The sequence below is a fragment of the Sphingobium sp. TomTYG73 genome, from assembly GCF_055394245.1.
The window spans coordinates 2,195,001-2,251,053 of the sequence record NZ_AP027339.1 but is presented as its reverse complement, the minus strand read 5'-3'; the positions used below and the strand labels follow the sequence as shown (position 1 = coordinate 2,251,053).

At 62.3% G+C, this 56,053-nt stretch carries 52 protein-coding genes (2 of these 52 only partly in view); 32 read left to right on the top strand and 20 right to left on the bottom strand.

The window, feature by feature from the left end; all coding sequences use genetic code 11:
- Positions 1–204, bottom strand: partial view of an ankyrin repeat domain-containing protein gene (locus ACZ5TH_RS11340; protein ID WP_464793975.1) — the start only. The gene continues 420 nt to the left of window position 1, outside the view; 204 of the gene's 624 nt are visible here — the first part of the coding sequence; the start codon lies at positions 202–204; its stop codon lies off the left edge, out of view.
- A 46-nt stretch (positions 205–250) separates the two neighbouring features.
- On the opposite strand from ACZ5TH_RS11340, the gene ACZ5TH_RS11335 reads away from it, so the two are divergent.
- Genes ACZ5TH_RS11335 through ACZ5TH_RS11325 form a run of 3 tightly spaced genes read left to right on the top strand, consistent with a single transcriptional unit; the run spans position 251 to position 2,028 of the window.
- Positions 251–907, top strand: coding sequence for an SCO family protein (locus ACZ5TH_RS11335; RefSeq protein WP_464793974.1), 657 nt, complete (start codon positions 251–253; stop codon positions 905–907).
- Between the two features lie 4 nt (positions 908–911).
- Positions 912–1,337, top strand: a complete 426-nt coding sequence (locus tag ACZ5TH_RS11330; RefSeq protein WP_230463201.1) for a YcgN family cysteine cluster protein — start codon at positions 912–914, stop codon at positions 1,335–1,337.
- The gene (locus ACZ5TH_RS11325) at positions 1,318–2,028 is read left to right on the top strand and encodes a M48 family metallopeptidase (protein WP_464793973.1); all 711 of its coding nucleotides are present in this window, start codon (positions 1,318–1,320) and stop codon (positions 2,026–2,028) included. The genes ACZ5TH_RS11330 and ACZ5TH_RS11325 overlap by 20 nt, the downstream gene beginning before the upstream one ends.
- Here ACZ5TH_RS11325 and trhO read toward each other — a convergent pair.
- The gene (gene trhO / locus ACZ5TH_RS11320; protein WP_464793972.1) at positions 2,025–2,840 is read right to left on the bottom strand and encodes an oxygen-dependent tRNA uridine(34) hydroxylase TrhO; all 816 of its coding nucleotides are present in this window, start codon (positions 2,838–2,840) and stop codon (positions 2,025–2,027) included. The two genes, ACZ5TH_RS11325 and trhO, sit on opposite strands and share 4 nt — an antisense overlap.
- 65 nt (positions 2,841–2,905) lie before the next feature.
- Between trhO and pdeM the strand changes: the two genes are divergently transcribed.
- Positions 2,906–3,565, top strand: a complete 660-nt coding sequence (gene pdeM, locus ACZ5TH_RS11315; protein WP_464793971.1) for a ligase-associated DNA damage response endonuclease PdeM — start codon at positions 2,906–2,908, stop codon at positions 3,563–3,565.
- 186 nt (positions 3,566–3,751) lie between these two features.
- Positions 3,752–6,523 carry a TonB-dependent receptor gene (locus tag ACZ5TH_RS11310; RefSeq protein ID WP_464793970.1) on the top strand — a complete coding sequence of 924 codons (2,772 nt, stop codon included), beginning with the start codon at positions 3,752–3,754 and terminating at the stop codon, positions 6,521–6,523.
- Here ACZ5TH_RS11310 and ACZ5TH_RS11305 read toward each other — a convergent pair.
- Complete coding sequence (locus ACZ5TH_RS11305; RefSeq protein WP_464793969.1) at positions 6,501–7,235, bottom strand: YggS family pyridoxal phosphate-dependent enzyme; 735 nt, start codon at positions 7,233–7,235, stop codon at positions 6,501–6,503. The genes ACZ5TH_RS11310 and ACZ5TH_RS11305 overlap by 23 nt on opposite strands.
- 23 nt (positions 7,236–7,258) lie before the next feature.
- Here ACZ5TH_RS11305 and ACZ5TH_RS11300 point away from each other — a divergent pair, with 23 nt between their 5' ends.
- On the top strand, positions 7,259–7,828 hold the full coding sequence (locus ACZ5TH_RS11300) for a thiamine phosphate synthase (RefSeq protein WP_464793968.1): 570 nt from the start codon (positions 7,259–7,261) through the stop codon (positions 7,826–7,828).
- Between the two features lie 44 nt (positions 7,829–7,872).
- Here ACZ5TH_RS11300 and ACZ5TH_RS11295 read toward each other — a convergent pair whose 3' ends face one another.
- Positions 7,873–8,898, bottom strand: coding sequence for an alpha/beta fold hydrolase (locus ACZ5TH_RS11295; protein WP_464793967.1), 1,026 nt, complete (start codon positions 8,896–8,898; stop codon positions 7,873–7,875).
- Positions 8,899–9,143: 245 nt separating this feature from the next.
- A complete protein-coding gene (locus ACZ5TH_RS11290; protein WP_464793966.1) occupies positions 9,144–9,872 on the bottom strand; it encodes a hypothetical protein in 729 nt (242 codons plus the stop codon).
- 225 nt (positions 9,873–10,097) lie between these two features.
- Here ACZ5TH_RS11290 and ACZ5TH_RS11285 point away from each other — a divergent pair, with 225 nt between their 5' ends.
- From ACZ5TH_RS11285 to ACZ5TH_RS11260, 6 genes are all read left to right on the top strand, one after another.
- Positions 10,098–10,547 carry a DUF3576 domain-containing protein gene (locus ACZ5TH_RS11285; RefSeq protein ID WP_449474517.1) on the top strand — a complete coding sequence of 150 codons (450 nt, stop codon included), beginning with the start codon at positions 10,098–10,100 and terminating at the stop codon, positions 10,545–10,547.
- Positions 10,548–10,633: 86 nt separating this feature from the next.
- The gene (gene leuS, locus ACZ5TH_RS11280; RefSeq protein WP_464793965.1) at positions 10,634–13,201 is read left to right on the top strand and encodes a leucine--tRNA ligase; all 2,568 of its coding nucleotides are present in this window, start codon (positions 10,634–10,636) and stop codon (positions 13,199–13,201) included.
- A gap of 99 nt (positions 13,202–13,300) precedes the next feature.
- Positions 13,301–13,798, top strand: a complete 498-nt coding sequence (gene lptE, locus ACZ5TH_RS11275; RefSeq protein WP_464793964.1) for an LPS assembly lipoprotein LptE — start codon at positions 13,301–13,303, stop codon at positions 13,796–13,798.
- Positions 13,795–14,820 (top strand): DNA polymerase III subunit delta, encoded by a 1,026-nt coding sequence (gene holA, locus ACZ5TH_RS11270; protein ID WP_464793963.1) that lies wholly within the window; start codon positions 13,795–13,797, stop codon positions 14,818–14,820. The genes lptE and holA overlap by 4 nt, the downstream gene beginning before the upstream one ends.
- 39 nt (positions 14,821–14,859) lie before the next feature.
- Positions 14,860–15,264 (top strand): peptide-methionine (R)-S-oxide reductase MsrB, encoded by a 405-nt coding sequence (msrB, locus tag ACZ5TH_RS11265; protein ID WP_460987046.1) that lies wholly within the window; start codon positions 14,860–14,862, stop codon positions 15,262–15,264.
- A gap of 111 nt (positions 15,265–15,375) precedes the next feature.
- On the top strand, positions 15,376–17,454 hold the full coding sequence (locus tag ACZ5TH_RS11260; protein WP_464793962.1) for a transglycosylase domain-containing protein: 2,079 nt from the start codon (positions 15,376–15,378) through the stop codon (positions 17,452–17,454).
- A 173-nt stretch (positions 17,455–17,627) separates the two neighbouring features.
- Here the strand turns inward: ACZ5TH_RS11260 and ACZ5TH_RS11255 are convergent, their stop codons facing one another.
- Positions 17,628–18,548, bottom strand: coding sequence for a retroviral-like aspartic protease family protein (locus tag ACZ5TH_RS11255; protein WP_464795104.1), 921 nt, complete (start codon positions 18,546–18,548; stop codon positions 17,628–17,630).
- Positions 18,549–18,852: 304 nt separating this feature from the next.
- Here ACZ5TH_RS11255 and rho point away from each other — a divergent pair, with 304 nt between their 5' ends.
- Both rho and ACZ5TH_RS11245 read left to right on the top strand, forming a co-directional pair.
- Positions 18,853–20,109: a transcription termination factor Rho gene (gene rho / locus ACZ5TH_RS11250; protein ID WP_449474510.1), complete on the top strand. Its 1,257-nt coding sequence runs from the start codon at positions 18,853–18,855 to the stop codon at positions 20,107–20,109.
- Between the two features lie 21 nt (positions 20,110–20,130).
- Entirely contained in the window at positions 20,131–20,853 is a 723-nt protein-coding gene (locus ACZ5TH_RS11245; protein ID WP_449474509.1) for a YjbE family putative metal transport protein, read from the top strand.
- Positions 20,854–20,920: 67 nt separating this feature from the next.
- Here ACZ5TH_RS11245 and ACZ5TH_RS11240 read toward each other — a convergent pair whose 3' ends face one another.
- Both ACZ5TH_RS11240 and ACZ5TH_RS11235 read right to left on the bottom strand, forming a co-directional pair.
- Positions 20,921–21,889, bottom strand: a complete 969-nt coding sequence (locus ACZ5TH_RS11240; protein ID WP_464793961.1) for a quinone oxidoreductase family protein — start codon at positions 21,887–21,889, stop codon at positions 20,921–20,923.
- A gap of 14 nt (positions 21,890–21,903) precedes the next feature.
- The gene (locus tag ACZ5TH_RS11235) at positions 21,904–22,602 is read right to left on the bottom strand and encodes a dienelactone hydrolase family protein (RefSeq protein ID WP_464793960.1); all 699 of its coding nucleotides are present in this window, start codon (positions 22,600–22,602) and stop codon (positions 21,904–21,906) included.
- A gap of 143 nt (positions 22,603–22,745) precedes the next feature.
- Between ACZ5TH_RS11235 and ACZ5TH_RS11230 the strand changes: the two genes are divergently transcribed.
- The 7 genes from ACZ5TH_RS11230 to pepN all read left to right on the top strand — a co-directional run bounded on the left by ACZ5TH_RS11230 (position 22,746) and on the right by pepN (position 31,368).
- Positions 22,746–23,000, top strand: coding sequence for a DUF6489 family protein (locus ACZ5TH_RS11230; protein ID WP_196226641.1), 255 nt, complete (start codon positions 22,746–22,748; stop codon positions 22,998–23,000).
- 7 nt (positions 23,001–23,007) lie between these two features.
- Positions 23,008–24,285: a tRNA uridine-5-carboxymethylaminomethyl(34) synthesis GTPase MnmE gene (gene mnmE / locus ACZ5TH_RS11225; protein ID WP_464793959.1), complete on the top strand. Its 1,278-nt coding sequence runs from the start codon at positions 23,008–23,010 to the stop codon at positions 24,283–24,285.
- Between the two features lie 59 nt (positions 24,286–24,344).
- A complete protein-coding gene (mnmG, locus tag ACZ5TH_RS11220) occupies positions 24,345–26,195 on the top strand; it encodes a tRNA uridine-5-carboxymethylaminomethyl(34) synthesis enzyme MnmG (RefSeq protein ID WP_464793958.1) in 1,851 nt (616 codons plus the stop codon).
- Positions 26,192–26,833, top strand: coding sequence for a 16S rRNA (guanine(527)-N(7))-methyltransferase RsmG (gene rsmG, locus ACZ5TH_RS11215; protein WP_464793957.1), 642 nt, complete (start codon positions 26,192–26,194; stop codon positions 26,831–26,833). Before mnmG ends, rsmG begins: the two co-directional genes overlap by 4 nt.
- Positions 26,830–27,612, top strand: coding sequence for a ParA family protein (locus tag ACZ5TH_RS11210; protein ID WP_449474503.1), 783 nt, complete (start codon positions 26,830–26,832; stop codon positions 27,610–27,612). Before rsmG ends, ACZ5TH_RS11210 begins: the two co-directional genes overlap by 4 nt.
- Positions 27,609–28,535 carry a ParB/RepB/Spo0J family partition protein gene (locus tag ACZ5TH_RS11205; RefSeq protein WP_464793956.1) on the top strand — a complete coding sequence of 309 codons (927 nt, stop codon included), beginning with the start codon at positions 27,609–27,611 and terminating at the stop codon, positions 28,533–28,535. Before ACZ5TH_RS11210 ends, ACZ5TH_RS11205 begins: the two co-directional genes overlap by 4 nt.
- A gap of 232 nt (positions 28,536–28,767) precedes the next feature.
- On the top strand, positions 28,768–31,368 hold the full coding sequence (gene pepN / locus ACZ5TH_RS11200; protein ID WP_464793955.1) for an aminopeptidase N: 2,601 nt from the start codon (positions 28,768–28,770) through the stop codon (positions 31,366–31,368).
- Between the two features lie 47 nt (positions 31,369–31,415).
- Here pepN and ACZ5TH_RS11195 read toward each other — a convergent pair whose 3' ends face one another.
- Genes ACZ5TH_RS11195 through ACZ5TH_RS11180 form a run of 4 tightly spaced genes read right to left on the bottom strand, consistent with a single transcriptional unit; the run spans position 31,416 to position 34,990 of the window.
- Positions 31,416–32,030, bottom strand: a complete 615-nt coding sequence (locus ACZ5TH_RS11195; RefSeq protein ID WP_464793954.1) for an ABC-type transport auxiliary lipoprotein family protein — start codon at positions 32,028–32,030, stop codon at positions 31,416–31,418.
- Between the two features lie 11 nt (positions 32,031–32,041).
- Positions 32,042–33,004, bottom strand: a complete 963-nt coding sequence (locus tag ACZ5TH_RS11190) for an MlaD family protein (RefSeq protein WP_464793953.1) — start codon at positions 33,002–33,004, stop codon at positions 32,042–32,044.
- Between the two features lie 4 nt (positions 33,005–33,008).
- The gene (locus tag ACZ5TH_RS11185; protein WP_460987035.1) at positions 33,009–33,881 is read right to left on the bottom strand and encodes an ABC transporter ATP-binding protein; all 873 of its coding nucleotides are present in this window, start codon (positions 33,879–33,881) and stop codon (positions 33,009–33,011) included.
- Entirely contained in the window at positions 33,881–34,990 is a 1,110-nt protein-coding gene (locus ACZ5TH_RS11180) for an MlaE family lipid ABC transporter permease subunit (protein WP_464795103.1), read from the bottom strand. The genes ACZ5TH_RS11185 and ACZ5TH_RS11180 overlap by 1 nt, the downstream gene beginning before the upstream one ends.
- A 98-nt stretch (positions 34,991–35,088) precedes the next feature.
- Between ACZ5TH_RS11180 and ACZ5TH_RS11175 the strand changes: the two genes are divergently transcribed.
- Positions 35,089–35,763, top strand: a complete 675-nt coding sequence (locus ACZ5TH_RS11175) for an HAD family hydrolase (protein ID WP_464793952.1) — start codon at positions 35,089–35,091, stop codon at positions 35,761–35,763.
- Between the two features lie 8 nt (positions 35,764–35,771).
- On the opposite strand, the gene ACZ5TH_RS11170 is transcribed toward ACZ5TH_RS11175, so the two are convergent.
- Together ACZ5TH_RS11170 and ACZ5TH_RS11165 are read right to left on the bottom strand one after the other, a co-directional pair.
- Positions 35,772–36,710, bottom strand: a complete 939-nt coding sequence (locus ACZ5TH_RS11170) for a 2-hydroxyacid dehydrogenase (RefSeq protein ID WP_464793951.1) — start codon at positions 36,708–36,710, stop codon at positions 35,772–35,774.
- Positions 36,707–38,032, bottom strand: coding sequence for a cystathionine gamma-synthase family protein (locus ACZ5TH_RS11165; protein WP_464793950.1), 1,326 nt, complete (start codon positions 38,030–38,032; stop codon positions 36,707–36,709). Before ACZ5TH_RS11165 ends, ACZ5TH_RS11170 begins: the two co-directional genes overlap by 4 nt.
- Positions 38,033–38,194: 162 nt before the next feature.
- Between ACZ5TH_RS11165 and ACZ5TH_RS11160 the strand changes: the two genes are divergently transcribed.
- Positions 38,195–40,606 carry a ligase-associated DNA damage response DEXH box helicase gene (locus ACZ5TH_RS11160; protein ID WP_464793949.1) on the top strand — a complete coding sequence of 804 codons (2,412 nt, stop codon included), beginning with the start codon at positions 38,195–38,197 and terminating at the stop codon, positions 40,604–40,606.
- Here the strand turns inward: ACZ5TH_RS11160 and ACZ5TH_RS11155 are convergent.
- Complete coding sequence (locus ACZ5TH_RS11155) at positions 40,603–41,094, bottom strand: membrane-like protein (RefSeq protein ID WP_464793948.1); 492 nt, start codon at positions 41,092–41,094, stop codon at positions 40,603–40,605. The two genes, ACZ5TH_RS11160 and ACZ5TH_RS11155, sit on opposite strands and share 4 nt — an antisense overlap.
- Before the next feature lie 147 nt (positions 41,095–41,241).
- On the opposite strand from ACZ5TH_RS11155, the gene ACZ5TH_RS11150 reads away from it, so the two are divergent.
- Genes ACZ5TH_RS11150 through ACZ5TH_RS11140 form a run of 3 tightly spaced genes read left to right on the top strand, consistent with a single transcriptional unit; the run spans position 41,242 to position 43,548 of the window.
- On the top strand, positions 41,242–41,799 hold the full coding sequence (locus tag ACZ5TH_RS11150; RefSeq protein WP_464793947.1) for a TadE/TadG family type IV pilus assembly protein: 558 nt from the start codon (positions 41,242–41,244) through the stop codon (positions 41,797–41,799).
- Positions 41,796–42,203, top strand: a complete 408-nt coding sequence (locus ACZ5TH_RS11145; protein ID WP_464793946.1) for a TadE/TadG family type IV pilus assembly protein — start codon at positions 41,796–41,798, stop codon at positions 42,201–42,203. The genes ACZ5TH_RS11150 and ACZ5TH_RS11145 overlap by 4 nt, the downstream gene beginning before the upstream one ends.
- Positions 42,204–42,237: 34 nt before the next feature.
- Entirely contained in the window at positions 42,238–43,548 is a 1,311-nt protein-coding gene (locus tag ACZ5TH_RS11140; protein ID WP_464793945.1) for a pilus assembly protein TadG-related protein, read from the top strand.
- A gap of 33 nt (positions 43,549–43,581) precedes the next feature.
- Here the strand turns inward: ACZ5TH_RS11140 and gyrB are convergent, their stop codons facing one another.
- Positions 43,582–46,089: a DNA topoisomerase (ATP-hydrolyzing) subunit B gene (gyrB, locus tag ACZ5TH_RS11135; RefSeq protein ID WP_464793944.1), complete on the bottom strand. Its 2,508-nt coding sequence runs from the start codon at positions 46,087–46,089 to the stop codon at positions 43,582–43,584.
- An 86-nt stretch (positions 46,090–46,175) separates the two neighbouring features.
- Between gyrB and ACZ5TH_RS11130 the strand changes: the two genes are divergently transcribed.
- The gene (locus ACZ5TH_RS11130) at positions 46,176–46,637 is read left to right on the top strand and encodes a hypothetical protein (protein WP_464793943.1); all 462 of its coding nucleotides are present in this window, start codon (positions 46,176–46,178) and stop codon (positions 46,635–46,637) included.
- 84 nt (positions 46,638–46,721) lie between these two features.
- A complete protein-coding gene (gene yczR / locus ACZ5TH_RS11125; RefSeq protein ID WP_464793942.1) occupies positions 46,722–48,185 on the top strand; it encodes a MocR-like transcription factor YczR in 1,464 nt (487 codons plus the stop codon).
- Positions 48,186–48,353: 168 nt separating this feature from the next.
- On the opposite strand, the gene ppa is transcribed toward yczR, so the two are convergent.
- The gene (gene ppa / locus ACZ5TH_RS11120; protein ID WP_449474486.1) at positions 48,354–48,896 is read right to left on the bottom strand and encodes an inorganic diphosphatase; all 543 of its coding nucleotides are present in this window, start codon (positions 48,894–48,896) and stop codon (positions 48,354–48,356) included.
- A 40-nt stretch (positions 48,897–48,936) separates the two neighbouring features.
- Positions 48,937–50,850, bottom strand: a complete 1,914-nt coding sequence (locus tag ACZ5TH_RS11115; RefSeq protein ID WP_464793941.1) for a M61 family metallopeptidase — start codon at positions 50,848–50,850, stop codon at positions 48,937–48,939.
- Between the two features lie 153 nt (positions 50,851–51,003).
- On the opposite strand from ACZ5TH_RS11115, the gene hisS reads away from it, so the two are divergent.
- The 4 genes from hisS (at position 51,004) to ACZ5TH_RS11095 (ending at position 55,354) form a co-directional block, all read left to right on the top strand.
- Entirely contained in the window at positions 51,004–52,305 is a 1,302-nt protein-coding gene (gene hisS, locus ACZ5TH_RS11110) for a histidine--tRNA ligase (protein ID WP_464771531.1), read from the top strand.
- Positions 52,305–53,396 carry a peptide chain release factor 1 gene (prfA, locus tag ACZ5TH_RS11105; RefSeq protein ID WP_464771530.1) on the top strand — a complete coding sequence of 364 codons (1,092 nt, stop codon included), beginning with the start codon at positions 52,305–52,307 and terminating at the stop codon, positions 53,394–53,396. The genes hisS and prfA overlap by 1 nt, the downstream gene beginning before the upstream one ends.
- The gene (gene prmC, locus ACZ5TH_RS11100) at positions 53,393–54,220 is read left to right on the top strand and encodes a peptide chain release factor N(5)-glutamine methyltransferase (protein WP_464793940.1); all 828 of its coding nucleotides are present in this window, start codon (positions 53,393–53,395) and stop codon (positions 54,218–54,220) included. The genes prfA and prmC overlap by 4 nt, the downstream gene beginning before the upstream one ends.
- Positions 54,221–54,571: 351 nt before the next feature.
- Positions 54,572–55,354, top strand: coding sequence for a DUF4167 domain-containing protein (locus ACZ5TH_RS11095; RefSeq protein WP_449474481.1), 783 nt, complete (start codon positions 54,572–54,574; stop codon positions 55,352–55,354).
- Between the two features lie 90 nt (positions 55,355–55,444).
- Here the strand turns inward: ACZ5TH_RS11095 and ACZ5TH_RS11090 are convergent, their stop codons facing one another.
- Positions 55,445–55,822 (bottom strand): acyl-CoA thioesterase, encoded by a 378-nt coding sequence (locus ACZ5TH_RS11090; protein WP_449474480.1) that lies wholly within the window; start codon positions 55,820–55,822, stop codon positions 55,445–55,447.
- Positions 55,815–56,053, bottom strand: partial view of a hypothetical protein gene (locus ACZ5TH_RS11085; RefSeq protein ID WP_449474479.1) — the 3' portion only. The gene runs 61 nt beyond the window's last position; 239 of the gene's 300 nt are visible here — the last part of the coding sequence; its start codon lies off the right edge, out of view; its stop codon occupies positions 55,815–55,817. Before ACZ5TH_RS11085 ends, ACZ5TH_RS11090 begins: the two co-directional genes overlap by 8 nt.

The window sequence follows — 56,053 nt, the reverse complement described above, 5'->3', positions numbered from 1 at the left end:
GCTGGTGACGTCGCGGCTGTTGATGACGGTCGATCCGGGCTTCTGGATGAGGTCGGTGACTTTCTGCCCGTCGGCGTCCTTGACCGCCTTCAGGAAATTATAGCTGTCCGAAAATTGCGCCTGCGCCGCGATTGGCGACAGCAATGTCAGCGCCAGAGCTGCTGCGCGAGCCGCGCCTATCCAAGCCGGAAAAGCCTTCATCATCGTCCTTAAGCCCCGTTGGCATTTGCAATAGCGCCCATAGCAGGGCATGGCTGGCGGCGCCATGAACAAAGCGATCCGTTCCCTCATCCTGCCGTTCACCGCCCTGCTGGCCGCCTGCAATATGGGTGCGGGCGGCAACGCATCAAGCGAGATGGAAGGCACGCGGGGGGATCTGGCCGGAGCGCGGATCGGAGCCGCCTTCACCCTGACCGACCAGGATGGGAAGAAGGTGCGGTGGGATGATTTCAAGGGCAAGTACCGGCTGGTCTATTTCGGCTACAGCTATTGCCCTGACGTCTGTCCGCTGGATTTGCAGCATATCATGCAGGGCTTTTCGCAGTTCGAGAAGGCGGATGCGAAGCGGGCGGCGAAGGTGCAGCCGATCTTCATCAGCGTCGATCCGGAGCGTGACACGCCTGCGGTGCTGAAGACTTATGTGGCGGCGTTTCACCCCAAGCTGATTGGACTGACCGGCACGCCCGAGGAAATCGCCAAGGTGGAAAAGGATTTCGTCGTCATCGCTAATAAGGAACAAGCGAAGGGCGACAGCGAGTATCTGGTCAGTCACACTCGCACGCCCTATTTGTTTGGGCCGGACGGCCAGCCCGTGGCGCTGGTGCCGGTGGACGATCCGGGGACGCCGGACCAAGATGAGGGAGGACGAGACAATGTGCGCGCCTTCCTGGAAAAATGGGTCAAGTGACGGTTTGAACTTCTGGGAAAAGCCCCTCGACAAGCTGGACCGCGCGGAGTGGGAAGCGCTGTGCGATGGCTGCGGCAAATGCTGCCTGCACAAGGCGGAGGATGAGGATACCGGGCGCGTCTATCCGACCAACGTCGCCTGCCGATTGCTCGACCGGCATAGCGGGCAGTGCAGCAATTACAGCGAACGGCGGCGGTTCGTGCCCGATTGCGTTCGGCTGACCCCGCAAAAGGTGAAGACGATCAGCTGGCTTCCGCGGACCTGCGCCTATCGGCTACGGGGTGAGGGCAAGCCGTTGCCGTCCTGGCACTATCTGATCAGCGGCGATCGCGAGGCGGTGCATCGCGCGAAGGAGTCGGTGCGCGGCTGGACGATCGCTGAGGCGGACGCGGGCGATTGGGAAAATCATCTTGTCGACCGGGAACTCTGACAACAGCATCACTATCGACGGCATTGCCGTTCCGGTTCGAATCCGCCGTTCAGCGCGGGCGAAGGCCTACCGCCTGTCACTGGATCATGCGCGCGGGGAGTTGCGGCTGTCGCTGCCGATGCGGGCCAATCTCAACCGGGCGCTGGGATGGGCGCAGGGGCATGAGGGCTGGGTCCGGTCGCAGATGGCGGCGCGGCCTGCAACGGTGCGGTTCGAGGATGGGATATGCTTTCCGCTCGAAGGGCGGGAGGTGCGGATCTGCTGGATGGCGGATGCGTCGCGCACCGTGCGGATCGAGGGCGATCGGCTGATGCTGGGGGGCGTGCGCGAGTCGGTCGGGCCGCGTGTGCTACGCTGGCTGAAGGCGCGGGCGAGGGCGGTGCTGGAAGAGGAGAGTCATGCGATGGCGGGCGATCATGACTTGATCGTGGCGTCGGTCGGCATTGGCGATCCGCGTAGTCGTTGGGCTAGCTGTGCGTCGAGCGGGGCGATCCGCTATAGCTGGCGGCTGATCTTGTGCCCGCCGCATGTCCGGCGGGCGACGGTGGCGCATGAGCTCGCTCATTTGCTGCACATGGATCACAGCCCGGCATTCCATGCGGCCCATGCGCGTATATTGGGGGAGGACCCCAAGCCTGCCCGTGCCTGGTTAAGGGAGCATGGGGCGGGGCTGCACCGCTATATGGTTTAGAGTGCGGCGTCACCCGCCGGGCACTCATGCGCGGCATCAGGTTGATGGGCGAGGCCGCAGTCGCGGCAGATGACATGATTGCCGGGGGCGAGGCCGTGGCCGACTGACACCCGCTCGTCAAAGACGTAGCAGTCGCCCTGCCAGCGGCTTTGTTCTTCCGGCATTTCCTCCAGATAACGCAGGATTCCGCCGCGCAGATGATAGACATGCTCAAACCCGCGTGAGCGCACCAGCGCCGTCGATTTTTCGCAGCGGATGCCCCCGGTGCAGAACATGGCGATGCGGGGTTCGCGGCCTTCTTCCCGAAGCTGCTCGGCGAAGCTGTCGAACCAAGCGGGAAATTCGCGGAAGGATCGGGTGCCGGGATCGATCGCGCGGTCGAAGCTGCCGACGGCGACTTCATAGGCATTGCGCGTGTCGATGACGATCGTGTCGGGATCGGCGATCAGTGCGTTCCATTCGGCCGGGTCGAGATAACGCCCGGCTTGGGAGGCGGGGTCGAGATCGCCTGCGCCCAGGGTCACGATCTCCGCCTTCACCTTGACCTTCATGCGGGCGAAGGGGGCTTCGTCCGCCGTGGCGAATTTGACATCCAGATCGGCGCAGCCCGGAAGCGTGCGGAGAAGGGTGAGGAGGGCGTCGATCGCCTGCTCGCTGCCCGCGACCGTGCCGTTGATGCCCTCGCGGGCGAGGATCAGCGTGCCGCATGTGCCAAGCTGCCCGCAGAGGTCGCGCAGCTGTGCCGCCAGCGCTTCTGGATCGGCGAAGCTGGCGAAGCGGTAGAGCGCGGCGATGGTGAAGGGCGGAGCCATAGCGGGCGCCATAGCGACTTCGCAGCCCTCTTGAAAGGGCGGGCGCGAGCGCGCATAGGCGGGCCATGGTTCCCTTTTCGTTCGCGGGTCACGAGTTTCTGGCTTTGCCTGAAGCGGCGCTGTTCTGGCCCGCGCGGTCGGCGTTGCTGGTCGCGGACCTGCATTTCGAGAAGGCGAGCTGGTTCAGCCGGTTCGGCCAGTTCCTGCCGCCCCATGATAGTCAGGCGACGCTGGACGTGATCGAGGCGCTGGTGGCGCGGACGGGGGCACGGGCCGTCTGGTCGCTGGGTGACAGCTTCCACGATGCGGATGGGGCGGCGCGGCTGCCGGTGAGGGCGCGTGAACGACTTGAGGCGCTGACGGCGCGGCTCGATTGGCTGTGGATTACTGGTAATCACGATGCGGGCATGGATGCGACACCAGGCGGTCGGCGAATGGCAGAGGCCGAGGTCGATGGCATCTGGCTGCGGCATGAGGCTGATCCGGTCGATCCGCGGCCTGAGATTTCGGGGCATTTTCACCCGAAGCTGCGGCTGTCGGTGCGGGGGCGAAGGGTGTCGCGGCGCTGCTTTGTGGGATCATCATCCAAGTTGATCCTGCCAGCCTTGGGCGCGCTCACCGGTGGACTGGATGCAAGCCATGGAGAAATCCGCCGCGCGGTGGGTCCCGGCGCCATGGCGATGGTGCCGGTCGCGGACAGGATGCTGCGCTTTCCGCTTGGCTAGAAACGCTACGGAAACCCCGCGTTAAGCTGTTGCTGCTAAGACACAGAAGCCGGTAATAAGGTCAAACGCCGGACGCAAAGGGTTGGAAAGGCTCGGTTGCCTTGCCTTCAGTCTGCTGTGTCCGCATAATCGCGCTCCTAAAGTCGACATGAGAAAATCATGCGCTGAAGGAGAGGAAAGGGTCCCATGAACAAGAAAAATCTCTGGCTGTTGTCCGCTGGCATGATAGCGCTGGCCGGGTCGGTGTCCCATGCCCAGGCGCAGGAAGCACAACCGCAGAACGGCGTGGCGGACGATGAAGGCATCATCATCGTCACCGCGACGCGCCGCCCCAGCCCCTTGTCTGATGTGCCCATCGCGGTATCGGCCGTATCAGCACAGGCAATGCAGAATAGCGGCGCGAGCGACATCCGGGCGCTCAACCAGCTGGCGCCATCGCTGCTGGTGTCATCGACCGGGTCGGAAGCCAATGCGTCCGCCCGTGTTCGCGGCATCGGCACGGTGGGTGACAATCCGGGCCTTGAAAGCTCGGTCGCGCTATTCATCGATGGCGTCTACCGTTCCCGCACGGGTGCGGGGCTTAACGAACTTGGCGAGATCGAGCGGGTCGAAGTGCTACGCGGACCGCAAGGGACGCTGTTTGGGCGAAACGCTTCGGCGGGTATGATCAACGTCATCAGCAAGGCGCCCGAATTCAAACTGGGCGGCAAGGCCGAGATAACCTACGGCAATTATGATTATTGGCGGCTCGCGGGGCGTATCACCGGGCCTGTTTCCGACAAGCTGGCGCTAAGCCTGGATGGCGTGTGGTCGAAGCGGGACGGTTTTTACGACCTGGTGGACACGAGCGGCAACAAGGTTGGCGAGACCAACGATCGCGATCGCTATTTCCTGCGCGGACAGGCGCTGTTCGAGCCCAATGATGCACTGTCGATCCGCTTGATCGGCGATTATACCAACCGCGATGAAAGCTGCTGCGGCGCGGCCTATATCGAAACGCGCGAGCGGCGGCCGGTCGCCGGTGGCGGCTACAGCACCGCGCCGTTCAACCGCATCGCGGCGATCCTTGCCGGACAGGGCAGCGTGTTCGCGGTCGATCCCTATGACCGCGAACTGACGATCACGCCCGGGCGCGAATATGTCAGCAAGGTCAAGGATTGGGGTCTGTCGGGTGAGGTCAATTATGATCTGGGCGGCGCGAAGCTGACCAGCATCACCGCCTATCGCGACTATAAGAGCCAGGATTATGGCGATTATGATTATAGCGGGGCGGACCTGCTGTATCGCGATCCCAATACCTATCGTCAGTTCCGCACCTTCACGCAGGAGCTGCGCGCACAGGGTTCTGCCTTTGGCGAGGTGCTCGACTGGCTGGTTGGCGGCTATTATGCGCATGAGAAGCTGACGCTGGAGGACAATATTGTCTTCGGCGACGACTATGGCCGCTTTGCTGCGTGCCGACTGATGGCGGGCGCAGGGGTCAACAGCAACCTGACGGCGCAGCAGTTGGCAGCGTGTGGCAGCGGTCTGGCGACACAGGCGCTGATCACCGGGACGCAGGCGCAGCTGAATGCGGCGCTGACACCAGCGGTCGGAGCAGGGCAGGCCGGGGCGATTTCCACCGGGCTGGGCAATGGGCTGCGCGCGCTCGCGGCCATTCCGGCAGGGACCGGCGATGTTGCTTCGGTCTATCGTCAGAAGAGCGAGAATTGGGCGCTCTTCACGCATAATATCATCCACATCACCAAGCAGATCGATCTGACGCTGGGTCTGCGCTACACGCATGAAAGCAAGCGTTTTTCGGCCGATTTCGACAATAACAACGCAATTTGCTCCGCATTGCAGGGGACGAGCCTGCCCACGCTGGCGACCACACCGGCCCTTGGCCAGGCAGCGGCGCTGGCGGGCGGCATCCTGACGCTGGGTTGTCTTGGCAACAGTTCGACCGGGCTCAACGCGCTGAACCTGAATGATCGGATTAGCGATGGCGAGTTTTCCGGGACGGCCGTGCTGTCGTGGAAGCCTTTGGATGAGATGCTGGTTTATGGCAGCTATTCGAAGGGCTATAAGGCGGGCGGTTATAATCTTGATCGCTTCCAGCTGGGATCTACTGGGCTCAACCCGGTTCCCGCTGTCTTTTCGCCACGTAGCAATGCGGATGTGACCAGCCTGCGCTTCGCTGCGGAGAAGGTCGATGCGTTCGAAGTGGGCCTGAAATATAGCCAGCCCAAGTGGAGCGTGAACATCGCGGCGTTCCGCCAGGAGTTCAAGAATTTCCAGCTGAACACCTTCAACGGCACCAGCTTCGTGGTCCAGAATATCAATGGCTGCGACGGTTCGCTTGTCGCGGGCCGTACCTGCGACAGCGGGGATGTGGGGCCGGGCCTGATCAGCCAGGGTGTCGAGCTGGAGCTGACGGCGTCGCCAGTGCGCAACGTCCGCGTGGCGGGTGGTTTGACCTACGCGCGGGCGAAGTTCGCCAACCGGCTGGTGGGCAGCGGCGATGGATCGGTGCCACTTGATCCGGCGCTGTTCCTGCTGCCGGGCTCGATCAACAGTCAGGCGCCCGAGGTGGTTACCACGGTCAGCGCTTCCTGGACGCCGGAGATCGGCTCTACGGGGCTGTCGGCGCTGTTCTACATCGACGGGCGCATGACCAGCGACTTTAACACCGGGTCGGACCTGTTCCCCGAAAAGCGGCAGGATGGTTATGCGGTGTTCAATGCACGTGTCGGCATCCGTGGGCCGCAGCAGCGCTGGGCGGTGGAATTCTGGGGCCAGAATATCTTCAACCAGGATTATACCCAGGTGGCCTTCAGCAGCCCGTTGCAATCGAGCAGCCCGTCAACATCGACGACCGGCCAGTTTGCTCTGGGCGCGCCGATGGCAAACCAGTTGATCTCGGCCTATCTGGCTGAACCCCGCACCTACGGCATCACGCTTCGCGGGAGTTTCTGATCATGCCTCTCCCGCTCGTCGGAACAGGGCGGGCGGGAGAGGGTCTTTCTCCAAACAACGCTGTGCCCACGCGAATGTGGGTTGCGCCCAGCATGATGGCGGTTTCGAAATCGCCTGACATGCCCATGGAAAGCTGGTCGACGCCCTCATCGCGGGCGATCTTTGCCAGTAACGCGAAATAGGGCGCGGGTTCTACGTCTGTGGGCGGGACACACATCAGGCCTTCGACCGGGACATCGGCGTCGCGTGCGGCGCGGATCAGGGACGGGGTTTCAGCGATCGGGCAGCCGCCCTTCTGCTCTTCCGCGCCGATATTGACCTGAATGAAGCAGGGGACTTGCTTGCCCGCTGCGTCCATGGCCTTGGCTAGGGCGGTGAGCAAGGATGGGCGATCAAGCGAATGTATGACGTCGAACAGGGCGACGGCGTCGGCGGCCTTGTTGGATTGAAGCTGGCCGACGAGGTGCAGGGCGATGTCCGGCGTTTGCTCGCGGATGGCAGGCCATTTGGCTTGCGCTTCCTGAACCCGGTTCTCGCCAAAGACGCGCTGCCCGGCGGCGATCAGCGGCTGGATCGCGGCGGCATCCTGTGTTTTGGAAACAGCGATGAGGGTGATGTCATCGGCGGTGCGGCCAGTGAGGCGAACGGCTCGGCCCATGGTTTCGCGCACGGCGTTCAGGCGGTTCGCGGCTTCGATGCTGTCGGTCGTCATGGGGGCTGCTATAGGCGAGGGCGATGACAGGTCGCTACGCTAAAAATATGCACTCCATCTGGTTGGTCACGGACGAGCGCGTTGCGTCCGCAGTGCTGCTGGCAAGTGCCGCGCGGTTGCCGAAGGGGCGGGGGGCAATCCTGTTCCGGCACTATCGCACGGGGCCGCGTGAACGGCGGGCGCTATTCGACCGGGTGGCGGAGGTCGCACGGCGGCGGCGCTTGAAGCTGCTGTTGGCGGGATCGGCGCGGGAGGCAGCGGCCTGGGGCGCTGATGGTTGGCATGGGCGTGGGGCCGGATGGACTGCACGGCCGTTGTTGCGCAGCATGGCCGTTCACGATGCGCGGGAGTTGCGAGGGGCCGAGCGCGCGGGGGCGGGCCTTATCTTCCTGTCGCCGCTGTTCGCCACGCGGTCGCATCCGGGGGGAAGAGTGCTGGGACGGGTGGGATTCGCGGCGTTGGCGCATAGGGCGCGGATGCCGGTGATTGCCTTGGGGGGCGTTCGCGCGGGGCATCGGCGGATGTTGAAAGGACTGGGTGCTTTGGGGTGGGCGGCGATTGATGGTCTGACGGGGGGATCGGTGGTGGGGTGATGGCGGCTGAATGCATTCGCGAGTTGGCCTGCCCTACCGCAAACTTACGTGGTTAGCGGGCCTACGCGCTCCACCAGCGCGGCCAAGAATTTGCCGGGTTCTTCGAACATTGGAAGATGAGCAGACCGTTCGAACCACACCAATTCCTTGAGTGGGGCATCCAAGTCTGCAAGCCATTGTTCCGCGATGTGGGGAGAACTCACCCGATCATGGCGTCCGAGGAATAGCAGGACGGGAACCTTAATATGCTTCACGCCCGAAAAGCTAATCACCGCTAATTGCGGCCACACGCGAGGCATCGTGAACGAAAAGCCTGCTCCGATGGCTTGACCGTCAGCAGTGCTGTGCGCTGGCGAAAGCAGGAAGGAATGTGCGTGAAAGTTCGTATCCTCTCTGTAGGCAGCAAAGCCACCAAAGCTGCGGACCCACTTCCGCTCGACTCTGGTTTTTTCGAGATCAAGGCCGTGTTCTTCCGGATATGGTGAAATTGCATTCAATTCTGATAACGCGTCGGCGTTATTGGTTCTGGCAGCTTCGGACAAAGTCCAAGCGTATCCTTCCCGCTCGTTTTTCAGGAAATCTATCACCTGTGCCACGCCGACATAAGCGTGGACGAGATCTGGTCGCTTTATTGCAACGGCAAGTCCGACGGCAGACCCCCAACTGTGGCCAACGATGATGACCTTCGGCTTCTCATAGCGGGCACAGAGTAGCTCGATGAGTTCAATTGCATCGTCGCAATAACGTTCAAACGTCAATGTCGGGCCAACCGCCTCCGGCTCATTGAGCGGAAAGGAAAGACCGGCGCCCCGCTGATCCCATTGGGCTACCGTGAAAAAATCCTCCCAGGGCCGTTGGTATGTCCAGGCAATTGGAAGCTCAGTTGATGCCGGGCCGCCATGAATGAACAGAATCAGAGGGTTAGCGGTATCAGTGCCCCGGATGGCGACAAACTGGCGGGTGCCACCCAACTCGAAATCGACCTTGAGGTCGATTGCGGTGGGCATAGACAAACGTTGCATCTCACCAAGGAGAGAGCGTCCAGCAGCATAAGGATCATTATCACTCAAACCTGTACCTCTCATCACCACGTCATTTGAGCAAGCGTGCCAGCGAAGCGGACAGGCCGCAATCAGGCACAAAGGATCATCCTGCAAATGGCGCGGGCGCTCGGCCCAGCCTCACAAGATCCCAGCGTCCGCTGGGATGACGAAGGAGCGGCAATAGCTATCTGTGGAAGCAGTTACGGTCGAGCCACCAAAATGGCCTTAACCCGGATAGCGACTTACAGAATCCGGGTATCAGTTCACCAAGATCAGAACTTGAACACGGTGCCCAGATAGACGGCCTGGTTATCCTGCCGCTCGTCGGTCATCGGGGTCAGGCGGCCGATGACGCTGTTGTTGTAGCGTAGGCCAGCGGTGACGTTCAGGTTGCGCGTCAGCGAGTAGGAGCTGGCGAGGTCCAGCGAATAATCCTTGTCCGCATTGGGGCGCACAGCCGTGCCCGGATCGCGGCGGCTTTCGATCATCACCTTGGTGCTGAAACGGTTCTTGGCTCCCTGATCCAGCGAGAAATTCTTTGCGCCAGCCATTTGCTCGATCGAAACCGGGTCCAGTTCCTTGCGGCCCACAGCTTCTGGCAAAGCGAATTTGCGCCAGTTATGCGCATTGTTCAGGCTGAAGGCGACGGGGGCGATGCCGACCGGGTCGATCGTGCGGCTGACCGTGACGCGATCGTTGAGATCGGCGGCGCGGACCATCACCGTCACTGAACGCTGCCCGCTGAGCGAGCCGCTGGTGGGGGTGAAGCGGAAATTCTGACGGCCAGCGGACGCTGCGATCCGGGCATAGGCAGCAGCCAGGCGCGGGTCCTTGGTCGTCGGGGTGAAGGAGGAAATGCTGCCCAGAGCGCCAAGCGACACAGGCACGGCGGCGCGTAGTCGAGCAAGATCGGTTGCGGCGCCAATAGCGGGAGACAGCATAAAGCCAGCGACGGCAACTGCCGCGCTTGCCAATGCCAAATATCCCCTATTCATGCGCATAACGCGAATCTCTTCCCCACCGACTTATTTTCAAAACTTGTACACCCGTCGGGCCGCGATGGGTAGTACGTCATGACCTTTTTGTCCGGGCTGTTGCACGGAACACACAGAGTCCAAAACGCGGCTGGCGGCCAAGCGTTGCAACTGCTGCCACGGCCCCCTTGCCCATTGCGACGGCTTCTCTATAGAAGCGGGGCGTTTTTATTCAATATGGGACATGCCCTGATGGTCCGCCGCCTACCCGCTTCTGTTTCCGCCGGTCTGCTGCTGGCCGCGCTTTTGCCGCTCGCTGCCTGCGGCGGCGGGGCCAAGGAACGTCCCAAGGCCGATCTGGCCGCGTCCAAAGTGACGACGATCGGCGTCAACAGCTATCTGTGGCGCGCGACGCTGGACACGCTGTCCTTCATGCCGATGGTGCAGACAGATTCCAACGGTGGCGTGATCGTGACGGACTGGTACGCCAATCCGAACACGCCCAATGAACGGATGAAGCTGACCGTGTCGATCCTGGATCAGGACCTGCGCGCCGACGCGCTGCGCGTCGCGGCCAGCCGCCAGGTCAATCAGGGCGGCCAGTGGGTCGATGCGCCGGTGCAGGCTGCGACCGTGCAGAAGCTGGAAGAGATCATCCTGACCAAGGCGCGCGACCTGCGCCGCATGGCGATTGCAGGCTAAGCCCTTCCTTTCATCCAATTTCTTGAACAACAAAGGGGCTGGGCTTGGAAGAGCTCAGCCCGCATGCATTTTGGGGACGTGAACAGATGCAAAGGCGCTTCAACCCGCTTGAGGCCGATGCCCGCTGGCAGGCCGTATGGGACGAGAAGCAGACGTTCAAGGCGTCGGATACGAGCGACAAGCCGCGTTCCTATGTGCTGGAGATGTTCCCCTATCCGTCCGGGCGCATCCATATCGGTCATGTCCGCAACTATTCGATGGGCGACGTGTTGGCACGGTTCCGCCGGATGACCGGGCATGAAGTGCTGCACCCGATGGGCTGGGACGCTTTTGGCATGCCCGCCGAAAATGCCGCGATGGAAAAGAAGGTGCATCCGGGCGACTGGACGCGGTCCAATATCGCGACGATGCGAGCGCAGCTGAAGAAGCTGGGCTTTGCGCTGGATTGGAGCCGCGAACTCGCCACCTGTGAGCCGGACTATTATGGGCAGGAACAGGCGCTGTTCCTCGACATGCTGGAAGCGGGGCTGGTTTACCGGAAGGAAAGCGCGGTCAATTGGGACCCGGTCGATATGACCGTGCTGGCCAATGAGCAGGTGATCGACGGCAAGGGCTGGCGATCCGGTGCGCTGGTCGAGAAGCGCAAGCTCAGCCAGTGGTTCCTCAAGATCACGCAATTTGCCGATGATCTGCTGAGTGGGTTGAAGACGCTGGATCAGTGGCCTGAAAAGGTGCGGCTGATGCAGGAGAACTGGATTGGCAAGTCGGTCGGTTTGCAGTTCCGCTTCAAGCTGGATGAGGCGGTGGATGGCATCGGGGAGCTGGAGGTCTTTTCGACCCGGCCCGATACGATCTTCGGTGCGAGCTTTGCGGCGATCGCGGCGGACCATCCGATCGCTTTGGCGCTGGAGGCGAAGGATGCGGGTCTGGCTGCGTTCGCTGAGGAATGCCGTCATAGCGGTACTGCCGCTGCGGAGATCGAGACGCAGGAGAAGAAGGGGTATGACACCGGGCGATCGGTGATCCATCCCTTTACTGGCCGTAAGCTGCCGTTGTTCGTCGCGAATTTCGTGCTGATGGAATATGGCACGGGCGCCGTTATGGCGGTGCCGGGGCATGACCAGCGCGACCTCGACTTCGCGCGCAAATATATGCTGCCGGTCGACCGCGTGGTCGCGGCCGAGGGTGATGAGGACAAGGGTATCGGCGACGAAGCCTATGCCGGGCCGGGCCGCCTCGTGAATTCGGACTTCCTCAACGGCATGAGCGTCGAGGATGCGAAGGCTGAGGTGATCCGCCGTGCCGAGGGCGAAGGCTGGGGCAACGGCACGACCGTGTTCCGCCTGCGCGACTGGGGCGTGTCGCGCCAGCGCTACTGGGGGACGCCGATCCCGGTGATCCATTGCGACGATTGCGGTGTGGTGGGCGTGCCCAAGGATCAGCTGCCGGTGGTGCTGCCGGAGGATGTGAGCTTCGACATTCCGGGCAATCCGCTCGACCGCCATCCGACATGGAAGCATGTGGATTGCCCGAAGTGCGGCAAGGCCGCGCGACGCGAGACCGATACGCTGGATACGTTCGCGGACTCCAGCTGGTATTTCATCCGCTTCGCCAGCCAGCCCAAGGACAAGCCCTTCGATCGCGAGACGGTCGAGAAGTGGCTGCCGGTGGGGCAATATATCGGCGGCGTGGAACATGCGATCCTGCATCTGCTCTACGCGCGGTTCTGGACGCGGGCGCTCCAGCATATGGGGCAGTTGGGCTTTGCCGAGCCGTTCACTGGCCTGTTCACGCAGGGCATGGTGACGCATGAGACCTATTACCGCACCAAGCTTGTAGACGTCACGAATGCGGCTGGTAACGCGGCTGAAATGCTGACGATCGACGAGTTTTATTCGCCTAACGAAGTTCGCAGAACGGCCGATGGCGCTACGTTGGTAACGGACGGATCGCCGGTCGAAGTTGGCCGTGTGATCAAGATGTCCAAGTCCAAAAAGAATGTCGTCGATCCCGATGACATCATCGCCCAATATGGTGCGGACGCGGTGCGCTGGTTCATGCTGTCCGATAGCCCGCCCGAGCGCGACCTGCCCTGGACCGAAAGCGGCATCGAGGGCAGCTGGCGCTTCATCAACCGGCTTTGGAGGCTGTTTGGAGAGGCGGACAAGGCGGCCGAGGGTGAAGACAAGGCGCTGGACCGCAAGCTGCACCAGACGATCGACGGCATCGCCAAGGATATCGAGGCGCTGTCCTTCAACAAGGCGGTGGCGAAGATCTACGAACTGACCAACGCGGTGGAAAAGGCCAAGCCTTCGGCGAGCCGGAGCGGGGCGATCCGGGCGCTGGCATTGCTGGTCGCGCCGATGACGCCGCATCTGGCCGAGGAAGCCTGGGCGGACATGGGTGAGGAAGGCCTGATTGCCGACGCAGCCTGGCCCCAGGTCGATCCGGCGCTACTGGTCGAGGATGAGGTGACGATCGCCTGCCAGGTCATGGGCAAGCTGCGCGACACCATCACCGTGCCCAAGGGGACGAGCAAGGATGAGCTGGAACGGCTCGCCCTTGCCGCGCCCAATGTGGCGCGGACGCTGGATGGCGCGACCCCGAAGAAGGTGATCGTGGTGCCTGACAGGCTGGTCAACCTAGTCATTTAACAACGAACCGTTCGCCCTGAGCTTGTCGAAGGGCTCTCTTTTCTTCAAAAGAAGAACAGGGCTTCGACAGGCTCAGCCCGAACGGGTAGAGAGTGTCCCATGAAGCGCATTTTGCCCCTGCTCGCTGCTACCGTCATCCTCTCCGCTTGTGGTCTGCGTCCCGTCTATAGTGGCGGCAGTCATGGCGCGGTCGCGCAGAAGCTGGGCAATGTCGAGGTTGCGCTAATTGAGGGCAAGGGCGGCTGGCTGGTGCGCAATGCGCTCAACGATCGCCTGTCGGCGATGAGCGGCGCGGGGCCGAGCTACAGACTGATGGTGAAGCTGGATGACCAGATCAGCGGCTTTGGCTTGCGCGCCGACCAGGCGATTACGCGCGAACGGCGGACGTTGCGGGCGCGCTATCAGTTGATCGATGCGGCCACCGGCGCGCAGGTGATCGACGATACGGCGGGATCGGACGCGGGCATCGACGTCACGTCCAGCGAATATGCGACCATCGCGGCGGAAGATACCGCGCTGGAACGGCTGTCGCAGACCATCGCGGACCAGATCGTCTCCCGGCTCGCGCTGTTCGCGGCGAGGGACCAGCAGCGTTGAAGGCCAATCGCGGCCAGATTGAAAAGGCGCTCGACGCACCCCCGGCCGATATCCGTTTCTTCCTGCTCTACGGACCCGATGAGGCGGGGAGCGCGGCGCTGGGCAAGCGGCTTGAACGGGCGATGGGGCCGGAGGCGGAGCGCGTCGATCTGGATGGGCAGACATTGCGGGACGATCCCGCCCGGCTGGCGGATGAGGCCGCGTCCTTTTCCATGTTCGGTGACCGGCGCTGGATACGCGTCAATGGCATGGGCGAGGAGTCGCTGCCCGCGGTGACGGCATTGTTCGAAGCGCTGGCGGCAGGCAACCCGGTGATCGCTACCGCAGGGGCGCTGAAAGGTACGTCCAAGCTGCTGAAACTGGCGCTCGACAGTCCAATGGCAATGGCGTTCGCCTCCTATCAGCCGGATGCGCGGGAGGCAGAGCAGATTGCCGTCGCGATCGCGCGCGAAGGGGGACTGCGCCTGCCCGCCGAGTTGGCGAAGCGGATAGTTGACCTTGCCAATGGCGACCGCGCGTTGATGGGCGGTGAGATCGAGAAGCTGATCCTCTATCTCGACGCCGCGCCGGATCGGCCAGCCGAGGCGACGGCGGAAGCGCTGGACGCCCTGTCGGCCGACAATCCCGATTCGGACGCGGCGCCGCTGGTCAATGCCGTGCTGGGGGGCGACCTGCGCGCCATGCATCGGGAACTGGGGCGTCTGGCTGAGGCAGGGACCGCGATGGCGGCGGTGCTGCGTCCGCTTCTGACCCGTGCGATGCTGCTCGCCAATATTCGCTCGTCTTTCGATGACAGCGGACGGCTGGAGGGAGCCGTCGAAGCTGCGGGCAAACAGGTATTCTGGAAGGAAAAGGGCGTCGTCACCCGGCAGGTGCGGCTGTGGGACGCGCATGGCATAGCGCGGGTGATCCAGCGGCTGGCGCAGGCGGAGCGCGCGAGCCGGTCGGGCAGGGGGCTTGGCGACCTGATGGTGCGCCATGAACTGCTAGCCATTGCGCGGCAGGCGGCACGGGAGCGCTAAGCGCTTGATCGCAGGAAGTCGCGTCGCCATATTGCGGCCATGGACAAGCTCAACCTGACCGACGCCGAATGGCGCGAGCGCCTTTCTTCCGACCAATTTCATGTATTGCGAGAGGCGGGGACGGAGCGGGCCTTTACCGGCAAATATAACAGCAACAAGGCCGACGGCGTCTATTTTTGCGCCGGCTGTGGGGCCGAACTGTTCGATGCCGAGGAAAAATATGACAGCGGCTCTGGCTGGCCCAGCTTTACCGCACCGGTCGACATCGACGCGGTGGAGGAGATTCGCGACAGCAGCCACGGCATGATCCGCACCGAAGTGCGTTGCGCGAAGTGCGAAGGGCATTTGGGCCATGTCTTTCCCGATGGTCCGGGCGTCAACGGCCTGCGCTATTGCATGAACAGTGCGTCGCTGGACTTCAAGCCGCGCAACGAGGTTGAATAATCATTCATCGCCGGTAAAGCGTCGCTCCTCTTGAGAACCAAGATCACAGGGTTGTCAGCGCCCGTTTTGCGCTGGTGGCTTGATCCCTTAGCGCGTATCCGGGCGATGTAGATGGCACGAGCAGGCAAGAGCAAGGACACGCCCGGGGGCGCGAAGCGGTGGCTGATCCGGGGCATCAAGTTCGGACTGGTCGCGACGGTGGGCGCTTTGTTCGCGATCGTCGTGGCGGTGGTGATCGCCTACCAGTCGCTGCCCGATTATGAATCGCTGAAATCATCGCCCAATGGACAGATGATCCGTGTCCATGCCGCCGACGGCAGCGTGATCGTGTCGCTGGGGCCGAGCTTTGGCCGCTGGCTGTCCTATGACCAGATACCGACGGTGATGGTCGATGCGATGGTTTCGACGGAGGACAGGCGCTTTTACCTGCATCCCGGCGTCGATCCGATCGGCATGGCGCGCGCGACCTGGGTGGCGTTGGAGAATCGGGGCAAGGGCCGCCGCTGGCAGGGTGCATCGACCATCACCCAGCAGGTGACGCGCAACATCTTCCTCAACAACAGCTATAGTTGGGGCCGCAAGGTACGGGAGATGATCCTGGCGCTGGCGCTGGAGCGGAAATTTTCCAAGCGGCAGATTTTGGAGCTGTACCTCAACAAGGTGTATTTCGGCGGCGGCGCCTATGGCATCGACGCCGCCAGCCGCAAATTCTTCGGTCATCCCGCCGCCGCGCTCAGCCTGCCGGAAGCGGCGATCATCGCGGGGCTGGTGAAGGCGCCGTCGAGCTATTCGCCCACCGCCGATGCCGAAGCGGCAATCGGCCGTGCGGGCGTCGTGCTGGAACTGATGCAGGAAAATGGCGCGATCAGCGCGGCGCAGCGGGCCAGCATCGACCTGAACGACGTCAAGATGGCGCCGGAGCCTCCGCAAAACAGTGTGCGCTACTTCACCGACTGGGCGCTGCCGCAACTCGATGTGCTGGTGGATGAGCCCAATGAGCCGCTGGAGGTCTATACCACCATCGATCTGGGCATGCAGAAGGCGGCGACGGCGGCGATCCAGGCGAATGTGCCGGGGGGTGCGCAGGGTGCGCTGGTTTCGCTCGATCGGGATGGCGCGGTGCGGGCGATGGTCGGGGGGCTCGACTATGTGACATCCAACTATAACCGGGCGACGACAGCCACGCGGCAGCCGGGCTCGGCCTGGAAGATATTCGTCTATATGGCGGCGCTGGAGGCGGGCTATACGCCTGATACCGGCGTTACGGACAAACCGGTGACGATCAACGGATGGAGCCCGCGCAACAGCAGCGGTCGCTATTCCGGCGACATCGATGTTCGGACGGCCTTCGCTTACTCCATCAACACGGTTGCGGCGCAGCTGGGCGTTGAGGTGGGCTTTCCGACCGTGGCGGACATGGCGCGGCGCTTTGGCGTGACGACGCCGATTAATACGCATCCCTCAATGGTGCTGGGCACGTCCGATGTGCGCCTGATCGACATGACGCGCGCCTTTGCCTCGATCGCGCGCAAGGGCGTGGCGGTGACGCCCTATGGCATCACCAAGGTGACAACGGCCGATGGGCGGATGCTCTACCAGCATCAGGATGATACCAGCCGGGTACTGGTTGCGCCCTGGGTAGCTGCGGGGATGACCGACCTGATGCAGACGGCGGTCAGCACGGGCACGGGCAAGGCGGCGCAGATTGGTCGGCCAGTAGCGGGCAAGACGGGCACCACCAGCAGCAACAAGGATGGCTGGTTCCTGGGCTTTTCCAGCGGGATCACCACCGGCGTATGGATGGGTAGGGACGATGCGCGGCCGGTGAGTGTTTTGCAGGGTGGCCGCGCGCCCGCGCACGCCTTTGCCGACTATATGAAGGTCGCCGTTGCCCGCCGCCCGGTCGAGCAGTTCGAGACGCAGGTGACGCTGCCCGAATGGCAGTTGGAGCCCGACGACGAGGCCTATTATGGCCAGCCCGATAATGGAACGGGTGGGGGCATGATGGTCGATGAAAATGGATTGCCGATCAGTCAGGACCCGCAGCAGCAGCAGCAGGATCAGGAGCCCCAGCAGGACGATCAGTCGGTCGATCAGGCGCCTCCTGCCCGGACGGCGCCGCCAAAGCTGGACCAGCAATGGATCGATCAGGTGCTCGGCCGCGACAGGCAGCGGACTGCGCCGCGCTAAGGTATCGATCCCTAAATCGGCACTCCCCCTATTACCGTTCGCCCTGAGCCTGTCGAGCCGCAGGCTGGCGAAGCCAACGGTTCTACTTCCTTTTAGAAAGAAGAGGGCTTCGACAAGCTCAGCCCGAACGGAGTTGAGTGATGGAGATAGAGGGTACAAGGCTCTAAAATGCTCTAACCGGCCTGACGGGGCGCTGCGGCAAAGCGCCGTGGATCAAAGGCGCTGGCATCCGGCATCAGGAAATCGACCTTGCCCCGGCCAAAGTCGATGGCGACGCGATCGAACATTCTGAGGGCTTGAATGCCCAGTAGCAGGGTCGGCTTGTCCTGCAGCCCAAGTTCGCTGAATGGCTGGGCATCGGCGAACATGACTGGCAGATCGGTCAAGGCGATGGGGCCCATGCGGATCCTGCCGATGCGTCCAAGCTGACCCGTCAGGGTCTCGCCGGTTACGCTCATCAGGCTGATCTCGCTCATCGCCGGGGCGCGTTTCTTGCGGATCAGCTTGTCGCGCAGGGCGAGATTGCCAACGCTTAGATGGGTGCCGGTGTCGAGGATGATGTTGACCTTCAACCCGTTGGCGTCGGAATGCAGCAGTATGAGTTGCCCCTTGCGGCGCCGTGCCTCGACGATGATGGCGTTGGGGTCCCGCCATGAGGGACGGCTGGCGCCGATTTCCATTCGGCCGGTGCGGAAATTCAGGAGGAGGCGCTTGGCATGCAGGCTGTCGAGCCCGAGCAGCCCAGCCGCGCCGAGATGGTCCCCCTCCAGCACGGGCGCTTCGATGTCATCGACCGTTTCCGCGCCATAGCCGAGCCGCGGAATGGCGACGGTGCGCGTTTCCTGGCGACCCGCCATGCTGATGATGGTGACGTGGCGTCGGGCGGGCAGGGCGAGCCGATCGGCAAGGTCACGGGAGATGACGGTGCGCTGTGATCCGGTATCGACGATGAAGTTCCAGGGGCCGCGTCCATCGATGTGGATGGGGATGGAGACGCGGTCGTCACTGGTTGAGAGGGTGCGGACCACGGCGGGCGGATCGGCCGCAGGGACCGGCTGACCCGCGGCGGGCGGGCACATCATCAGGATGGCCATTGCAGGGACGAGATAAGGCCTTCTCATGCCCTTCGCCTCTTCAGCTAGAGCATCAAATCATAGCATGGATCGCCAAGGCCGGTCCATTGCCGCAACTGCTGCACCATTTGGCGATGAAGGCGGCGGGAGCCAGCATTTCCAGCAAGGCAGGGCCAAGCGACACCTTGACTTTGGGGGGGGCTGATCGCTAAACGCGGACGGTCTATCCCGGCCGTCCAGCGCCGGAGTCCCGTGTTTTCCATACCGGGCGACTCTCCTTTTTCGTATTTCCAATCTTCATCTCTCGTCATCGGACTCAAGTCGAATGCACCTTAAAGACCTCAAGAAGAAATCACCCGCCGACCTGGTCACCACGGCGGAAGAACTGGGCGTCGAAGGCGCATCGACCCTGCGCAAACAGGACCTGATGTTCGCGATCCTCAAGGCTGAGGCGGAAAATGGCGAGCAGATCATGGGTGAGGGCACGATCGAAGTGCTGGCCGATGGCTTCGGCTTCCTCCGTTCGCCCGAAGCCAACTTCCTTGCCGGTCCCGACGACATCTATGTGTCGCCCAATCAGGTCCGCAAGTTCGGCCTGCGCACCGGTGACACGGTGGAAGGCGAAATCCGCGCGCCCAAGGATGGCGAGCGTTATTTCGCGCTGACGAAGCTTATCTCCGTCAACTTCGATGACCCGGATGTCGTCCGGCATCGCGTCAACTTCGACAACCTGACGCCGCTCTATCCGACCCAGAAGCTGGTGCTCGATACGCTCGACCCGACGGTCAAGGACAAGTCGGCCCGCGTCATCGACATCGTCTCGCCGCAGGGCAAGGGCCAGCGCGCCCTGATCGTCGCGCCGCCGCGCACCGGTAAGACCGTCCTGCTCCAGAACATCGCCAAGGCGATCACCGACAATCATCCCGAAGTCTTCCTGATCGTCCTTCTGATCGACGAGCGTCCGGAAGAAGTGACCGACATGCAGCGCAGCGTGAAGGGCGAGGTTGTGTCCTCAACCTTCGACGAACCCGCGCAGCGCCACGTGCAGGTCGCCGAAATGGTGCTCGAAAAGGCCAAGCGCCTCGTGGAACATAAGAAGGATGTGGTGATCCTGCTTGATTCGATCACCCGCCTCGGTCGTGCCTACAATACCGTCGTGCCCTCGTCGGGCAAGGTGCTGACGGGCGGCGTTGACGCCAATGCGCTCCAGCGTCCCAAGCGCTTCTTCGGTGCGGCGCGCAACATCGAAGAGGGCGGTTCGCTCTCCATCATCGCGACGGCCCTGATCGACACTGGCAGCCGCATGGACGAAGTCATCTTCGAAGAGTTCAAGGGCACCGGCAACTCGGAAATCGTGCTGGACCGCAAGGTCGCGGACAAGCGCATCTTCCCGGCGCTGGACGTCGGCAAGTCGGGCACCCGCAAGGAAGAGCTGCTGGTCGACAAGGCCAAGCTTTCCAAGATGTGGGTGCTGCGCCGTATCCTGATGCAGATGGGCACGGTCGATGCGATGGAATTCCTGCTCGACAAGATGAAGGATTCCAAGACCAACGAAGATTTCTTCGATTCGATGAACCAGTAAGCGGAGTTATATCAGGCCGTTATGATCGACCTTCTTACGACTGCCGCTGCCGCCGCGCAGGGTATGGGTTCGCCCGCCGATATTTGGGGGCATATCGTCAACGATTTCAGCAATATCGGTTCTCCGGCCGCCTTGTCGGCCTTTGGCCAGGTTCTGATGATCGACATCCTGCTGGCTGGCGACAATGCGATCGTCGTCGGCGCGCTTGCCGCTGGCCTGCCGGTGCAGCAGCGCCAGCGCGTCATCATGATCGGTATCATCGCCGCATTGGTGCTGCGTATCGGTTTTGCCCTAGTCGTGACGCAGTTGATGCAGATCGTCGGCCTGATCCTAGCCGGTGGCCTGCTGCTGCTGTGGGTCAGCTGGAAGATGTGGCGCGAACTGCACCCGAAGCGGGGTGCGGACACGCCGGACGATCCCAGCGACGATGACATATCGGGGCTGCGTCCTGCGAAGAGCTTCGCGGCTGCCGCTTGGGCTGTCGCCGTTGCCGACGTGTCGATGAGCCTGGACAATGTTCTGGCCGTGGCAGGCGCGGCGCGTGATCACCCTGGCATCCTGATCATCGGGCTTATCCTGTCGGTCGCTCTGATGGGTATCGCGGCGAACATCATCGCTAAATATATCGAGCGTTTCCGGTGGATCGCTTATCTGGGTCTGGCCGTCATCATCTATGTCGCCGTCAAGATGATCTATGAGGGTATTATCGACCATCAGGTCGGCATTCTGACCCTCTTTGTGTGATTGAGGCGAGCAGGGGCGGGCTTGAGCCCGTCACCTGCTCAACCCGTTTCAGACTTCTTCAGCGCGCCTATGGCACCAGGATGGTGCTGCCGACGGTCTGCCGTCCTTCCAGCGCGCGGTGGGCGTCAGCAGCTTCCGAAAGGGCGAAACGCTGGCCGATATGGGCGCGAACGACGCCCCTCAGCATGCGATCGAACAAGCGGTCACTGACATGCTTCAGTTCCTCCTGCGTCACGATATAGTCGAACAGGGTGGGGCGGGTCACATAGAGTGATCCGGCGCGACTGAGTTCCAGCAGGCTGACCGGCGGTACCGGGCCAGACGCATTGCCATAGCTCACCATCATGCCGCGCCGTTTGAGAGAGCCAAGCGACGCGCTCCAGCTATCCTTCCCCACGCCATCATAGACAACGTCTACACCCTGTCCGTCCGTAAGGGCGCGCACCCGGTCGGCAAGGTCCGGCAACGGGCAATGCAGGCTGTGGTCGGCTTGCACGGTTGCGGCCTTTTCTGCTGAACCGCTATGGGCGATGACCACGACGCCCTTGTCCCGAAGCCAAGGCACCAGCACGGAACCTACGCCACCCGCGGCTGCATGGACGAGAGCGACCTGACCCTGCCGCAGCGGCAATATATCCTCCGCAAGGAAGCAGGCGGTCATGCCCTTCAGCATCATCGCGGCGGCTTCATCCGTGCCGATTTCGTCTGGAATCCTTATGATGCGGTCGGCGGCGACCGTGCGATGGGTGGCATAGGCGCCCATACCGCCCGCCGAGCCAACCTTGTCGCCGATCGCCAGCCCGCTGACGCCCGGTCCCAAGGCCGCGACATAGCCCGCGCCTTCGACGCCGAGGGTGAGGGGGAGCGATGCTTCGTAGAGGCCCGACCGATGATAGGTGTCGATGAAGTTCAAGCCGATTGCATCTTGAGCGATCAGCACCTCACCCTCGGCCGGAGGCGCGGGATCGAAATACTCCCGCTCGATCACCTCCGGACCACCGGTCGCGCGGACGATCATGCGCCAAGCTCGTGTCATGGGCGGCGCGTCGGTCAGAGATGCGTGGCGAAGAAGTCGGTCGTGCGCTGATCGGCCAGTTGCGCGGCATCCTCCACCCGGCGCGCGCCCATTTCAGCGGCGAAGCCATGGTCGAGCCCCTCATAATCGTGAAGGGTCACGTGGCGATTGTCCTTCAGGCCGTCATGCATAGTCTTCTGGACTGCCGGTGGCACGAAGCCGTCAGCGGTGGGGATGTGCAGCAGGACGGGTTTGCCGATCGCATGCTGCTCGCCCAGAAGATTGTCGATGCCCACGCCATAATAGCCGACAAAGGCGTCGCCATCCGTCCGGCAGGCCGCCATGAAGGTCAGCCGCCCGCCAAGGCAATAGCCGACCACGCCGACCTTGCCTGTGCCACTCAGTTCGGCCCGAGCGAATTTGATCGCTGATTCAATGTCATAGATGGCGAGGTCCTGATCCAGCTTCTGCATGTGGCCGATTGCCGCCTGAAATTGTTCCGGAACGTCCGCATCCAGTTCGACATGCGCGGTGTCACGCCAGAACAGGTCGGGAGAAACCGCCAGATATCCTTGGCTGGCCCAATTGTCGCATTTGCGGCGAATGCCTTCGTTCACGCCGAAGATTTCCTGAATGACGATAATCGCCCCGCGCGGGGTTCCGTCGGGTCGAGCGACATAGGTGTCGAATTGCGCATCGCCCTCAAGGGTCGAAATCGGCGTAAATGATCCCATGGCGGATGTCCTTTCGTTCGCTGCACTGTGTTTGAGGATAAGCGGCTTTTGCAGAACCGCCAACGCTGCTGTGCCCAAATTATTTGCGTTCAGGGGCCATGTTGCGGCATGACGACGATCGCTGGCAATTGAAGGTGCGCAGGATGAAAGTAACGGTCGACGTAGATTGCACCCCAACCGAGGCGCGGGCCTTTTTGGGCCTGCCCGATGTCACACCCATTCACGACAAATATGTGAAAACCATGCTGGACAGCTTTGACGGCATTGCCAGCGCCGAACAGATGGAAACGATGTTCAAAAGTTTCTCTCCCTTGGGGGACGCGGGGATGCGGCTGTTCCGGCAGATGATGGACATCGGCCTTTCTGGCGTTGCTGGGAAGAATGGCGACAAGTCCTGATCCGTTAATGGCAGATACGATTTTCGCCCTGTCGAGTGGTGCGCCACCGGCAGGGATTGGGGTCATTCGGATAAGTGGCCCTGCTGCTGCTGCCGCCTTGCAGGACCTTGCGGGGCATCTTCCCGAACCCAGGCGGGCGCGGCTGGCGTTATTGAAGGACCCCCGCAACGGCGTGCCTCTCGATCGTGCGCTCATTCTCTGGTTTCCTCGCCCCGGCACTGCGACCGGAGAAGACCTGGCGGAGTTGCATTGCCATGGCGGGCGGGCCGTGGTTGCGGGGCTGGAGGATGCACTCAGGTCCTTTGAAGGCGTGCGGCAGGCCCAGCCGGGTGAGTTTACGCGCCGGGCCTTTATGAATGGGCGCATGGATCTCAATGAGGTTGAGGGGCTGGCCGATCTTCTTGCCGCCGAAACCCAGCAGCAACGGCGCGCGGCTCTGCTCATGTCCGAGGGGCATTTTTCTCGTCGGCTGGAGCGGTGGCAAAGGAGCTTGCTCGATCTTTCCGCCATGGCCGAGGCGGCGCTCGATTTTTCCGATGAGGATGATGTCCCTGAACATGGGGCCGAGGAACGTATCGGTTCGGGCATAGCTAGGCTCATCGGGGAGGTGCGGTCTGTGCTGAGTGCACCTTCGGCCGAGCGTTTGCGGGATGGCATTCGGGTGGTGCTGGCCGGGCCGCCCAATGCGGGGAAGTCCACGCTGTTGAATGCGCTGGTGGGGCGGGAGGCGGCGATTGTGTCCGATGTGGCGGGCACGACGCGCGACCGCATAGAAGTGCCCGCAGCGCTCGGCGGCACGGCTTTCCTATTTACCGATACCGCTGGTTTGAGAGAGGCGACATCGGACGTCATCGAAGCGATCGGGATGGACCGGGCTCGCGCGGCGCTGGACAGTGCCGACATCATCCTTTGGCTTGGCGACGCGGCCGAGGCACCAAGCCCCGACGCGATTATTGTCGGTGCCCAATGTGACCGGCATGCGGTGACAAATGGCTTGCCCATATCGGCGGTGACGGGCGAGGGGATGGAGACCCTCATCGCATTGCTTTTGGAGCGAGCGGCCGCCTTGCTGCCGGGGGTAAGCGAATATGCTCTGCACGAAAGGCAGCGGGAGGGTGTTGCGCTGCTCGTCGGTCATTTGGAAAACGCCTTGCCGCAGTCAGACCTTCTCATTGTCGCTGAAGAGCTTCGGCATGCGCGTGCGGCCATCGACGCGCTGACGGGGCGGGCAAGCACCGAGCATATGCTCGACCGGCTCTTTGCAGGATTTTGCATCGGCAAATGACCGCTGTTCCACGTGGAACAGTTTTGACCGCGAGGCCCCAATTCTGATAAGGGCGCGGCATGCAGACAGCTTTTGACGTGATAGTGGTGGGCGGCGGCCATGCCGGGTGTGAGGCTGCGGCTGCGGCTGCTCGCAAGGGGGCGCGGGTTGCGCTCCTCACCTTCGAAAAGGAAACGGTGGGGGCAATGTCATGCAACCCGGCGATCGGCGGGTTGGGCAAAGGTCATTTGGTGCGCGAGGTTGATGCGCTGGATGGCTTGATAGCGCGTGCCGCCGATGCCGCCGCGATACATTATCGGATGTTGAACAGCAGCAAAGGCGCCGCCGTTCAGGGGCCGCGCGTGCAGGCCGATCGATCACATTATCGGGCCGCCATTCACCGCATGATCGATGCGCAGCGCGGGATCGAAATCATCGAGGGTGAGGCTACGGCGCTGCTGCTGAGGAATGGCGAGGTCGAAGGGCTGGAGCTGGCAGACGGACGCCGCTTGTCCGCGCCAGCCATCGTGTTGGCAACGGGCACATTTCTGGGCGGCAAATTATTCCGGGGCGAGGAGACGCTGACGGGCGGTCGAACCGGGGAGCGCGCGGCAACTGTATTGGGAGTTCAGCTTCGTGGGCTGGGCCTGCCCATCGCACGGCTGAAGACGGGGACCCCGCCGAGGCTGGATGGGCGGTCGATAAATTGGGGGGGGCTGGGGGAGCAGCCGTCTGACGGTGGCGATTGGACCATGTCCGCCATCTCCGCAGGGCGGCAGCTTCCGCAGTTGAGCTGCGCGATCACGCGTACCAATGAGGCGACCCACGCGATCATCCGTGGGGGGCTGGGGCGCTCGCCATTGTTCAGCGGGGCGATTGAGGGGCGCGGTCCTCGATACTGCCCTTCGATCGAGGACAAAGTGATCCGCTTCGGTGATCGTGACGGACATCAGATCTTTCTGGAGCCGGAAGGGCTGGGAAGCCATTTGGTTTATCCCAATGGGATCAGCACCTCCCTGCCTGCCGATGTGCAGGAGCAGATGGTCAGGTCGATGGTGGGGCTGGAGTGTGCCGAGATTGTGGTGCCGGGCTATGCGGTCGAATATGATTATATCGATCCGCGCGCATTGGACCACAGTCTGGAGATGCGAGAGGTCCCCGGCCTGTTCTGCGCAGGGCAGATAAATGGCACCACGGGCTATGAGGAAGCGGCGGCCCAAGGGCTGGTCGCCGGTGTGAATGCGGCGGCGCGTGCCAAGGGTGATGCGCCGATGATCCTCGATCGGGCGAGCAGTTATATCGGCGTCATGGTCGATGACCTGGTGCTGCAAGGCGTGACTGAGCCGTACCGCATGCTGACTGCGCGGGCGGAGTATCGATTGCGCCTTCGAGCGGACAATGCCGTGAGTAGGCTGGCAGACGTTGGTCGGGTGCATGGCATATTGGGCGAGGATCGGCTCGCTCATTATGATCGGCGGGCTTCGCAGCGCGCCAGTGTGGGTGAGGAGCTGGGGCAGCAGCTGAGCGCCACTCAGCTTGCCCGCGCGGGTGCGAATGTCCGGCAGGATGGCTCGCGAAGAACGTTGTTTGAGTGGGCGCGGTTTCCGGAAGTCCAGCGGGAATTACTGTTCGCTTTGGCGCCGTCGCTCACATCAGTGGACGAGAGTGTGCGAGACGAAATCCTGGAGGACGCTCATTACGCTCCGTATCTCGAACGCCAAGCGGCAGAGATTGCTGCCTTGCGTCGCGACGAGCGGGTGTCGATCCCGGCCGACTTTGACTTCGGGGCAATCGGTGGACTGTCGAGCGAGATGATCGAGAGGCTTGATAAGGCTCGCCCCGATACGCTGGCGGCTGCGGGCCGCATTCGGGGCATTACTCCAGCGGCCTTGGCGGCGTTGCTGGTACATGTTCGGCGTCAAGCCGCATGACGGAGGATGAAGCGAAAGCATGGCTGGAGCAGCATTTCCCCGTTTCACGTGAAACATGGGAGAAGCTGGACGGCTATGTGCAAATCTTGCTGTCCGAGATGGATCAGCAGAATTTGATTGCAGAGTCCACGCGTGATCATGTCTGGGCGAGGCATATTGCGGATTCGGCTCAGCTTCTCACATTGGCCGATAGCGCGGGTGAGGGTCTTTGGATCGACCTCGGATCGGGAGCGGGTTTGCCCGCAATCGTGATCGCCCTCTTGAGCGACCGGCCCGTGCTGATGATAGAATCGCGGCGTAAAAGAATAGATTTCCTGAATGAGGTGATCGACAGTGTCGGCATCAAGAATGCCCAAGTTTACGGCGGACGGGTGGAAGGTGCTTCCTCAAAGGCGGCGGCGGTAATCAGTGCGCGCGCTTACGCTCCGTTGGAGCGCCTCTTCCCCTCGGCGCTCCATTTGTCCGATAATCGAACCCTTTGGGTGTTGCCAAAGGGGCGTAATGCGCAGAATGAACTGGAGGCGGCGCGATCCTCGTGGCAAGGTGTGTTTCACGCGGAACGCAGCATCACTGACCCGGAAAGCGCAATCATCATAGCGCAGTCGGTAGCGCCAAGGGGCAAGAAAGGTCGCAAATGATCCGTATCGCCATTGCGAATCAAAAGGGTGGGGTGGGGAAGACCACAACGGCGATCAACTTGGCAACCGGGCTTGCCGCTACTGGCCTGAGAGTGTTGTTGATCGACCTTGATCCACAAGGGAATGCTTCAACAGGATTGGGGGTCCATCAATCCGATCGCACCTGGTCAAGCTACGACTTGCTCGTCGGGAATTGCGCCATTGAAGATGCGATCCTGCCGACCCGCGTGCCTAAACTCGACATCATCGCGGCGACGCAGGACTTGTCGGGGGCCGAGATCGAGCTGATCGAATATGAGGAACGGACCCATCGACTGGAGCGGGTTCTCAGCGAAGCGCAAGCGGGAAGGTGGGATATCTGCCTCATCGATTGTCCGCCTTCACTCGGCCTTTTGACCATCAATGCTATGGTGGCTGCCCAATCCTTGCTCGTTCCGCTTCAGTGTGAATTCTTCGCGCTGGAAGGCCTGTCCCAGCTGTTGCAAACGGTGGAGCGCATTCGCGGCCGCTTCAATCCGGGGCTTTCGATCATGGGTGTGGCGCTGACCATGTATGATCGGCGTAATCGCCTTACCGATCAAGTCGCGGATGATGTCCGCGCCTGTCTGGGCGACTTGGTGTTCTCGACGGTTATTCCGCGGAATGTCCGGCTTTCGGAAGCGCCAAGCCATGGCGTTCCGGCGCTCATCTACGACTTCCGCTGTTCTGGTTCGGAGGCCTATATGCGCCTCGCCCGTGAACTGATTTCGCGTCTGCCCCCACAGGAGGTTGCGGCTTGAGCAACGAGAATGATGAAAAGCTGAAGGTTATCAAGCGTCCCCATGGACTGGGACGGGGCCTTTCAGCGCTGCTGGGCGACGTAACGAGAGAAGAGCCGGTCGCACCACAGGCCGTTTCCGCTTCGACCAAGGCTATTCAGAGCATCGAAGTCGCTTTGATCCAGCCGCATCCGGAGCAGCCTCGCCGTCATTTTGACGAAGGTGCCTTGGCCGAGCTGGCGGATAGCATCGGCAAGCGTGGCGTGATTCAACCGATCATCGTGCGTCCCCATGGTGGCGGATTTCAGATCGTTGCGGGGGAGCGACGGTGGCGGGCGGCGCAGCGTGCGCAATTGCACCGCATTCCGGCCATTGTCCGAGATTTTGACGAAGCTGAAACGCTGGAAATCGCGCTGGTCGAGAATATCCAGCGCGAAGACCTGAACCCGATCGAAGAGGCGGAAGCCTATCGCAAGCTGATTGCGGACTTCAATCACAGCCAGGAAGCGCTCGGACGGATCGTTGGCAAATCGCGCAGCCACATCGCCAATCTTATTCGGTTGCTCGATCTTCCGGATTCGGTGCAGCAACAGGTCGTTGAGCAGAAGCTGTCGATGGGGCACGCTCGGGCGCTGATCGGCGCGCCGGATTGTGAGACGCTCGCAAAGACCGTGGAGGCCAAGGGCCTGTCGGTGCGCGATACCGAGGACTTGGTGCGCCGCTCGAAAAAGGGGGAAGGGGCGGCGCCGCGAGGCCGGGCCTCGTCGGGACTGGTCAGCAAGGATCCCGATATCGCGGCGCTCGAACAGCATCTTGCCGATATTCTTGGCGTCAAAGTGGACATTGGACATGGGGAGGGCGCGGGCGGCACGCTGTCGTTGCGTTATTCGACGCTCGACCAGCTCGACATGCTGTGCCAGCGCCTGTCCGGCGAGCGTATCTGAACAGGCAAGCGTGGCATGATCCGCCGCGCGCCACTGGCATCTGACGAGGGTCTTGCCCAGAGCATGACCCGATCAAAACTGCATGGGATCATGCTCTATTTTTATTGCGGCGCTGTCTGAGTCGGCAGGCACGCCGCCTTGCCTCGGAAATGCTCGGTTTAACTCTTGTTTTCCGCATTTTCCGGGCGAGCGGGTGATACCACCTGCCTGGAAAATGCTCTAGATTGCCGCGATGGCTGACATACAATCCGCAAATGCTTCCGCGCCCATTGTCGTTCGACGTCAGGACTATAGGCCGCCCGACTGGCTCGTCCCCGAGATTGAGCTGGACTTCCTTTTGGACCCCGCGCGCACGACGGTAAGGGCAAGGCTGAGCGTCAGCCGCAATGGTGCGCATGATCGCGCGCTGAGGCTGGACGGAGATGAACTGACGCCCGTCGAAGTAAAGGTGGATGGCCGCGCCCTCGGCTCGGGCGAGTGGAAGATGGATGGCGGCACCTTGATTATCCCGCTTTCGGGCGGGGTTCATCAGGTGGAAACGCTGGTGGAGCTTGCTCCTGAGCATAACAGCAAGCTGATGGGCCTTTATGCCAGCGGCGGGCTGCTTTGCACCCAATGTGAGGCGGAGGGATTTCGTCGGATCACCTTCTTCCCGGATCGACCGGACATCCTCTCCCGCTATTCCGTTCGAATGGAGGCGGACAAAGCGCGCTATCCGATCCTGCTTTCCAACGGTGATCCGGTCGGGCGGGGCGAACTTTCCGGCGGACGGCATTGGGCACGCTGGACCGATCCGTACCCCAAACCCTGCTATCTCTTCGCGCTGGTTGCGGGCGACCTTGCCTGCAACAGCGACAGCTTCGTGACGATGAGTGGGCGCGAGGTGAAGCTGGGCATCTGGGTGAAGGAAGCTGATCTACCGCGCACGGGCCATGCCATGCAGGCGTTGAAGAACAGCATGGCGTGGGATGAGCGCGTCTATGGTCGCGAATATGACCTGGACGTCTTCAACATCGTCGCCGTGGCGGACTTCAACTTCGGCGCGATGGAGAATAAGGGCCTTAACATATTCAATTCGCGCTACATTCTGGCCGATCCCGAGACCGCGACGGATACCGATTATGACGGCGTCGAAGGGGTGGTGGCGCATGAATATTTCCACAACTGGTCAGGAAATCGCGTCACCTGCCGGGACTGGTTCCAGTTGTCGTTGAAGGAGGGTTTCACCGTCTTTCGCGATCAGAACTTTTCGGCGGACATGGGTAGCGAGGCTGTCAAGCGCATCGAGGACGTGCGGGTGCTGCGCGCGGCGCAATTTCAGGAAGATGCAGGCCCGCTTGCCCATCCGGTCAGGCCGGAATCCTACATGGAAATCAGCAACTTCTATACCGCGACCATCTACAACAAGGGCGCTGAACTGATCAGGATGATCGCGCTGATGCTGGGGCCAGATCGCTTCCGCACCGCGACCGACCTCTATTTCGAGCGGCACGATGGCGAGGCGGCGACGTGCGAGGATTTCGTCCGGGCGATGGAAGAGGGGGGCGGGGTCGACCTTACCCAGTTCCGCCGCTGGTATGAGCAGGCCGGAACGCCGCATGTCCGGGCGAGCCTGACGCATGATCCCGTCACCCAGACCGCTGAGCTGCTGTTGGAGCAAAGCACGCCGCCGACGCCGGGCCAGCCGGAAAAGCTTCCGTTCGCGCTCCCGCTTCGGACAGCCTTGTTCGATCGCGGTAGTGGCGGAAGCGCGGGGGAGACACTGTTGATGCTGACGGAGAAGCAGCAGCGCTTCACCTTCAAGAACTGTGTTGCTGCGCCCATTCTGTCGATCAATCGTGGCTTCTCAGCGCCGGTGATCGTCGAAACAGACAGGAGCCAGGCCGATCTGGCTTTCCTGTCCGCGCATGATGACGATCCCTTCGCCCGCTATGAAGCGATGCAGCAGTTGATGGTCAATGCCTTGGTTGGCCATGTGGCTGGGCAGGCGTTGGACGCGGCGGCAATCATCACGGCGATCCGGGATACCGTCACCGACCCGCATCTTGATGGGGCGTTCATCGCGGAAGCCATTCGACTGCCGAGCGAGGCCTATCTGGGCGATCAGATGGCGCAGGTCGATCCGGATGCCATCCATGAGGCACGCGATGCGTTGCAGCGCCGGATCGGCCGGGAGCTGGAGCCCCTCTGGCGCGATGTGCACGCGCGAAACAGGGCGAACGGCTTTTCGCTGTCCTCGGCGGCGAAGGGCGCGCGCAAGCTGCGCAACGGCGCCCTGGTCTATCTGGTCGCTTCAGGCGCGGCGGATGGGGCGACGCTGGCCTTCTCCCAATTTGACGAAGCCGATAACATGACGGAGCGGCAATCGGCTCTCGCGACCCTTGCCAACGGTCGCAGCGACGCGCGGGAGGCGGCGCTCGACATCTTCTATAACCGCTACAGGGATGATCCGCTGACGCTCGACAAGTGGTTCCAGACGCAGGCTTTTGCTTCCCACCCTGATACCGTCGATATGGTGGAGGAATTGGGGCGGCATCCCGATTTCACCCTGGCCAATCCCAACCGGGTCCGTTCGCTTTTTGGCGCGTTCGCCGGTAACCAGTGGGCGTTCCATCACCGATCGGGCAAGGGCTATCGGCTTGTTGCCGACTGCATCATCGCGCTCGACAAGCTCAATCCGCAGACCGCCGCGCGGTTGGTGCCGCCGCTGGGGCGGTGGCGGCGTTTCGACGAGGGAAGGGCTGCCCTGATGCGCGGCGAGTTACAGAGAATATTGGGTCAACCGGGCCTGTCGAAGGACGTCACCGAGCAGGTGAGCAAGAGCCTCGACTAAGGCGGAATGCGCCATGCCGATACAGGTTCAGCATGGCGTGTCGTCCCTTAGCGCCCGCTGGCCGCCAGCCATGCCGCGACGTCGGCAGCCACCTTGTTAGCTGCGCTGTTGAGCGGAGCGCCAATGGTCGTCGCATCGATCTTGCCACCTATGGGGGCGCTCGCCGTGAACCGCTGGCGCGCGATCGCGGTGCCGCCGGGTCCCGCAAGGATAGCGTCATAGGTGACAACGGCGCTGTTGCTTGCTTCATCCAGGCCGAAATCGACCAAGTCACCCATCAACCGCTGGCCCGCATCGGCCGAATATTGACCGGGATCGAGCACGATGCGGTTGCTGCTGGCGGCGATCGTTTCGGACAGCAGCTTCTGGAACAGGTGACGCGGTGTGTCGGCCCACTGCACCTTGGTGACATAGGCGATCGATGTCGGTGACGTGCGCACCGGAACGCGTACGGTGTCGAGGAGCTTGGGCGCTTCCGGATCGGCAACCGTGATAGTTGTTCCTGCGGTCGCGCTGCGGAGCGTGCCCGGAGCGACCTTCTGCGCCGCGTCAAGTGACAGCAGCCGTTCCGGCGGCTTCCCGCCGAAGGAAACGCAGCCTGACAGCGTCGCGGCGAGCGCCAGCATGATGGGAAGGGCGGCAGGTTTCTTGTGGAACGTCATCGCGGTCCCTCTCATCGCTTGTAATCGGGCAGTTTGGGCGATCCAACGATCGACCCCGCGCCCTGTTGATCGAGTTTTTCGGCAACGCCGCGGAAGGCGCGCGACATTTCCCGCAGGTCGCGGACCAGCTGATTGACTTCAGGCATGGTCTGGTTGCTGAACGCACGCACGCCCGGTTGTGCTTCGGCGATCGTCTTGTCGAGCGTTTCGATGCTGCGGGTCGCGGACTGCACGCTCTTGCGCAAGTCGGCCATCAGCGGCTTGCCTTCGTCGGTCAGCATCGAGTCGGTGGTCGCGGCGAGCTTGCCGATCTGTTCCGCCGCGATGCCCGTGCGCTGGACCGCGATGCGCGCTTCGGCAAGGGTGGCTGCAATTTCCGGGCTGCGATCGGCGAGGGCGCCCGACACACGTTCGACATTGGCGAGGATGCCCGCGATCGATTGCTGGTTCTTGTCGTTCAGCAGTTCGGTCAGACGCTCGGTCAGTGTCGAGAGTCGCTCCAGCAGTTGTGGCGCGTTGTTCAACAGTTCGCCAAGCGCCCCTGGCTTGGTCGGAATGACCGGAATGCCGTCAGGGCAGGCGGACAGGGGATTTTCCTCAGGGCAGCCGATGGGCGGCGCACCCTTTACGGCGCCGTCCAGCACGATCTCGCTGACGCCGGTGAAGCCGACGCCCGCGATGGTGGCGGTGGTGCCTTGAAGAACGGGCGTGCCTTCCTTCACCGAAATGCGCACCTTTACGAAGCTGGGGTCGCGTTTCCACAGCTCGATCTTTTCGACCTGTCCGGAAGGAACGCCGGAATAATTGACGCTCGATCCCTTGGCGAGGCCGTTCACCGACTGTTTGAAGAAGATGTCATATTCCATGTTGTCGCCTTCGGAGAGGCGAGAGAACCAGAAGGCGGCGATCATGATCGCTGCCAGCAGCAGCAATGTGACCGTGCCCACCAGCACATGGTTGGAGCGGGTTTCCATTATATTATCGCCTTCCGTCCGATGGCTGTGCCGCCGTCTTTTCCCGTTCGCGGGTCACGGCCGCCGTTGCGGCGCGGCCGCGAGGACCGTTGAAATATTCCTGAATCCAAGGGTGATCGGTCGCCAATAGCTCATCAATGGTGCCGACCGCGATGACCTTTCTGTCCGCCAGCACCGCTACGCGGTCGCAGATGGAATATAGCGTGTCGAGGTCATGGGTAATGAGGAAGACGGTGAGGCCAAGCGTCTGTTGAAGCTTGCGCGTCTGATCGTCGAACGCCGCTGCGCCGATCGGGTCGAGTCCGGCAGTGGGTTCGTCAAGAAACAGCAGGTCGGGGTCGAGCGCCAGCGCGCGGGCTAGGCCCGCCCGCTTCTTCATGCCGCCTGAAAGCTCGGCTGGATATTTAGGACCAGCTTCGGCGGGGAGACCCGTCAGCCGGATCTTGTAGGCGGCGATCTCGTCGCGCAGTTGCGGCCCGATATTGGGATAATATTCGCGGATCGGCACCTCGACATTTTCAGCCACCGTAAGGGTGGAGAAGAGCGCGCCGCCCTGGAACAACACGCCCCAGCGCTTGCGGATGGCCAGCGCCTCGTCATCCAGGCGGCCGATCATCGATTCGCCAAATACGTGGATTTCGCCTTCGTCAGGTGTCTGGAGGCCGATGATCGAGCGCATCAATACCGACTTGCCGGTGCCCGAGCCGCCGACGACGCCCAATATCTCGCCCTTGCGCACGTCGAGGTCGAGATTTTCATGCACGACCTGATCGCCGAAGCTGTTCTTAAGGCCCCTGACGGAGATGGCGATCTCGCTTTTTGCGACGGCATTGTCGACGCGCGCCTCTTCGGCGGCCGCTTCTTCTTCCTCGGCCATCAGTTCCACCCTAGCCAAGTGAAGAAGACAGCGAAAAACGCATCGATCACAATCACCAAAAAGATCGCCTGGACAACGGCAGCCGTGGTTCGCAGCCCGACTTCCTCAGCGTTGCCCTTCACCTGCATCCCCTGGAAGCAGCCGGAAAGCGCGATGATGATACCGAAGACGGGAGCCTTTAGCAGGCCAACCCAAAGGTCTGTGATCGGCACCACCTCTCGCAACCGCTGGATGAAGGTGATCGGCGGGATGTCCAGCGAGACGGCGCACAGGAACCCGCCGCCGATTACCGCGACGATGGAGGAATAGAAGCCGAGCAGCGGCATCATGATGACAACCGCCAGCGTCCGGGGGAGCACCAGCGCCTCCATGGGCGAAACGCCGATGGTGCGCATCGCGTCCACTTCCTCGGTCAGCTTCATCGTGCCGAGCTGCGCGGCGAAGGCTGAGCCGGATCGGCCCGCGACCATGATCGCCGTCATCAGTACACCGAGTTCGCGGAAGGTCAGGCGGCCGACGAGGTTGATCGTCAGCATCTCCATGCCGAACTGGCGCAACTGCACCGACCCCTGCTGGGCGATGACGATCCCGATCAGGAAGCTCATGAGGCCGATGATGCCGAGCGCGGAGACGCCGACGACCTCGAACCTCTGCACCACGGCGTTGACGCGGAACTTGCTGGGGTGCCGGATGACGTTCCAACTCGCCACCAAGGTCGCGCCGAAAAAGCCGAGGAGGCCAAGAAGCGTGGTGAAGGAGTTGACCACCGCTTCGCCGATCTGGCCGACCACGCGCTGCAACGGGGGAACATAGTCGGGCCTGATGTTGACCGGCTCGTCCAGCTTGCCCACGGCCTCGATCAGGCGTCGCGCATCTTCATTGCCGCCGGTAAGCTCGCAACTCAGCCTTTTCGCGGTACGGTGGACCGTCCAGGCGCCGATCGTGTCCATATGGTCGATGCCGGACAGGTCGATGGCAGCGACCGGCCCCGCCACCGCGTCGAGGCGGGCGGGCAGATCGCCCAGGCAGGCAATGGAAAAATGCCCGAGAAGCCGAATGACAGCACCGCCATCGCGCGTTTCTTCGGTAAGATCGGCGGCTTTGTTCATCAAGGCGGTTTAGTGGTCCATTATCGGTTGCACGGCAAGCCGAAACGGCCCATCCGCACGGTAGAACGATAGCAAGGCGCAAAAGTTTCGGAAACGGCATGACGCACCGTCTGGCAATATACGATATGGACCGCACGGTGACCTTTTCGGGCACCTATACGGGCTTCCTGATACATGTTTCCAGAGGCCTGGCCCCATGGCGGCTGCTGCTGCTGCCCTGCGTCATCCTGTTGATGCTCGCCTATGTGATGAGGCTCATCAGTCGGCAGCGGCTGAAGGAGCTGAATCAGGCGCTGATGATCGGTTTCAATGTCGAGCGCGCCAGGCTGATGCCGCATGTCGAAAGCTATGCGGCCAAGGTGGTGGCGACCAATGTCCGCGCGGGCGCCCTCGACCAGATCGCACGGGACAGGGCCGATGGATACCGGCTGGTGCTCGCCACCGCATCCTACCGCCTGTATGTGGAACCGATCGCCCGCAGGCTGGGGTTCGACGCGGTGATCGCGACCGACCATCTGAGCCAAGATCTGCGTTATGTGCGCGCGAAGATTGCGGGCGAGAATTGCTACGACACCGGCAAGCTGCGGATGATCAAGGCGTGGATGGCGGCGGAAGCGATCGACCGCGACCATGCGCAGATCCGGGCCTATTCAGACCATGTGTCCGATGCGCCGATGCTGGAATTCGCCGACATGCCTTTCGCCTCCAATCCGCATAAGCCGCTGGCCAAGCTGGCGGCGAAGCGCGGGTGGACGCGGGTGGACTGGGCGTAGGTGCAGGCTCAGTGAAAACCGACCCGGTTGGGTAGAGCTTTTCCGGCAAAGAAGGCTTCCAGATTCGCCAACACCATCGCGGCCATGCGCGCGACTGCTTCCTGCGTGGCCCCGCCGATATGTGGCGTCAGGACGCAGTTGGGCACGTCCTTCCAGAGGTCGGCGGGGGTAGGTTCCTGCTGGAACACATCTAGCGCCGCTCCACCCAGTCTTCCCTGACGCAAAGCCCTCCTCAAGGCCTCTTCATCCACCAATTGCCCGCGCGCGACATTGATGAGCAGCCCGTCGCGGCCGAGTGCATCCATGACGTCAGCACTGATCATCCCGCGATTGCTATTGTCGGCGCGAGCCGCGACCAGCAATATGTCGCTGTCCTGTGCCAGAGCCTTCAAGCTTTCGGATCGCGGCCAGGGCAAGCCGGGCTTGTCGCGCGGACCCCACCAGCCGATCCGCATCCGCATCGCTTCCGCTCGCCGGGCGACAGCCTGCCCGATATGCCCCATGCCGACAATGCCAAGCCGGGCCTGATTCATGGAACGGGTAAGCCTGTCTGATTCGGCTGTCCAAAGGCCCGCGCGCAATTGCCGGTCGCCTTCGACGATCGCGCGGCGATGCGCGAGCATCAGGCCGATCGCATGGTCCGCGACGTCCTCGGCATTGGCATCAGCGCCATGCGTGACGGCTATGCCGCGCCTTTCCGCTTCCTCCAGATCGATGCCGTCATAGCCGACGGTGAAGCAGGCGATGAGGCCGAGCTGCGGCATGGCGTCGAGCAGAGCAGCGGAAAGCGGGAATTCGCCAGCCCAGACTATGGCCTTGGCATCGGCTCGCCGCTGGGCGCCTTCATCCTCCCACAACGGCCGGGCGTCATAGAAGGGGGAAAGGATTTTCAGCAACGGCGCCAGCAGTGGCTGTCCAACCAGGACTAAAGGCCGACTGCCGATCATCCCACGGCCTGCAGCGCCTGTGCGAAGTCTGCGATCAGATCATCGGCATCCTCGCAGCCGATCGAGATGCGCACCATATTGTCGGTGATCGCCAGAGCCTTCTTGCGCGCGGCGGGCACCGACAGGTGCGTCATGGCCGCCGGGTGGCTGGCGAGCGTCTCCGTGCCGCCAAGGCTGACGGCCAGCTTGGCGATCTTCAGCGCATCGAGGAAGGCGAAAGCCTCAGCCTCGCCACCCTTAAGATAGAGCGAGAAGGTCGATCCCGCGCCTGTGCAGTGGCGGTTGTAGATGTCCGCCTGACGTTCCGTTTCGGGGAAGCCAAGATAGACGACCTTTTCCACCTGCGGCTGGTCTTTCAGCCAGGCACAGACCTTTGCCGCATTTTCGCCAGCCCGGCTCATCCGCAACTCCAGCGTTTCGAGACTGCGCAGGAGCATCCAGGCGCTGTGCGGGTCGAGGATCGTGCCGATCGTATTGCGCATCAGCCGGATCGTGTTGATGAGGTCTTTTGGCCCCAGCACGCCTCCAGCCACTAGGTCGCTATGGCCGCCCGCATATTTGGTGAGGCTGTAGATGACGAGGTCCGCGCCATGGGCAAGTGGGTGATGCCAGAGCGGGCCGAGGAAGGTGTTGTCGATCGCGACCGGCGGCAAATGCGCCTCTCCGGCGAAGAGATGGTCGCGGCGGGCCACGACCGCCTCCACATCCACGAGCACATTGGTGGGATTGGCCGGGCTTTCCAGATAGATAAGGGCGACGCGGCCGAGCGACTTTGCCCGTTCGATAACCGCGCTGATTTCCTCCTCCGTCGAACCGGCGGGGAAATCGAGCCATTGCACCCCGAACTTGCCGAGGATGCGGCCGATCAGCGATTCGGTCGCTGCGTAAAGCGGCGCGGAGTGGACGATGACGTCGCCGGGCTGGACGAGGGCGAGCAGCGTGGTCGCGATTGCAGACATGCCGCTGGAAAAGAGCAGGGCGTCTTCCGCTTCTTCCCACACGGCCAGCCGGTCTTCGGCGATTTCCTGATTGGGGCCGTTGAAGCGGGAGTAGACCAACCCTTCCGCGCCGCCGGGCCTGATTCCGGTGACGCCTTCGAAGTGCCGCTTGCCTGCGGCGGCGCTTTCGAAAGCGAAGGTGGAGGTGAGGAAGATGGGCGGCTTCAGCGATCCTTCCGACAGCATCGGGTCGTAGCCATGGCCCATCATCAGCGTCGCGGGCTTCAGCTTGCGCCCACCGATCTCCATGATCGCTGGCTTGGCGCGTCGGCGCTTGCGCGGGGGCTCGGCACCTGAAAGGTCGGCCTCTGTCTCGCCGGTCATCGCTGTTTCTCCTGCGTTTGCGGCCTTTGCCGCCTCTTTATGATGCCAGGAGTGTAACGCCTTTCGAGGGGAAAGAGATCAGCCATTCCGGCAATTATGTTATCGCCATGACATCGCGCGGGGATCGTGACAGGGGCTGCGCGCGTTCCTACATCTATCGATATGAACCAACGCCTTCCCGAACCGCTGGAGCAATGGTTCACCGCGCGCGGATGGTCGCCGCGTCGTCATCAGATGGACATGCTGGCAGCCGCACGTGTCGGCGATCACGCGCTGCTGGTGGCGCCTACAGGGGCGGGAAAGACATTGGCGGGGTTCCTGCCTACGCTTGCCGACCTGATCGAAGAACCGGCCGAGGGTCTCCACACCCTCTATGTGTCGCCGCTGAAGGCGTTGGCGGTCGATGTGCGCCGCAATCTGCTTACCCCGATCGAGGAGATGGGCCTGCCGATCCGGGTCGAGACGCGCACCGGCGACACGCCTTCGGATCGCAAGGCGCGGCAGCGGGCGCGACCGCCGCAGATCCTGCTGACCACGCCCGAATCGCTATCGCTGCTCTTGAGCTATCCCGACAGCTTCCTGATGTTCGCGCAGTTGAGGACGGTGATCATTGATGAGGTCCACGCCTTTGCCACCCAGAAGCGCGGCGATCTGCTCAGCCTGTCGCTCGCGCGTTTGCAGAGGATCAATCCTGAGCTGCGCCGTGTCGCGCTGTCCGCGACCGTGGCTGACGTGGATGCGTATCGCGCCTGGCTTGCGCCTGACGGTGACATCAACAGCGTGACGCCGGTCATGGGGGAGCAGGGCGCTGATCCCGAGATCACGATCCTGATCCCGGAAGGGCGCATCCCCTGGTCAGGCCATTCCGGCAAATATGCCGCCAAGCAGGTCATGGCCGAAATCGAGCGGCGGCAGACGACGCTGGTCTTCTGCAACACGCGGGGGCTTGCCGAGCTTATCTTCCAGGAGCTTTGGACCGCGAACGACGCGAACCTGCCGATCGGCATACATCATGGCAGCCTGTCGGTGGAGGCTCGGCGCAAGGTGGAAAATGCGATGGCCGATGGCAGACTTCGCGCCCTCGTCGCGACCGCGAGCCTCGACCTGGGCGTTGATTGGGGCAATGTCGATTGCGTGATCCAGATGGGCGCGCCCAAGGGATCGTCCCGCCTGCTCCAGCGCATCGGTCGCGCCAATCACCGGCTGGACCAACCGAGCGAAGCCATCATCATTCCCGGCAACCGCTTCGAATATCTGGAGGCGCGTGCGGCACTTGACGCCGTGGAGGCGGGGGAGCGGGATGCCGATGACTTTCGTACCGGCAGCCTTGACGTTCTGGCCCAGCATGTGATGGCGCTCGCCTGCGCCGCGCCGTTCGCGGAACGAGAGTTGCTGGAGGAAATCCGATCAGCCACCCCCTATAGCGCGCTCACCGACGAGGGCTTTGCCAACGTCCTGCATTTTATCGAAGGGGGCGGCTATGCCTTGCGCGCCTATGACCGATTCAAGCGGCTGACCCACGATGCGGACGGGATATGGCGCGTGTCCCATCCCCGCTTCATTCAGCAGCACCGCATGAATGCCGGGATCATCGTCGACCAGCCGGTGCTGGACGTCCGGTTCGCTAACGGCCGCAGGCTCGGCACGGTGGAGGAGGGCTTTGCCGCGACGCTGAGGCCCGGCGACAGTTTCTTCTTCTCCGGCCTCGCGCTGGAGGTGGTGCGGATGGATGTCACCGACCTGGTCGTGCGGGCGACGTCGAAGCAGGCGCGGGTGCCCGCCTGGGGTGGCACGCGCATGGCAATGTCCACGCGGCTCGCCGACCGGGTGCGGCACTTCCTGGCCGAGCCGGAAGAATGGCACCGCTTTCCCGACGATGTGCGGGAGTGGCTGGAGGTGCAGAAATATCGCTCGGCCCTGCCGGAGCCGGGGCAGCTGTTGATCGAAACCTTCCCGCATGAAGGGCGGCATTATCTGATCTGCTACAGTTTTGAAGGATGGAACGCGCACCAGTCGCTGGGCATGCTGCTCACTCGCCGCATGGATGCGCAGGGGCTGATGCCGCTCGGTTTCGTATCCAACGATTATGCGCTCGCCGTCTACGGGCTGAAACCCGTGACGGACCCGCAGAGCCTGTTTTCCGCCGACATTCTGGATCATGAATTTGTCGAGTGGGTCGAACAATCGAGCCTGTTGAAGCGCGCCTTCCGGGACGTTGCCGTCATCGCGGGTCTGATCGAGCGTCAGCATCCCGGCAAGCGAAAGACCGGGCGACAGGTCACTTTCTCGACCGACCTCATCTATGACGTTCTGCGCAAATATCAGCCGGATCATTTGCTGTTGAAGGCTGCCTGGGCCGACGCCCGCGCGCGCATGACGGATGTCGGGCGGCTGGGCGACCTGATCGATCGCGCTTCGGCAACGATGCTGCATATTGATTTGGACCGGGTAAGCCCGCTGGCGGTGCCGGTGCTGATCCTGATCGGCCGCGAACAAGTGGCGCAGGCGGCGGCCGAAGATGCCTTGCTAATGGAGGCCGAAGCTCTGGTGGCAGAGGCGATGCGGACGGATTAGAAGTCCTCGCGCACTCCGCCGCAGCCCTTCAAAGTTCCTTCGCCAAAAGACAGTGCTACGCGATCGGCCCAATGTGCGTCGCTCATGCCGTCGTTGCATGGTCCGTCCGTCACGGTCATCGAAAATCCGTCCGCCAGATACCGCACGGCGCGACCGTCATCCGTCCGGTTGACGGAGACATGAACGGGCGCCTTGTCCGGGCGCTCCAGCGTGGCAACCGAGCCTTTGACCGTTACCGCCCAAAAGGGTTCGGTTCCCAGAGCGCGATAGCGCGTTTCGTTGCTGAGCGGTGCGGTGCTCACTCTTTCCGGGGGAGGTTGCGGGGTTGGCGCGTCAGCGACATTTGCTGGTTCGTCATGATCCGCCTGCTGGTTCAAAATGGGCGTTTCCGCGACTGGCGTATCTTTCGCACGATGTTCACCCATGTCTTCCTTCCGGCCGCAACCCGCGAGCAGAAGAGCGCCTGCAACGAACAGCCATGCCTTCATATTTCCCTCGCCTCTTTACTGTTAATTAATATACCCTCGGATATATACCGAAGCATAAACAGCATCTTAGCAGATGATTAACCATGTTGTTTAGGCAAATGAACAGCATGTGTTGAGTAGAAAATCCCCGAGCGAAGGGGATTTTCAATGCGTCCTTCTATATTTGGCCGATTGTTGGGCAGTGAGGCGAGCGCTGGTTCGCCGCGTTGCCCCACGTCTGCCGCCGATCGGGCGTCCGTCCGGGCGTTGCTGACCGCTTTCCGGGCCGACACATCAGGCATCGCCCTTGTTGAAACGGCGCTGGTCGCGCCGTTCCTGGCCATCATCCTCATGGGCACGGTCGATGCGGCCCGTTACGGCGCGGCCAAGATGAAAATCCAACAAGCCGTCAATCGCGGTCTGGAGATGTCATGGATGGGCGGCACGGACGTTGTCGCAACCGACATTCAGGCGCAGGCGGCAGCGCAGGCGGATGTGCCGACCAGTGCCGTTACAGTCACCCAGACACTTGAGTGCGGGGGCACGGCAACAACCTGGACCACCAATGCCAATCCCTGCGCCTCCGGCGAAACAGCTCGCTACACGCAGATTCAGATTTCAACGACCTTCACGCCATCCTTTGCGCTGGGGTCGCTGGCGAAGATGCTGGCTAACTCGAATGGCGTTGTGCCGATATCCGCGACGGGGGTTCTGAGAATCCAATGACACGGTTTTTTCGCCTTCTCCATCAGCTTGCGCGCGATTGCCGTGGCGCCGGTGTGCTCGAATTCGCGCTGGTAGCGCCTGTCCTGTTGGGCATGCTGATCGGGATACCGGCGCTGGGGATACTCTTCTATGCGCAGGCTGGGCTCAGGAGCACCGTCGAGGATGCCGCGCGTTATGCAACGACGTGGCCAAAGCCGAGTGAGGCCGACATACAGGCAAGAATAGCATCAAAGCAGTTCGGGATGAACTCGGCCAACATCGTTGCGCCGACCGTCACGTTCACGACCAGTTCGAAGCCCAACTATGTCACTATAACGATGGGCTACAATGTCACCATCAACTTCCTGCTTGGAAGCAAGACGATCGCGCTGTCCGAAACGCGCAGAGCCTATGTCACGAGCTAAAGCCGAGGAGCTGACGATGCCATTGCTCAATTGCTTGTCCCGTCTTCGCACGCTTTGGTCCGACGCGCGGGGCAATGCGCTCATGCTGACGGCGCTGGCGCTTCCCGTCATGATCGGAGCGGCGGGGCTTGGCGTCCACACCATGCAGCTTTCGCATGTGAAGCGGGAATTGCAGCGGGAGGCTGACTCGGCGGCGATGGCAGGCGCCTATTCGCTTTACCAGAGCCAAGGCAATAGCGCTGCGACCGCTCAGGCGAACAAGGCGCTGACACAGAATGCTCTTGTCCCGGGAGCCACGTCCACGATCACGCCGGGGGCTTATACTACCAGTGGTGGCACCACTTACACCTCGGCAATGTATGTCCGTTTGGCCAGCACTCAGCCCACGGCCTTGATGGCCCTGTTTGGCATGTCTACGTCCACCGTGGCCGCTGAGGCCCGGGCGGCGGTCGTTTCCGATGGCAAGGTATGTTTCCTTGCCAAGGAGAGTGGCAACAACACCGGGATCACCTTTGCGGGCAACTCGACACTCGATCTGGGATGCGGCGCGGGCACTAATTCGATCAGCAGCAATGCGGTGAACGTGAACGGCCAGCCGACCGTGAAGGTTTCGCCCATCGTAGCTATGGGCGGCATCCCGTCATCCACCGCCTATGCCGCAGGCACCATGCTCATGCCCAATCATGCAGTGCTGACCGATCCCTTTGCCGATATGAGCTTGGATCCCAGCACCAACGACGTTTCCAATGGGAAGTGCAAGAGCGGCAGCAATTGGAATGTCATTAATGTCTCTTCGGGGGCGACTGTCGATAGCAGCAGCGGAAGTCCTTATGCACCGGGCTGCTATGGAACGATCAATGTCCAAGGCACCCTGACGCTGAAGCCGGGCGTCTACTACCTGGCCAATGGGGCGAATAATGCGGGCCTGCAAGTTGGCGCTCAGGGCCATCTTACCTGCATGGGCTGCACTTTCGTGTTGACCAGCACCACGCCCAATAACGCAAACAGTTTCGCGACGATGGACATCAACGGTGGGGCAGAGGTCGATCTTTCTCAATCCACTAGCGGCACCTATAGCGGCATCACAATCTATCGGGACAGCAGGGCTGCGGCGAGCAATCAGTGCTGCCAAGTCAACGGCAATTCCAATTCGACCCTCAGTGGCGCCTTCTATTTCCCGAACGACACACTGACGTTCAACGGCACATCGGGCATGTCGCTCACCTGCTTCCAGATGGTCGCGCTGCGCCTGTCCTTCAGCGGAAACGCGACGATCACGAACACATGCGACCCCCCGGGGGGAGCGTCCAAATGGTCGTTGACCGCTGTCCGGCTGATAAGTTGAAGCGGCTGTAAGAGCCGCTTCACTCTACCAGGATCAGACGTCCAGATTGGCGACGTTCAGCGCATTGTCCTGAATGAACTCGCGCCGGGGTTCGACGACATCGCCCATCAGACGGGTGAAGATCTCGTCGGCGACGTCCGCCTGCTCAACCTCGACGCGCAGCATCGAGCGGTTGTCGGGGTCCAGCGTGGTTTCCCACAACTGCTCGGCATTCATCTCGCCAAGACCCTTGTAACGCTGAATGGCGAGGCCCTTGCGACCTGCCGTCAGCACCGCTTCCAGCAATTCGCTGGGCCGGGTGACGACGACCGCGCCCTTGGATACCACCGGCAAATCGTCTTCCCCCGCCTCTTCGGCGGCAGCGGCCGCCTTTGCGGTAACCAGGCGGCTGGTGGTGCGATAGCTGTCGGCTTCCTCGGCAGCGATGGAGTGCAGCTTGCGCGCTTCGGCGGAACCGATGAAACCATGTTCGATCATGTGGTGATCGGTCACGCCGCGCCAGAGCCGCTCGAAATGGAAGCCGCCCTCTTCGGCGATGCGGCCACTCCAGCGGCCCTCGTCATCCTGTGCGTCCATCCACTTGACGGTCGCCGTCAGCCGTTCCGCTTGGCGCTCATGGCCGAGTTCCGGGTCAAGCGCGCCGTTGATGGCCAGCGCCTCGATAATGGCGGGATTGTAGCGGCGCGGCACATAGCGCATCACTGCGCGCATCCGGCGGCCATGCTCGATCAGCGAGCGCAGGTCTTCGCCCGAACGCATGCCGCCGGTCGTTTCCAGCGCCATGGAATCGACGCCATTGTCGACTAGATACTGCTCGAGCGCCGCTTCATTCTTGAGGTAGACTTCTGAACGCCCGCGCGTCGCCTTGTAGAGCGGCGGCTGGGCGATGTAGAGGTGCCCGGCATCGATGATCTGCGGCATCTGGCGGTAGAAGAAGGTCAGCAGCAGCGTGCGGATATGCGCGCCATCGACGTCGGCGTCGGTCATGATGACGATCTTGTGGTAGCGCAGCTTTTCCAGGTTGAAATCGTCGCGGATGCCGGTGCCCATCGCCTGAATGAGCGTGCCGACTTCCTTGGACGACAGCATCCGGTCGAAGCGCGCGCGCTCGACGTTCAGGATCTTGCCCTTCAAAGGCAGGATCGCCTGATTATGCCGGTTGCGTCCCTGCTTGGCCGAACCGCCTGCCGAATCGCCCTCGACCAGGAAGAGTTCGGACTTAGCGGGGTCGCGTTCCTGACAGTCGGCCAGCTTGCCGGGCAGGGAGGCGATGTCCATCACGCCCTTGCGCCGGGTCAGTTCGCGCGCCTTCTTCGCGGCCTCACGGGCGGCCGCGGCGTCGATCACCTTCTGGATGATCATCTTGCCATGGCCCGGATTTTCCTCCAGCCATTCCGCCATCTTGTCGGCCATCAGGCTTTCCAGCGGCTGGCGGACTTCGGAACTGACCAGCTTGTCCTTGGTCTGCGACGAGAATTTGGGGTCGGGCAGCTTGACCGACACGATCGCGGTCAGGCCTTCGCGCATGTCCTCGCCGGTCAGCGACACCTTCTCCTTCTTCAACATGCCGGATTTGTCGGCATAATTGTTGAGGGTTCGTGTCAGCGCCGCGCGGAATGCGGCGAGGTGCGTGCCGCCATCCCTCTGCGGGATGTTGTTCGTGAAGCAGAGGACGTTCTCATAATAAGAATCGTTCCACTCCAGCGCGACGTCGATGGTCACATCGTCGCGGCTGCCCGAAATCGCGATCGGATCGGGCATCAGCGGCGTTTTGTTGCGATCAAGATATTTGACGAAGGCCGCGATGCCGCCCTCATAAAATAGTTCGACTTCCTTCTTCTCCTCATGCCGGGCATCGACCAGGAACAGCCGCACGCCGGAGTTCAGGAAGGCCAGCTCGCGGTAGCGATGCTCCAGCTTTTCAAAGTCGAACTCGGTATGGTTCTTGAAGGTGCCGCCGTCGCCGGGGGCCTTTTCGGTCGAGGGAAGGAAGGTGACCTTCGTGCCCTTCTTGCCTTCGGGAGCGTGCCCAATGACCTTGAGCGGTGCGACGGCATCGCCATAGGCAAAGCGCATATAATGCTCCTTGCCGTCCCGCCAGATGTTGAGGTCCAGATATTCGCTGAGCGCGTTCACGACCGACACGCCCACGCCGTGCAGGCCGCCCGACACCTTGTAGGCATTGTCGTCGGACGTGTTCTCGAACTTACCGCCCGCGTGCAGCTGGGTCATGATGACCTCGGCCGCAGAAACGCCTTCTTCCTTGTGAATGTCGGTAGGGATACCGCGGCCATTGTCTTCGACACTGACCGACCCATCGGGATTGAGCGTGATTAGGATGCGGTCGCAATGTCCGGCCAGCGCCTCGTCGATCGCGTTGTCGCTGACCTCGAACACCATATGGTGCAAGCCCGAGCCATCATCGGTATCGCCGATATACATGCCGGGCCGTTTGCGCACGGCGTCCAGGCCTTTCAGGACCTTGATGCTGTCGGCGCCATAGGCGTTGGTGTTGGGGCTGTTTTGACTTTCCTCGCTCATGCCTGAGCATATAGGGAAAGCCCCAAAGAAACTAAAGCGAAACATGCCGACTTCCGCTTGAGGATGGGCCGGTCTATCAGGGGCGCATGCGCGCTATCATCCCCCTGTTTCTGATGCTTGGCGCCTGTTCCGATAGCAGTGATGTGCTGGAGCAGTTGCCCAACAGCTCCATCGCCGGAGCACCGCGCGATGACATGCCCGAAACCCGGTTGGGAGCGAAGATCACACGCCCTGTCACCATTGGCGAGGATGGCCCGCGACTGGATGCCTGTGCCGCCATGGGGCAGGCGGTGCGCGTCGGCGCTCAGGGCCTGGCGATCCGTGCTGCGCCTTTTGCCGAGGCGCAGGAGGTCGGACGTCTGGCGGAAGGGGCGAGAGCCCTCGTATGCACCCGCAGTCTGGACCAGAAGTGGCTTGGGGTGGTCGTCGTGCCGCAGGCGCCGACCGATTGCGGCCTGTCCGAGCCGGTTGACCGGAAGCAAGCCTATGCCGGGCCGTGCCTTAGCGGCTGGGTGTCGAGCGCGTCGATCCGGTTGGTGGCCGGTTGATGCGCTGAAGATATATTGGCCTTTTACAAAATAGCCTGTGGTTTCTAAGTGGACTTCTGTTTCTGATCGGAAAGAGTCGCGTCCATGTCCAATTCTGCTCTTCGTCCGCCCTCGCTGCTTCGATTGCTGGGCGTTTGGCGGGTCGCGGAGAGCGCCGAACCTGCCTATCGCCAATTGGCCGACGCGCTGCGCATGCTGGTGCTGGATGGGCGGGTCGGGCTGAACGTGCGCCTGCCTGGCGAACGGGAACTAGCCGCCGCGCTGGGCCTCAGCCGGACAACGATCGCGGCTGCGTTCGACCGGTTGCGCGATGAGGGCTATCTGGAAAGCCGTCAGGGTTCGGGCAGCGTCACGCGCCTGCCGCCCGGCCGGATACATCCCGAACCGCCTGAATTGGACCTGCCCATTGGCGGGAACATCCTCAACTGGACTCATGCCGCACTGCCCGCCGCGCCGGGGGTAGGGCGCGCCTGCCAGGCGGCGGTTGAAGCCTTGCCGGCCTTTCTGGGCGACCTCGGCTATGATCCGCTCGGCTTGCCGCCCCTGCGCCGCGCGATCGCCGCGCAGTTCGAACGGCGCGGCTGCCCCACCAGTCCAGACCAGATCATCGTCACCAACGGCGCACAGCAGGGCTTTGCCTTGTTGCTGCAATGGCTGACGGGGCCGGGCGACCGGGCCGTGATCGATCATCCGACCTATCATAATGTCATTCAGGCATTGCAGCGCGCGCATGTCGTTCCGGTGCCCGTTGGCCTTCCCGCGCAAGGTTGGGACATTGACGCCATGGAGGCGGCGTTCCGCCAGACAAGCCCGCGCTTTGCCTATGTCATCGCGGATTTTCACAACCCGACCGGCCGCAGCATGGACCCGGCGACCCGGCGCGCCTTGGTCGCAGCGGCCACGCGTACGCACACGCCATTGATTATCGATGAAACCATGGTGGCGATGGGGCTCGACTTTCCCGCCCCGCCACCGGTGGCGATTCATGACCCGTCGGGGCGCCAGGTCATCACCATGGGATCGGCGAGCAAGATCTTCTGGGGCGGGCTGCGCGTGGGGTGGATTCGCGCCGATCCGCAGACGATTGCGGCGCTCGGCCGCCTGCGCACGACGATGGACATGGCCAGTCCGGTGGTGGAGCAACTTGCCGTCGCACAGTTGATCGACAGTGATGAGGGATTGGGGCCGCGGGCAGATCTGCTGCGGTCCCGTCGGGATCATCTGATCGGCGAGATCGACAGGCATATGCCGCAATGGCGTGTCGAATCGCCTGCGGGAGGGTTGTCGCTCTGGGCCGAGCTACCGCGCGCCGAAGCGACTGCCTTGGCCGCGATCGCCGAAAGTCATGGTGTGCGGGTTGCGCCGGGTCCGCGTTTTGGTGTTAGCGGCGCGTTCGAGCGCTTCCTGCGCCTGCCCTTCACGCTGCCTGAGGAGCAGCTGACGATCGGGGTCGAGCGGCTGGCCGAGGCTGATGCGCGGCTCCACGCCCGTCTGCCGCGCGGGCGCGATTCGCTGGCTGCGGCGCTGGAGGCGGATCGGCTGATTTAGGGGGGCATTCTCCGCCGGGCGCCGTCATCCCAGCGAAGGCTGGGATGACGGGCCTGCTTGCGCACCCTATCCTGAGATGCCAGCTTCCGCTGGCATGACGGAACACGCCAAATAATAAGGGCCGCGCAGGGGATTTCCCGCGCGGCCCTTATTGAACCCAAGGGGCTTTTACGCGGCCTTCTTGTCAGCCTGATAGCGCTCGATTGCTTCCAGCGTGATGCGGCGCGCGTCTTCCGCGCCGCCCCATGTGCCGATACGCACCCACTTCTGCTTTTCCAGATCCTTATAGTGGGTGAAGAAATGTTCGATCTGCTCCATCACGATGCCGGGCAGATCGTCCTTTTCATCGACGTCGCTATAATATGGGAAGGTCTTGTTGTCGGGAACGCAGACCAGCTTTTCGTCGCCACCCGCTTCATCTTCCAGATTGAGCACGGCGATCGGACGAGCGCGCACGACCGACCCGGGCACGAAGGGCGAACGGGCAATGACCAGCGCGTCGAGCGGATCGCCATCGGGCGACAGGGTGTGCGGCACGAAGCCGTAATTGGCCGGATAGCGCATCGGGGTATGCAGGATGCGATCGACGAACAGCGCGCCCGACGCCTTGTCGAATTCATATTTCACAGGCTCGCCGCCAATCGGCACTTCGATGATGACGTTCAGGCTGTTGGGCGGATCGTCCCCAACCGGGATCAGTTCGATATTCATGGACTTCAAGCCTTTTGATGCAAATTGGCGTTGCGGGTGATTATGTCCTTGGTTTGAGCAGCCGATCGAGGCTGCCTTCACCCTCTCCTGATTTTTCGAGGCGCGGATAGCGCAGGCCGCCGGAATAAGCGAGCGTCAAAGTGCGGTAATATCTGTCCTGCTTGACGATGATCTGCATCGGCTTGGCGGCCTTCAGCGCTGCCTTGAACACCTCGCCCGAATATTCGTCCCCGTTGATCGCGACGATCTTCGTGCCGACCGCCAGCCCCGCCTTGAACGCGGCGCTGTCCCAGACGACGTTGGAGACTTCGCCGTCGCCCTTGACGATCAGGCCAACGCCGAAGCTCTGGTCGATATTCTTGCCCTCGGCGGCCTTGGTGAAGGCGTTTGGCGTGTCGCCATAGACCAGCTTGTAGCCGCCCATGGCAAAGCCGCCCTTGGGCGTCTCGCGCGTCGTGCTATCGACATATCGCGCGAAGAATCCGGCCCAGTCATAGGGCGCAACCCCGTTCAGCGTCTTGATGACATCGTCGCGATTATAGACGACCTGACCCCAATCGCCGGGGTTTATGCCAAAGAAAGCCTTGGCGAAATCGTCGAGGCCCTTTGCCCCGCGCGTCTGCCTGCGGATGATCGCGTCCGCTTCCAGCCAGATCATCAGCCCTTCATTATAATAGTCCTCCGACCGCTGCCAGCTCGTCCAGCCCTTGGGACGGCGAGCGGAAATGATCGGATCGTGGGTGGTATCCTCCATCGGCCGCCACTCGCGCCCGCGCGTCGTGTCGAGCTTGGCCGCGATATGAGCATAGGCGTCCAGCGTCTCCTGTTTGGAAAACAGGCCCGACCGCGCGCCCAGCACATAGCCCCAAAATTGCGTCTGCCCTTCATAGACCCACAGCAGATTGTCCTGCATCGGCACGTTGAAGTCGGGCGTCCACAGCAGGTCCGGGCGGCGGAATTTGCCGTCCCAGCTATGGGTGAACTCATGGGGCAAAAGGTTGCGGTCGAGTAGCGCCTCGCCATCCCCCCACTTCTTGAAATAGCCCGGCTCGACCTGATTCTCCGATGATCGATGATGTTCAAGCCCGATGCCGCCCATCTCGTCGGTGATGGCGAACAGGAAGTCATAATGATCGAAATGATAGGTGCCGAAGAGGGCGCCCGCTTCATCGACCAGCTTCTTGTGCCTGGCGATCTGGTCTGGCTTGGCCTCCAGCTCGTCGGCATCATCGGCGACGATATTCAGCGTGACATTATGGCCCAGGTCCACCGGCTTGAAATAGCGTCCGGCGAATACTGGCGAATCCTGCAATGCTTCATAGTCGATCGTTTCATAAGCGACGGTCGATCCGGTCTTCCGCCCGCGCAGCGCGGTGGCCGCCTGCCAGCCATCGGGATAGGTCACCGTGGCCTGAACCGGAATCTGCCTAGTATAATAGCCTGCGGGATAGAGCGAGACCGACTCCCACTGGATATTCAGCATCTTGGGCGTGACGACGACGCGTCCCTGACTGGATTGCGTGGCCGACAGGAACTGGAAGGAAGCGGTGATTTCCCGCGTGCCCTGCGGTACGTCGATGACGAATCCGTAGACGTTGAGCGGATCGCGCTTCCAGCCGACCGGCTTGCCATCGGCGGTAAAGGTCAGGCCGCTGATCTTCTCGATCTGGCCGCGCGGCGCATGGTTGCCCGGCAGCCATTCGGGCACCAGCAGGGTCATTGGCCCGCTCGACGCGACGGGGATATGCTCCTTCACCCGGAGGATTCGTTGAGTCGTGTCGGTCGCGTCCACCTCCAGCCGGATGGTGCCGCCGGGGTAGGGGATGTCGCGCGGCGCGGGGCTGGCGTCATTCACCGACAGGGCGGCGGGCCTTGACCTCACGGTATCCTGAGCGGCGAGCGGGGTGATGATGGCTGTGGAAAGCAGGAAAGCGGCAGCAAGGCTGCGGATCATGGCTGTCTCCGTGAAAGACGTGGCAGGAATTGCCTCATGAACTCAGCATGACGAACCAAAATCTATGCGTCCACCGCGAAGAACAGCTATGAAATTATCTGACAAAAAAAGCGCGTTTCCTTGAGCCTTCTTTGCCGTTAAAGGCGCATCCCCATGGCGAAAATTGAAACCCCGCGCCCGGTGCGCGGCACGCAAGACATGCTGGGGGGCACGGCGGAAGCGTTCCAGGAACGTTTCGCCCATGTGGTCGCGACCTTTGACCGGGTCCGCAGGCTCTATGGCTTTCATCGCGTTGAAGTGCCGGTCTTCGAAGCAACGGCGGTGTTCGCCCGGTCGCTTGGCGAAAGCACTGACGTCGTTTCCAAGGAAATGTACACGTTCGACGATCGTGGCGGCGACAGCATAACCCTGCGTCCCGAGTTCACCGCCGGGATCGCGCGCGCCTATATTACCGAAGGCTGGCAGCAATATTCGCCGCTCAAAGTGGCGACCCACGGACCGCTCTTCCGCTATGAGCGCCCCCAAAAGGGCCGTTTCCGCCAGTTTCACCAATTGGATGCCGAGATCATCGGCGCGGGCGAGCCGGGCGCGGATGTCGAATTGCTGGTCTTTGCCGACCAGTTGCTGCGCGAGCTTGGCGTATCCGATGGCGTCACTCTGAACCTCAATACGCTGGGGGACGCGGCCAGCCGTGACGCGTGGCGCGCCGCGCTGGTCGCCCATTTCGAGGCGCATCGCGATCAGCTGTCGGAGGACAGTCTCGACCGTCTGCATCGCAATCCGCTACGCATCCTCGACAGCAAGGACCCGCGCGACCGCCCCGTGGCGGACAGCGCGCCGGATATCGACGCTTATCTGACCGATGAAGCGCGCGACTTCTTCGGCAAGGTGACGGCGGGCCTTGATGCGGCGGGTGTGGCGTGGGAACGCGATGCGCGTCTGGTACGCGGCCTCGATTATTACCGTCACACCGCTTTTGAATTCATCACCGATCGGCTGGGCGCGCAGGGCACCGTGCTGGGCGGAGGCCGCTATGACGGGCTGATCGAAAATCTCGGTGGTCCCTCGACCCCGGCCGTCGGCTGGGCTGCGGGGATAGAGAGGCTTGCGATGCTGATCGATGCGCCTGCTGCGGACCAGATCATCGTTACCGTGGTGCCTCTCAGTAGTGCGACTGAAGATCGATCGGTGAGCTATCTCGCAGAGCTTCGTCGCGCGGGAATCGCGAGCGAAATGGCTTTTCGGGGCAATACCAAGAAGCGGATGCAGCGCGCGCAGAACAGCCGCTTCGTTCTGTTCCCCGTCGAGCTCGGTGAGCGCGACGAAGAAGCGCAAGTGGGCAATTTGAGCGCGCTTCATGGTGAAGTGCAGTTGAAAGACATGGTTTCGGGAGAACAGGCGGCGATGCCTTTCTCGGTGGCCATTGAGCGCATCCGGGAAGCTGTCAAAATCTAATGCAGATTTCCGCCGAACGCATCGCGCAGATCGAAGCGCGCCGGGACGAGGTGCAGGCGTCGATGACGCGCGCCGACCTCGCGCCCGAGGAGTTCGTGCGGCTTTCCAAGGAATATGCGGAGATTGAGCCAGTGGCCCGCGCCGCGCATGAGGTGCGGCGGCTTCGGCAGGAGTTGCAGGCCCTCGAATATATGGCGGGCGGCGATGGTGCCGAGGCGGATGCCGCGATGCGCGAGATGGCGCAGGAGGAAATGCAGCTGATCAAGAGTCAGCTGCCGGATGCCGAACGCGCCCTGGCACTTCAACTGCTTCCCCGCGACGCCGCCGACGCGCGCCCGGCCATGCTGGAAATCCGCGCTGGAACGGGTGGCGATGAGGCCGCGCTCTTCGCCGGTGACCTTTTCCGCATGTATCAGCGCTATGCTGATGCACAGGGCTGGAAGATGGAGATGATCTCCGCCAATGCCGCTGAAGTCGGCGGCTTCAAGGAAGTCGTGGCCAGCATCAACGGCATCGGCGTTTTTGCCAAGCTCAAGTTCGAAAGCGGCGTCCATCGCGTGCAGCGCGTGCCCGTCACCGAAAGCGGTGGGCGTATCCACACCTCTGCCGCGACCGTCGCGGTGCTGCCTGAACCAGAGGAGGTCGATGTGCAGATCGCCGACGGCGACCTCAAGATCGACATCTACCGGGCATCGGGCGCAGGCGGGCAGCATGTGAACACGACCGACAGCGCCGTGCGTATCACGCACTTGCCGAGCGGCATCGTGGTGACGCAGCAGGACGAACGATCGCAGCACAAGAACAAGGCCAAGGCCATGCAGGTTCTCCGCGCCCGGCTTTACGAAGCGGAGCGGGAACGCACGCAAAGCGAGCAGGCGGGCGCGCGCAAGGCGATGGTCGGGTCGGGCGACAGGTCCGAACGCATTCGCACCTATAATTTCCCGCAGGGCCGCGTGACGGATCACCGCATCAACCTGACCTTGCACCGGTTGCCGGAAATATTGGAAGGGCCGGGGCTCGCTGAAGTCATCGATGCGTTGATCGCCGAGGATGAGGCCGCGCGCCTCGCTCAGCTGGACGGCATCGGGTGAGCATCGCCCAGGCGCTTCGCGATGCGGCTGCCCGGCTCCAAAATGTCAGTGATACAGGGCGTCTCGACGCGGAACTGCTCCTCGCCCATGCGCTGGGCATCAGTCGCAATGAATTGCTACTTCGCCAGCAAGACCTCACGGTGCCTTCCGGCTTTGGCGCGCTGGTTGACCGGCGGTTCGAAGGCGAACCCATCGCCTACATCACCGGCGTGCGCGATTTCTGGACGATCAGCCTGCGGGTGACGCCCGATGTCCTAATCCCGCGCCCAGACACCGAAACGCTGATCGAGGCCGCGATTGACCATTTCCAAGGCCGCGCACCGGCACGCGTCCTGGACCTTGGCACCGGATCGGGCGCGCTGCTGCTCGCGGCCTTGGATCACTGGCCGCAGGCGACGGGCATCGGCGTGGATAGCTCCACCGCCGCGCTCGCCGTTGCCCGGGCCAATGCCGAACATCTCGGGCTTGCCGGGCGCGCGGCCTTTCAACTGGGCGACTGGGCTGAGGGGATAGCTGAACGGTTCGACCTCATCTTGGCTAACCCGCCCTATATTGAAAGCGACGCCGACCTTGCGGGCGATGTGTTGCATGAACCCGCAAGCGCCCTCTTTGCCGGTGTCGACGGCCTGGACGACTATCGACGTATCGCGCCCATGATCGCCCGGCTGCTGGCCGAAGGCGGCATGGCAGCGATCGAGATCGGTCATGACCAGAGAGAAAGCGTGTCCGCCCTGCTTCAGGAACAGGGACTTGGCGTGGCCATGCGCAAGGACATGGCGGGACATGACCGTTGCCTGGTCGTTACTCATTCTCCACAGCTTTGAGCGCTCCTGATCCTCGTGCTGATCAGCCTGCGAACCGAACGCGCCGGAATTGCTCGGGGGCAAGTGAAATTTGCTTGGTTTATCCCGCCAAAGACACTACATGAGGAGCAGGGACGGCATTATCCTGAGGATCTGCCCTGTGGGCTTAGCCGAGAAAAGGCCGTTTTCCCGCTCCTTCAAAGTCACGACGGCGCTGCTGCGCAGGCGCCTCTGGCAGCGTAAGGGCAAGGGCTGTCGCGCAGCCCCTGTCCGGCGGAGCCCTACCCGGCCTGATAAGCAGGCCGTGCTTTAGGATAGCGACTGACTGATGATTTCAGTGAATGATGGCAAAGTGAACGCAAGGACCAGGTCTTGATCAACAACAGGCAGGCCGGTCGCCGGAATCGCGGCCGGAACAACAATAACGGACGTCCCAGCGGCGGTAACCGGGGCGGTGGCGATAGCGGCAACCGGATTGACAACCGCGCACGCGGCAACGCGGTCCAGCTTCTGGAAAAATACAAGAATATGGCTCGTGACGCCCAGATGGCGGGCGACCGGGTTAATGCGGAATATTATCTGCAGTTTGCCGATCATTATTTCCGCGTGCTGGCCGACAATCGCGCCCGGCAGGAGGAGCAGCAGCAGCGCTACCGCCGACCGGAAGACAATGGCGATTATGAAGGCGATGATTTTGACGCTCCGGAATATGCGGGCGATGATAATCGTGGCGAGCCGCAGCAGCAGCAGCATTTCGAGCGTGGCTATGAAGGCGATCGTCGCCGGGATCAGCCGCGTGACCAGCAGGACAATCGCGACCGGAATCGTCGGGATCGGCCGCGCCGGGACCGCCCTGCCTATGAAGCAGCCGAGCGACAGGAAATGGAAGCGCCAGAAGCTCCCGCGCCTGTGGTGGAGCGTTCGCCCGCGCCTCAGCCCGAAGCGGAAGCTGCGGCAGCGCCTGAAGCGCCCCGCGCCCGCCGGGGCCGTCCCCGCAAGGCCGATACAGCGAAGTCGGAGGGCAGCGAAGGACTGGATCTTTCCGTCCTGCCGCCGTCGATCGCGCGTGCCGACAATGACAGCGAGCCAGCCGCAGAGGAAGCGCCGCGCAAGCGCACTCGCCGCGCGCGCCCGGCTGCCGAAGCGGCCGAATGATCTAGCGTTCTGCCTCGGACAAGCGGCGGGATAGAAATAAGGGGAGTGGCGTTCGCGCCGCTCCCTTTTTCATATTCGACCAGTAGCAATTCAGCGCGTGGGCAAAACCCGGGGCCGATGCTGGTCGTCCAGAGCGACGAAGGTGAAGAGGCCGCTGGTAAGGTCGATCTGCTGCTGATCCGCCCCGCGCGTTGCCACCACATCGACACGAATGCCCATCGAGGTCCGCCCGCGGCGCTCCTCATGCGCATAGACCGTCACAATATCGCCAAGCAGCATTGGCGATATGAATTTCATCCCGTCGATCGCGACGGTCGCCACCGCGCCTTCGGCCAGTCGGCCCGCTACGATGCCGCCCGCAATATCCATCTGGCTTAATATCCACCCGCCAAAAATATGGCCGTTGGTATTGATCTGGGTGATGCCGGGAACCACCCGCAGAACCAGTTCGCCCCTTTTTTCAGTCATCGATCGATACCTCGTCCTTCAGCGGGTCCATGACCTGATCGTCGTGTCCTGTCCCGCTCGACAGGAACACGAGCGCCATCAATCCGGTCCCCAGCATGAAGGTCAACCAGACCCCGATGATGGTGGCCAGAACCATGTGCAACGGCATCGGTCCAGCCCATATCCGCAAGCAGACAAGCGCAACGCCGACGCACAGCGCGCCGCCGATTGCCATCCAAAACATGATGCGGC

What these genes read in the sequence shown, in the direction of transcription:
- ACZ5TH_RS11335 (WP_464793974.1), top strand. Translation starts at nt 251, where the DNA reads ATGGCTGGCGGCGCCATGAACAAAGCGATCCGTTCCCTCATCCTGCCG.
- trhO (WP_464793972.1), bottom strand. Translation starts at nt 2,840, where the DNA reads ATGGCTCCGCCCTTCACCATCGCCGCGCTCTACCGCTTCGCCAGCTTC.
- pdeM (WP_464793971.1), top strand. Translation starts at nt 2,906, where the DNA reads ATGGTTCCCTTTTCGTTCGCGGGTCACGAGTTTCTGGCTTTGCCTGAA.
- ACZ5TH_RS11310 (WP_464793970.1), top strand. Translation starts at nt 3,752, where the DNA reads ATGAACAAGAAAAATCTCTGGCTGTTGTCCGCTGGCATGATAGCGCTG.
- ACZ5TH_RS11305 (WP_464793969.1), bottom strand. Translation starts at nt 7,235, where the DNA reads ATGACGACCGACAGCATCGAAGCCGCGAACCGCCTGAACGCCGTGCGC.
- ACZ5TH_RS11300 (WP_464793968.1), top strand. Translation starts at nt 7,259, where the DNA reads ATGACAGGTCGCTACGCTAAAAATATGCACTCCATCTGGTTGGTCACG.
- ACZ5TH_RS11290 (WP_464793966.1), bottom strand. Translation starts at nt 9,872, where the DNA reads ATGCGCATGAATAGGGGATATTTGGCATTGGCAAGCGCGGCAGTTGCC.
- ACZ5TH_RS11285 (WP_449474517.1), top strand. Translation starts at nt 10,098, where the DNA reads ATGGTCCGCCGCCTACCCGCTTCTGTTTCCGCCGGTCTGCTGCTGGCC.
- leuS (WP_464793965.1), top strand. Translation starts at nt 10,634, where the DNA reads ATGCAAAGGCGCTTCAACCCGCTTGAGGCCGATGCCCGCTGGCAGGCC.
- lptE (WP_464793964.1), top strand. Translation starts at nt 13,301, where the DNA reads ATGAAGCGCATTTTGCCCCTGCTCGCTGCTACCGTCATCCTCTCCGCT.
- msrB (WP_460987046.1), top strand. Translation starts at nt 14,860, where the DNA reads ATGGACAAGCTCAACCTGACCGACGCCGAATGGCGCGAGCGCCTTTCT.
- ACZ5TH_RS11260 (WP_464793962.1), top strand. Translation starts at nt 15,376, where the DNA reads ATGGCACGAGCAGGCAAGAGCAAGGACACGCCCGGGGGCGCGAAGCGG.
- ACZ5TH_RS11255 (WP_464795104.1), bottom strand. Translation starts at nt 18,548, where the DNA reads ATGGCCATCCTGATGATGTGCCCGCCCGCCGCGGGTCAGCCGGTCCCT.
- rho (WP_449474510.1), top strand. Translation starts at nt 18,853, where the DNA reads ATGCACCTTAAAGACCTCAAGAAGAAATCACCCGCCGACCTGGTCACC.
- ACZ5TH_RS11245 (WP_449474509.1), top strand. Translation starts at nt 20,131, where the DNA reads ATGATCGACCTTCTTACGACTGCCGCTGCCGCCGCGCAGGGTATGGGT.
- ACZ5TH_RS11240 (WP_464793961.1), bottom strand. Translation starts at nt 21,889, where the DNA reads ATGACACGAGCTTGGCGCATGATCGTCCGCGCGACCGGTGGTCCGGAG.
- ACZ5TH_RS11235 (WP_464793960.1), bottom strand. Translation starts at nt 22,602, where the DNA reads ATGGGATCATTTACGCCGATTTCGACCCTTGAGGGCGATGCGCAATTC.
- ACZ5TH_RS11230 (WP_196226641.1), top strand. Translation starts at nt 22,746, where the DNA reads ATGAAAGTAACGGTCGACGTAGATTGCACCCCAACCGAGGCGCGGGCC.
- mnmE (WP_464793959.1), top strand. Translation starts at nt 23,008, where the DNA reads ATGGCAGATACGATTTTCGCCCTGTCGAGTGGTGCGCCACCGGCAGGG.
- mnmG (WP_464793958.1), top strand. Translation starts at nt 24,345, where the DNA reads ATGCAGACAGCTTTTGACGTGATAGTGGTGGGCGGCGGCCATGCCGGG.
- rsmG (WP_464793957.1), top strand. Translation starts at nt 26,192, where the DNA reads ATGACGGAGGATGAAGCGAAAGCATGGCTGGAGCAGCATTTCCCCGTT.
- ACZ5TH_RS11210 (WP_449474503.1), top strand. Translation starts at nt 26,830, where the DNA reads ATGATCCGTATCGCCATTGCGAATCAAAAGGGTGGGGTGGGGAAGACC.
- pepN (WP_464793955.1), top strand. Translation starts at nt 28,768, where the DNA reads ATGGCTGACATACAATCCGCAAATGCTTCCGCGCCCATTGTCGTTCGA.
- ACZ5TH_RS11195 (WP_464793954.1), bottom strand. Translation starts at nt 32,030, where the DNA reads ATGACGTTCCACAAGAAACCTGCCGCCCTTCCCATCATGCTGGCGCTC.
- ACZ5TH_RS11190 (WP_464793953.1), bottom strand. Translation starts at nt 33,004, where the DNA reads ATGGAAACCCGCTCCAACCATGTGCTGGTGGGCACGGTCACATTGCTG.
- ACZ5TH_RS11185 (WP_460987035.1), bottom strand. Translation starts at nt 33,881, where the DNA reads ATGGCCGAGGAAGAAGAAGCGGCCGCCGAAGAGGCGCGCGTCGACAAT.
- ACZ5TH_RS11180 (WP_464795103.1), bottom strand. Translation starts at nt 34,990, where the DNA reads ATGAACAAAGCCGCCGATCTTACCGAAGAAACGCGCGATGGCGGTGCT.
- ACZ5TH_RS11175 (WP_464793952.1), top strand. Translation starts at nt 35,089, where the DNA reads ATGACGCACCGTCTGGCAATATACGATATGGACCGCACGGTGACCTTT.
- ACZ5TH_RS11170 (WP_464793951.1), bottom strand. Translation starts at nt 36,710, where the DNA reads ATGATCGGCAGTCGGCCTTTAGTCCTGGTTGGACAGCCACTGCTGGCG.
- ACZ5TH_RS11165 (WP_464793950.1), bottom strand. Translation starts at nt 38,032, where the DNA reads ATGACCGGCGAGACAGAGGCCGACCTTTCAGGTGCCGAGCCCCCGCGC.
- ACZ5TH_RS11160 (WP_464793949.1), top strand. Translation starts at nt 38,195, where the DNA reads ATGAACCAACGCCTTCCCGAACCGCTGGAGCAATGGTTCACCGCGCGC.
- ACZ5TH_RS11155 (WP_464793948.1), bottom strand. Translation starts at nt 41,094, where the DNA reads ATGAAGGCATGGCTGTTCGTTGCAGGCGCTCTTCTGCTCGCGGGTTGC.
- ACZ5TH_RS11150 (WP_464793947.1), top strand. Translation starts at nt 41,242, where the DNA reads ATGCGTCCTTCTATATTTGGCCGATTGTTGGGCAGTGAGGCGAGCGCT.
- ACZ5TH_RS11145 (WP_464793946.1), top strand. Translation starts at nt 41,796, where the DNA reads ATGACACGGTTTTTTCGCCTTCTCCATCAGCTTGCGCGCGATTGCCGT.
- gyrB (WP_464793944.1), bottom strand. Translation starts at nt 46,089, where the DNA reads ATGAGCGAGGAAAGTCAAAACAGCCCCAACACCAACGCCTATGGCGCC.
- ACZ5TH_RS11130 (WP_464793943.1), top strand. Translation starts at nt 46,176, where the DNA reads ATGCGCGCTATCATCCCCCTGTTTCTGATGCTTGGCGCCTGTTCCGAT.
- yczR (WP_464793942.1), top strand. Translation starts at nt 46,722, where the DNA reads ATGTCCAATTCTGCTCTTCGTCCGCCCTCGCTGCTTCGATTGCTGGGC.
- ppa (WP_449474486.1), bottom strand. Translation starts at nt 48,896, where the DNA reads ATGAATATCGAACTGATCCCGGTTGGGGACGATCCGCCCAACAGCCTG.
- ACZ5TH_RS11115 (WP_464793941.1), bottom strand. Translation starts at nt 50,850, where the DNA reads ATGATCCGCAGCCTTGCTGCCGCTTTCCTGCTTTCCACAGCCATCATC.
- hisS (WP_464771531.1), top strand. Translation starts at nt 51,004, where the DNA reads ATGGCGAAAATTGAAACCCCGCGCCCGGTGCGCGGCACGCAAGACATG.
- prfA (WP_464771530.1), top strand. Translation starts at nt 52,305, where the DNA reads ATGCAGATTTCCGCCGAACGCATCGCGCAGATCGAAGCGCGCCGGGAC.
- ACZ5TH_RS11090 (WP_449474480.1), bottom strand. Translation starts at nt 55,822, where the DNA reads ATGACTGAAAAAAGGGGCGAACTGGTTCTGCGGGTGGTTCCCGGCATC.